At 71.4% G+C, this 57,671-nt stretch carries 51 protein-coding genes and 2 pseudogenes; 21 read left to right on the top strand and 32 right to left on the bottom strand.

Annotated features, from left to right (window positions below; genetic code table 11):
• Positions 1-304: 304 nt before the first annotated feature.
• Positions 305-1,026 (top strand): annotated as a pseudogene (locus ACIBF8_RS00265) (SigB/SigF/SigG family RNA polymerase sigma factor).
• A 6-nt stretch (positions 1,027-1,032) separates the two neighbouring features.
• Here the strand turns inward: ACIBF8_RS00265 and ACIBF8_RS00260 are convergent.
• The 7 genes from ACIBF8_RS00260 to ACIBF8_RS00230 all read right to left on the bottom strand — a co-directional run bounded on the left by ACIBF8_RS00260 (position 1,033) and on the right by ACIBF8_RS00230 (position 8,565).
• Complete coding sequence (locus tag ACIBF8_RS00260; protein ID WP_396780147.1) at positions 1,033-2,100, bottom strand: DUF2855 family protein; 1,068 nt, start codon at positions 2,098-2,100, stop codon at positions 1,033-1,035.
• 107 nt (positions 2,101-2,207) lie between these two features.
• The gene (locus tag ACIBF8_RS00255) at positions 2,208-3,422 is read right to left on the bottom strand and encodes a PP2C family protein-serine/threonine phosphatase (RefSeq protein WP_396780146.1); all 1,215 of its coding nucleotides are present in this window, start codon (positions 3,420-3,422) and stop codon (positions 2,208-2,210) included.
• 189 nt (positions 3,423-3,611) lie between these two features.
• Positions 3,612-5,102, bottom strand: a complete 1,491-nt coding sequence (locus tag ACIBF8_RS00250) for a glycoside hydrolase family 130 protein (RefSeq protein ID WP_396780145.1) — start codon at positions 5,100-5,102, stop codon at positions 3,612-3,614.
• Positions 5,099-6,151, bottom strand: a complete 1,053-nt coding sequence (locus ACIBF8_RS00245) for a glycosyltransferase (protein ID WP_396780144.1) — start codon at positions 6,149-6,151, stop codon at positions 5,099-5,101. The genes ACIBF8_RS00250 and ACIBF8_RS00245 overlap by 4 nt, the downstream gene beginning before the upstream one ends.
• Positions 6,148-7,284: a glycosyltransferase gene (locus tag ACIBF8_RS00240; RefSeq protein ID WP_396780143.1), complete on the bottom strand. Its 1,137-nt coding sequence runs from the start codon at positions 7,282-7,284 to the stop codon at positions 6,148-6,150. Before ACIBF8_RS00240 ends, ACIBF8_RS00245 begins: the two co-directional genes overlap by 4 nt.
• Positions 7,285-7,390: 106 nt before the next feature.
• On the bottom strand, positions 7,391-8,395 hold the full coding sequence (locus ACIBF8_RS00235) for a glycosyltransferase family 4 protein (protein WP_396780142.1): 1,005 nt from the start codon (positions 8,393-8,395) through the stop codon (positions 7,391-7,393).
• Positions 8,392-8,565, bottom strand: a complete 174-nt coding sequence (locus ACIBF8_RS00230; protein WP_238661919.1) for a hypothetical protein — start codon at positions 8,563-8,565, stop codon at positions 8,392-8,394. Before ACIBF8_RS00230 ends, ACIBF8_RS00235 begins: the two co-directional genes overlap by 4 nt.
• A 416-nt stretch (positions 8,566-8,981) precedes the next feature.
• Between ACIBF8_RS00230 and ACIBF8_RS00225 the strand changes: the two genes are divergently transcribed.
• Entirely contained in the window at positions 8,982-10,103 is a 1,122-nt protein-coding gene (locus tag ACIBF8_RS00225) for a low temperature requirement protein A (protein ID WP_396780681.1), read from the top strand.
• A gap of 7 nt (positions 10,104-10,110) precedes the next feature.
• On the opposite strand, the gene ACIBF8_RS00220 is transcribed toward ACIBF8_RS00225, so the two are convergent.
• The 3 genes from ACIBF8_RS00220 to ACIBF8_RS00210 all read right to left on the bottom strand — a co-directional run bounded on the left by ACIBF8_RS00220 (position 10,111) and on the right by ACIBF8_RS00210 (position 12,154).
• Positions 10,111-11,142, bottom strand: a complete 1,032-nt coding sequence (locus ACIBF8_RS00220; protein WP_396780141.1) for a medium chain dehydrogenase/reductase family protein — start codon at positions 11,140-11,142, stop codon at positions 10,111-10,113.
• A gap of 88 nt (positions 11,143-11,230) precedes the next feature.
• Positions 11,231-11,773: a TetR/AcrR family transcriptional regulator gene (locus ACIBF8_RS00215; RefSeq protein WP_396780140.1), complete on the bottom strand. Its 543-nt coding sequence runs from the start codon at positions 11,771-11,773 to the stop codon at positions 11,231-11,233.
• 48 nt (positions 11,774-11,821) lie between these two features.
• A complete protein-coding gene (locus ACIBF8_RS00210; protein ID WP_396780139.1) occupies positions 11,822-12,154 on the bottom strand; it encodes a nuclear transport factor 2 family protein in 333 nt (110 codons plus the stop codon).
• A 124-nt stretch (positions 12,155-12,278) separates the two neighbouring features.
• Here ACIBF8_RS00210 and ACIBF8_RS00205 point away from each other — a divergent pair, with 124 nt between their 5' ends.
• A complete protein-coding gene (locus tag ACIBF8_RS00205; RefSeq protein ID WP_396780138.1) occupies positions 12,279-12,770 on the top strand; it encodes a winged helix-turn-helix transcriptional regulator in 492 nt (163 codons plus the stop codon).
• A gap of 3 nt (positions 12,771-12,773) precedes the next feature.
• Here the strand turns inward: ACIBF8_RS00205 and ACIBF8_RS00200 are convergent, their stop codons facing one another.
• Positions 12,774-13,655, bottom strand: coding sequence for a helix-turn-helix domain-containing protein (locus ACIBF8_RS00200; protein WP_396780137.1), 882 nt, complete (start codon positions 13,653-13,655; stop codon positions 12,774-12,776).
• Positions 13,656-13,807: 152 nt separating this feature from the next.
• Here ACIBF8_RS00200 and ACIBF8_RS00195 point away from each other — a divergent pair, with 152 nt between their 5' ends.
• Entirely contained in the window at positions 13,808-14,674 is an 867-nt protein-coding gene (locus tag ACIBF8_RS00195) for an oxidoreductase (RefSeq protein WP_396780136.1), read from the top strand.
• A 74-nt stretch (positions 14,675-14,748) separates the two neighbouring features.
• On the opposite strand, the gene ACIBF8_RS00190 is transcribed toward ACIBF8_RS00195, so the two are convergent.
• Positions 14,749-16,308: an MFS transporter gene (locus ACIBF8_RS00190; protein WP_396780135.1), complete on the bottom strand. Its 1,560-nt coding sequence runs from the start codon at positions 16,306-16,308 to the stop codon at positions 14,749-14,751.
• A 104-nt stretch (positions 16,309-16,412) separates the two neighbouring features.
• Between ACIBF8_RS00190 and ACIBF8_RS00185 the strand changes: the two genes are divergently transcribed.
• Both ACIBF8_RS00185 and ACIBF8_RS00180 read left to right on the top strand, forming a co-directional pair.
• Positions 16,413-16,892: a winged helix-turn-helix transcriptional regulator gene (locus ACIBF8_RS00185; RefSeq protein WP_396780134.1), complete on the top strand. Its 480-nt coding sequence runs from the start codon at positions 16,413-16,415 to the stop codon at positions 16,890-16,892.
• Between the two features lie 570 nt (positions 16,893-17,462).
• A complete protein-coding gene (locus ACIBF8_RS00180; protein ID WP_396780133.1) occupies positions 17,463-18,713 on the top strand; it encodes a DUF222 domain-containing protein in 1,251 nt (416 codons plus the stop codon).
• A gap of 194 nt (positions 18,714-18,907) precedes the next feature.
• On the opposite strand, the gene ACIBF8_RS00175 is transcribed toward ACIBF8_RS00180, so the two are convergent.
• The gene (locus tag ACIBF8_RS00175) at positions 18,908-19,174 is read right to left on the bottom strand and encodes a hypothetical protein (RefSeq protein WP_396780710.1); all 267 of its coding nucleotides are present in this window, start codon (positions 19,172-19,174) and stop codon (positions 18,908-18,910) included.
• 191 nt (positions 19,175-19,365) lie between these two features.
• Between ACIBF8_RS00175 and ACIBF8_RS00170 the strand changes: the two genes are divergently transcribed.
• The 3 genes from ACIBF8_RS00170 (at position 19,366) to ACIBF8_RS00160 (ending at position 25,372) form a co-directional block, all read left to right on the top strand.
• The gene (locus tag ACIBF8_RS00170) at positions 19,366-19,551 is read left to right on the top strand and encodes a hypothetical protein (protein ID WP_396780132.1); all 186 of its coding nucleotides are present in this window, start codon (positions 19,366-19,368) and stop codon (positions 19,549-19,551) included.
• A 205-nt stretch (positions 19,552-19,756) separates the two neighbouring features.
• Positions 19,757-22,771, top strand: coding sequence for a S8 family serine peptidase (locus tag ACIBF8_RS00165; RefSeq protein WP_396780131.1), 3,015 nt, complete (start codon positions 19,757-19,759; stop codon positions 22,769-22,771).
• A gap of 93 nt (positions 22,772-22,864) precedes the next feature.
• A complete protein-coding gene (locus ACIBF8_RS00160) occupies positions 22,865-25,372 on the top strand; it encodes an ATP-binding protein (RefSeq protein WP_396780130.1) in 2,508 nt (835 codons plus the stop codon).
• Between the two features lie 55 nt (positions 25,373-25,427).
• Here ACIBF8_RS00160 and ACIBF8_RS00155 read toward each other — a convergent pair whose 3' ends face one another.
• Genes ACIBF8_RS00155 through ACIBF8_RS00135 form a run of 5 tightly spaced genes read right to left on the bottom strand, consistent with a single transcriptional unit; the run spans position 25,428 to position 32,804 of the window.
• Positions 25,428-27,641, bottom strand: a complete 2,214-nt coding sequence (locus ACIBF8_RS00155) for a glycoside hydrolase family 27 protein (RefSeq protein WP_396780129.1) — start codon at positions 27,639-27,641, stop codon at positions 25,428-25,430.
• 46 nt (positions 27,642-27,687) lie between these two features.
• Positions 27,688-29,775, bottom strand: a complete 2,088-nt coding sequence (locus ACIBF8_RS00150; protein WP_396780128.1) for an alpha-galactosidase — start codon at positions 29,773-29,775, stop codon at positions 27,688-27,690.
• The gene (locus ACIBF8_RS00145; RefSeq protein WP_396780127.1) at positions 29,772-30,593 is read right to left on the bottom strand and encodes a carbohydrate ABC transporter permease; all 822 of its coding nucleotides are present in this window, start codon (positions 30,591-30,593) and stop codon (positions 29,772-29,774) included. Before ACIBF8_RS00145 ends, ACIBF8_RS00150 begins: the two co-directional genes overlap by 4 nt.
• Entirely contained in the window at positions 30,590-31,507 is a 918-nt protein-coding gene (locus ACIBF8_RS00140) for a carbohydrate ABC transporter permease (protein ID WP_396780126.1), read from the bottom strand. Before ACIBF8_RS00140 ends, ACIBF8_RS00145 begins: the two co-directional genes overlap by 4 nt.
• 1 nt (position 31,508) lies before the next feature.
• Positions 31,509-32,804, bottom strand: a complete 1,296-nt coding sequence (locus tag ACIBF8_RS00135; RefSeq protein ID WP_396780125.1) for an ABC transporter substrate-binding protein — start codon at positions 32,802-32,804, stop codon at positions 31,509-31,511.
• A 159-nt stretch (positions 32,805-32,963) separates the two neighbouring features.
• Here ACIBF8_RS00135 and ACIBF8_RS00130 point away from each other — a divergent pair, with 159 nt between their 5' ends.
• The 8 genes from ACIBF8_RS00130 to ACIBF8_RS00095 all read left to right on the top strand — a co-directional run bounded on the left by ACIBF8_RS00130 (position 32,964) and on the right by ACIBF8_RS00095 (position 40,182).
• Positions 32,964-33,710: an SDR family NAD(P)-dependent oxidoreductase gene (locus ACIBF8_RS00130; protein WP_396780124.1), complete on the top strand. Its 747-nt coding sequence runs from the start codon at positions 32,964-32,966 to the stop codon at positions 33,708-33,710.
• A gap of 35 nt (positions 33,711-33,745) precedes the next feature.
• Positions 33,746-34,456, top strand: coding sequence for a FadR/GntR family transcriptional regulator (locus tag ACIBF8_RS00125; protein ID WP_396780123.1), 711 nt, complete (start codon positions 33,746-33,748; stop codon positions 34,454-34,456).
• A complete protein-coding gene (gene dgoD / locus ACIBF8_RS00120; RefSeq protein ID WP_396780122.1) occupies positions 34,453-35,598 on the top strand; it encodes a galactonate dehydratase in 1,146 nt (381 codons plus the stop codon). The genes ACIBF8_RS00125 and dgoD overlap by 4 nt, the downstream gene beginning before the upstream one ends.
• Positions 35,599-35,612: 14 nt before the next feature.
• Positions 35,613-36,431: a hypothetical protein gene (locus tag ACIBF8_RS00115; protein ID WP_396780121.1), complete on the top strand. Its 819-nt coding sequence runs from the start codon at positions 35,613-35,615 to the stop codon at positions 36,429-36,431.
• Between the two features lie 11 nt (positions 36,432-36,442).
• A complete protein-coding gene (locus tag ACIBF8_RS00110; RefSeq protein WP_396780120.1) occupies positions 36,443-37,063 on the top strand; it encodes a bifunctional 4-hydroxy-2-oxoglutarate aldolase/2-dehydro-3-deoxy-phosphogluconate aldolase in 621 nt (206 codons plus the stop codon).
• Positions 37,060-38,001, top strand: a complete 942-nt coding sequence (locus ACIBF8_RS00105) for a sugar kinase (RefSeq protein WP_396780119.1) — start codon at positions 37,060-37,062, stop codon at positions 37,999-38,001. The genes ACIBF8_RS00110 and ACIBF8_RS00105 overlap by 4 nt, the downstream gene beginning before the upstream one ends.
• Positions 38,002-38,023: 22 nt before the next feature.
• Positions 38,024-38,899 (top strand): SMP-30/gluconolactonase/LRE family protein, encoded by an 876-nt coding sequence (locus ACIBF8_RS00100; RefSeq protein ID WP_396780118.1) that lies wholly within the window; start codon positions 38,024-38,026, stop codon positions 38,897-38,899.
• Positions 38,900-39,078: 179 nt separating this feature from the next.
• Complete coding sequence (locus ACIBF8_RS00095) at positions 39,079-40,182, top strand: L-dopachrome tautomerase-related protein (RefSeq protein WP_396780117.1); 1,104 nt, start codon at positions 39,079-39,081, stop codon at positions 40,180-40,182.
• A 119-nt stretch (positions 40,183-40,301) separates the two neighbouring features.
• Here ACIBF8_RS00095 and ACIBF8_RS00090 read toward each other — a convergent pair whose 3' ends face one another.
• From ACIBF8_RS00090 to ACIBF8_RS00050, 9 genes are all read right to left on the bottom strand, one after another.
• Positions 40,302-41,057, bottom strand: a complete 756-nt coding sequence (locus ACIBF8_RS00090) for a dienelactone hydrolase family protein (protein WP_396780116.1) — start codon at positions 41,055-41,057, stop codon at positions 40,302-40,304.
• Positions 41,051-41,239 (bottom strand): hypothetical protein, encoded by a 189-nt coding sequence (locus ACIBF8_RS00085; protein WP_396780115.1) that lies wholly within the window; start codon positions 41,237-41,239, stop codon positions 41,051-41,053. Before ACIBF8_RS00085 ends, ACIBF8_RS00090 begins: the two co-directional genes overlap by 7 nt.
• A gap of 22 nt (positions 41,240-41,261) precedes the next feature.
• Entirely contained in the window at positions 41,262-41,942 is a 681-nt protein-coding gene (locus ACIBF8_RS00080) for a response regulator (protein WP_396780114.1), read from the bottom strand.
• Positions 41,939-44,488, bottom strand: coding sequence for a DUF4118 domain-containing protein (locus ACIBF8_RS00075; RefSeq protein ID WP_396780113.1), 2,550 nt, complete (start codon positions 44,486-44,488; stop codon positions 41,939-41,941). The genes ACIBF8_RS00080 and ACIBF8_RS00075 overlap by 4 nt, the downstream gene beginning before the upstream one ends.
• 72 nt (positions 44,489-44,560) lie before the next feature.
• On the bottom strand, positions 44,561-45,442 hold the full coding sequence (locus ACIBF8_RS00070; RefSeq protein WP_396780112.1) for a potassium-transporting ATPase subunit C: 882 nt from the start codon (positions 45,440-45,442) through the stop codon (positions 44,561-44,563).
• Positions 45,442-47,637 carry a potassium-transporting ATPase subunit KdpB gene (gene kdpB / locus ACIBF8_RS00065; RefSeq protein WP_396780111.1) on the bottom strand — a complete coding sequence of 732 codons (2,196 nt, stop codon included), beginning with the start codon at positions 47,635-47,637 and terminating at the stop codon, positions 45,442-45,444. Before kdpB ends, ACIBF8_RS00070 begins: the two co-directional genes overlap by 1 nt.
• 20 nt (positions 47,638-47,657) lie before the next feature.
• Positions 47,658-49,313, bottom strand: coding sequence for a potassium-transporting ATPase subunit KdpA (kdpA, locus tag ACIBF8_RS00060; protein WP_396780110.1), 1,656 nt, complete (start codon positions 49,311-49,313; stop codon positions 47,658-47,660).
• Positions 49,313-49,402 carry a K(+)-transporting ATPase subunit F gene (gene kdpF, locus ACIBF8_RS00055; RefSeq protein WP_036390805.1) on the bottom strand — a complete coding sequence of 30 codons (90 nt, stop codon included), beginning with the start codon at positions 49,400-49,402 and terminating at the stop codon, positions 49,313-49,315. The genes kdpA and kdpF overlap by 1 nt, the downstream gene beginning before the upstream one ends.
• Before the next feature lie 305 nt (positions 49,403-49,707).
• Entirely contained in the window at positions 49,708-50,748 is a 1,041-nt protein-coding gene (locus ACIBF8_RS00050; RefSeq protein WP_396713876.1) for a TRM11 family SAM-dependent methyltransferase, read from the bottom strand.
• A 72-nt stretch (positions 50,749-50,820) separates the two neighbouring features.
• Between ACIBF8_RS00050 and ACIBF8_RS00045 the strand changes: the two genes are divergently transcribed.
• A complete protein-coding gene (locus ACIBF8_RS00045; RefSeq protein ID WP_396780109.1) occupies positions 50,821-51,672 on the top strand; it encodes a zf-HC2 domain-containing protein in 852 nt (283 codons plus the stop codon).
• 16 nt (positions 51,673-51,688) lie between these two features.
• Here ACIBF8_RS00045 and ACIBF8_RS00040 read toward each other — a convergent pair whose 3' ends face one another.
• The 4 genes from ACIBF8_RS00040 to ACIBF8_RS00025 form a co-directional block, all read right to left on the bottom strand.
• Positions 51,689-52,351, bottom strand: coding sequence for a CGNR zinc finger domain-containing protein (locus tag ACIBF8_RS00040; RefSeq protein WP_396780108.1), 663 nt, complete (start codon positions 52,349-52,351; stop codon positions 51,689-51,691).
• Between the two features lie 4 nt (positions 52,352-52,355).
• Positions 52,356-53,204 carry an MBL fold metallo-hydrolase gene (locus ACIBF8_RS00035; protein WP_396780107.1) on the bottom strand — a complete coding sequence of 283 codons (849 nt, stop codon included), beginning with the start codon at positions 53,202-53,204 and terminating at the stop codon, positions 52,356-52,358.
• A gap of 114 nt (positions 53,205-53,318) precedes the next feature.
• On the bottom strand, positions 53,319-53,996 hold the full coding sequence (locus tag ACIBF8_RS00030) for a TetR/AcrR family transcriptional regulator (protein WP_396780106.1): 678 nt from the start codon (positions 53,994-53,996) through the stop codon (positions 53,319-53,321).
• 248 nt (positions 53,997-54,244) lie between these two features.
• A complete protein-coding gene (locus tag ACIBF8_RS00025) occupies positions 54,245-54,562 on the bottom strand; it encodes a hypothetical protein (RefSeq protein WP_396780105.1) in 318 nt (105 codons plus the stop codon).
• A gap of 310 nt (positions 54,563-54,872) precedes the next feature.
• Here ACIBF8_RS00025 and ACIBF8_RS00020 point away from each other — a divergent pair, with 310 nt between their 5' ends.
• From ACIBF8_RS00020 to ACIBF8_RS00010, 3 genes and pseudogenes are all read left to right on the top strand, one after another.
• Positions 54,873-56,039 carry an acyl-CoA dehydrogenase family protein gene (locus ACIBF8_RS00020; protein WP_396780104.1) on the top strand — a complete coding sequence of 389 codons (1,167 nt, stop codon included), beginning with the start codon at positions 54,873-54,875 and terminating at the stop codon, positions 56,037-56,039.
• Positions 56,029-56,151: pseudogene (locus tag ACIBF8_RS00015) on the top strand (acetyl-CoA C-acyltransferase); the annotation flags it as partial. The gene ACIBF8_RS00020 and the pseudogene ACIBF8_RS00015, both read left to right, overlap by 11 nt.
• 38 nt (positions 56,152-56,189) lie before the next feature.
• A complete protein-coding gene (locus ACIBF8_RS00010; protein ID WP_396780103.1) occupies positions 56,190-57,320 on the top strand; it encodes a CaiB/BaiF CoA transferase family protein in 1,131 nt (376 codons plus the stop codon).
• Here the strand turns inward: ACIBF8_RS00010 and ACIBF8_RS00005 are convergent.
• On the bottom strand, positions 57,317-57,671 hold a 355-nt coding region (locus ACIBF8_RS00005), incomplete at its 5' end, for a transposase (protein WP_396780102.1). The genes ACIBF8_RS00010 and ACIBF8_RS00005 overlap by 4 nt on opposite strands.

Genomic DNA, 57,671 nt, shown 5'->3' with positions numbered 1-57,671 from the left:
GGCGACACACAACCTGCCCTGGTTCATACTTTCGGCTAGTAAATAGTCGGTCTTTCGGGTAGTGTCCGGGTCATCAAGTGAACGACATGACGCGGTGGCAAGGCCCGTGCTCGTGGCTTTGCGACAGCGCGCTTTCGCCCGTACGTGCGCCCCGGCGGTAGCCGGTTCGGAGACTCTTCCGGTCGACTCGATCGACGGGCCTGCGGGAAGGACCACCCAGATGGCCACCATCGTCGACGACGCGACCAGCACCCGCACCGATCAGCGCAGCAGCGACCAGAGCCCGGATGAGCTCCTCGCCGCCATGGCGTCAACCCCGGCGGACGACGCCCGCCGCCCAGCACTGCGGGCCCGCGTCATCGAGGCGTGGATGCCGCTGGCCCGGCACCTGGCGCGCCGCTACGGCGGTCGCGGTGCACCCGACGACGACCTGGCCCAGACCGCCTTCGTCGGGCTCATCAAGGCCGTGGACAACTTCGACCACAGCCGAGGCGTCGACTTCAGCGGGTACGCCATTCCCACCATCATCGGCGAGATCAAGCGATACTTCCGGGACCGCACCTGGGCGGTGCGCGTGCCCCGCCGCCTCCAGGAGCTGCGACTGTCGATCAGCGCGGCGAACAGCGCCCTGACCCAGACCCTCGGCCGCTCGCCGACCGTCGCCGACATCGCCTCCCACCTCGAGGTGTCCGAGGAAACCGTGCTGGAAGGGCTGGAGGGGCACGCGCCTACCGGGCCACGTCGCTGTCCACCCCGACCGGGGTCGACGGCACTCGGGAACTCGGGGACACCCTCGGCGACGACGACCACGAAATCGACCTCGTCGAGATCCGCGTCGCCCTCGGCCCGGCCCTCGCCACGCTGCCGGAACGCGAACGCCAGATCCTGAGTCTCCGCTTCCACGGCAACCTCACCCAGGCCCAGATCGCCGACCGGATCGGAGTCTCGCAGATGCACGTGTCCCGGCTGATCACCCGATCGCTGGCCGCGCTGCGCCAGCAGCTCAGCGACGACATCGCCGCCTGAACCCGATCAGAGTTGGACGACGTGGCCCACCCGTGGCGGCGTACGACCGGCGAGAACGTCGAGCCACGCGTGTTGGAGGGCGGTTGGCCCGGCGCCCACCCGAACGTCGAGCCACCCGCTCACGACGTCCGCGAAGCGTTGCCAGGCTTCGGTGAACCGCTGATCGAGCCCGTCACGGCCCCAGTCGTGGCTGCGCTTGCGCATCTGCACCGGCGCGAAGAACACCTCCTCCGCCGCGTCGGCGTTCGGCGTCTGGTTGGTCAGCCCGACCGCGATGTCCCGGACGAGCCGGTCACCGAGGCGTCGACGCAGGGCGACCCGGGTCGAGGGCGCGCCGGACAGGTCGAGGTAGACGGTCGGGACCAGGTCGAGGGCGTCAACGTCGTCGTACGACACGACCTCGTCGTAGCAGCCGAGCGACCGGGTGAAGGCCAGGTTGCCGGGTGAGGTGAGCCCGACCAGGCGGGGCCCTCGGCGGTGCAGCTCGAACGCGGCGGCGTACGCGGTCTTGCTCGACGCCGACGACACCACCAGCGCCTCGGCACCGTAGAAGTCGTTGTCGACGACCTGGTCGGCCAGCATGAACGAAGTGAAGAAGAGCGGCCGGAACAGGATCAGCAGGTCCTCCTGGTCGCGCTGGTACGCCGGGTCGCCGGTGGTCGACCGGTACGCGTTGTACGGCGACGGCAAGTCGGCCCGGTGCGGGCTCGCGTCGCGGAACCCGGACGCGTCCACCCGGTCCGGCCGCACCAGGAGGTGACCGGCGGGTGGCAGGTAACCGTAGATCCGTTGCCCCACCTCGACTCCCGCCACCGCCGAGGCGACCACCTCGGCGAAGCCCCAGAGCGGCGGCAGGCCCCACTGCGGCCCGAGCCCCTGGGCCGCCGGTGGAAAGAACTGCCAGTAGCGCATCGAGTCGCCGAGCACCGCGTAGGTCACGTTGTTGGCGGTCAGGCCGACCCGGTCCACCCGCAACAGCGCCTCACCACCGGCCACGGCTGGGGTGCGGCCATCGACCAGCGTGGTCTGCCCGAGGTCGTCACGTGCCACCGCGAAGGTCCATGAGTCAGCCATGAGGTGACGCTAGACAGCTCCACAATCGGAGACAAGTGCACTGCGAGTGCAAAGTCCCACTGCGCGATCGGGATCGCCGGCGGGGCGGGGTGGGGCTGCGCGCGGGGTCAGGGTCGGGTCGCGGCGAGGTCGCGGAGGTGCGCGAGCGGCAGGTGCGGCGGCCGCCACTCCACGAAGAGGGCCGTCGCGTCGTCCTCAAGCTGGTCGTCCTGGTAGCCGACCACCGCGCGGACCAGGCGACGCATCGTCTCCGGGCTGGGCAACCCGTCGTTGAGAGCACGGTTGACGAAGTCGACGAGCCGGTCCACCCCGAACTGCTCTCCCTCCTCGCTACGGGCGTCGGTGATGCCATCGGTGTAACCGAGGATGCGATCACCGGGGTGCAGATTCTCCACGTGCACCCGCGGTCGGCGAGGCGACAGGTGTCCCAGGCCGAGCGGCAACATGGTCGGCCCCGGAAGCTCCCGAACGGCCTTGCCGTCCCGCAGCAACATCGCACCGGGATGCCCCGCGTTGATCATGCTGAGCTGGCCGGTCCGGCGGTCCAACTCGATGAGCAACCCGGTCGCGAAGAAGTTCGGGTGCTCGGAGCGTACCCACCGGTCGATGCTGATCGCCGTGTCGACCAGGTCGAGGCCACATCGACGAGCGTTGCGGTACGCGCTGACCACCAGCGAGGCCAGGGTGCTCGCCTTGATGCCGTGCCCACAGGTGTCGAAGAGCCCGACGCTGAGCACGTCGTCGTTCAACGCGTAGTCGAAGATGTCACCGCCCACGTCGTAACACGGTTCGAGGATGGCGGTGACCACCAGGTCGTCGGTGGCAAAGGTCAGCGGTGGCAGCAGGCCCCACACGATCTCGGCCGCGACCTGCATCGGCATCCGCCGCCGCATCCGCTCGACGACGTCACCGTAGAGCCGGCGGTTGACCAGAATCTGGGCGACGTTGACCGCCACCTCCCAGGCCGGACCGTCCATCGCCTGGTCGGCGGCGGCCGGCGAGACGATCTCCAGTACGCCCATCCGCTCACACCCGAGCAGCAGCGGCACCCACACCCGGTCCGGGTTGTCGGGGGCACGCTGGATGTCGAGGGTGGTGAAGGCGCGACCGGCGAGGGTCGTCTCGATCGGCAACTCATCCCGGGCGAGACCCGCGCCGAGCAGTGGCACGAGGAGGGACTGCGTGTAGTCGGCCAGAAAGATCACGATCTCGCTGGCGTCGATGGCGGGAGCCGCACGGGCGACCAGCTGCGCCACCTCGTCCGGCCCACCCTGGGGCGCGTTGAGCTGTAACCAACGCACCACGTCGCCGACGTCGACCACGCCCCACCTCCCCCTGTCCTCCCGGATCGCGGGAGTACGTAGTGCGAGCGGTGAGGCTACCTCGCCCCGCCGCGCTCCTCGCCTGCCGACGGCCTGCACCTGACCGGCCGGCCACCCTTCAGCCCCGGCAACACCGCGCCCGGTTTCCCGCCCGGCATCGTCCGGCCGCCGGGGCAGCACCACCGGAGCTCACGCGTCCTGGCTGCCCGATGTTGGTGCCTCGACCATCGCGGTGAGGAGCGCGGGCAGCGGCACGGTGGCGAAACCCACCCGCGCGTCACTAGCCCCGTACGGCAACCACAGCTCGCCGTCGTGCACGAGCGCTCCGCAGGAGTAGACGACGTTCGGTACGTACCCGTCCCGGTCGTCCCCGTCGGGCGCGAGAAGTGCTCCCGGCAGGTGCGCGACGACCCGCTCCGGTCGGTGCAGGTCGAGCAGGAGCGCACCGATCGCGTACCGACGCATCGGCCCGACGCCGTGGGTGAGCACGAGCCAGCCGACGTCGGTCTCGATCGGTGCGCCGCAGTTGCCGACCTGGATCAGCTCCCAACTCTCACCTGGCGCGTGCAACGGGGCCGGGGCCTGCCAGCGGTTCTCGCCATCCAGGGTGGTCAGGCCGATGGTCTCGCCGTCGGCACGGCACAGTGCCAGGTGCCGGCCGCCGACGGTACGCGGAAACAGTGCCAGACCCTTGTTCCGGGCACCCGGCCCGCGCATCGGGGTCATCTCGAAGCTCCGCAGGTCGCCACTGGCCAGCGCACGGGTGGCGATGTTGTGGCCGTCGTAGGCGGTGTAGGTGGCCCGGTACACCGGCCCGGCGTCATCGACAAAGCGGACGAACCGCGCGTCCTCCATGCCGTTGCTCTCCGCCGGGGTGGCTGGCCAGAGCACCCGTTGGTGCAGGACGGTGTCGGCGGGGAAGGCCGTGGCGTAGCTACCAGCGTTGGTACGACGCAGTTGTTCGACGGTCCCCAACCCGGTGCTGCGGGAGAGCAGATCGAGTGGCAGGGTGCCGAGCACCCGCTCGAAGAGCGCCTCGTCGTACCACTCGGGCAACGCGTCCAGCACGGTGGCCGTGACCTCGTTGTCGCAGTCCTCCTCGGCCAGGCCGGCGACGAGCAGGTCCCGGCGGTGCCGTACGCCGGTCCGCTGCCCGACGGCCAACGGACCGGTCCGATCGGCGACCATGAGCTGTTCCCCGGGTCCGACGATCGCGGTGGCGAAGCCGATCGAGGACACGTGCCCCTCCCCGACCTGGCGCAGGCTGACCGCGACCCGCAGCTGCCCGGTGCCGAGATCGGTCTGGTCTGGATGGGCCACCATGGACGGATTGCACAGGGCGGCGGCCTCGACGGCGTACTCGTGACTGAAGTAGGCACCGACCAGCAGTCGGCTGGCCGGTGAGAGGTCCGAAGCCCGTGCGGCCCGGTGCCGGACCAGGTCGTAGTGGTGGTGGAAGGTGCCGGCCAGGTCTCGGTGCCGGGCGCCGAACCGGTCGAAGGTGTCCCGCAGCAGCCGGCCGGTCTCCTCGTCGTCGAGGTGCGCGACCCGGTCGATGAGCGCCTGCGCGCGGGTGCGTACCACCGCGGCGTCCTCACCGGGAACAAAGAGCTTGACGATGACGCGGCGGGGATCCGAGGTGAGGGTGACGTCCTGCCGGACGGCCAGACTCCGGGTCACGACCACCGCCGGGCGTGCTGCAGGGTGGAGATGAGCGCAAGGGTCGACTCGGCGCCCTGATTGAGGTTGGGGCCGTGCGCGGTCAACCCGTCGTAGCCGCCGCCGGTCGCCGGATCCCACATCGGCGTACCCAGGTCGTTGTCGCCGAGGAACCACCCGACCGCCTGCCGCACCCCGTTGTCCCACTCGGGATCCCCGGTGACCGTGGCCGCCGTGGCGCAGGCATCCGCGAAGGCGGCGACCTCGATCGGTTGCTGGTCGTAACGCGGTCGCGGAGCGCCGCGCCGCCATCCTCCGGCTGGTACCACCGACAACCGCCCGGCGCGGAGCTGGACCTCGCCGAGCCAGGTCAACATTCGCAGACCGTCATCGAGAGGTGGGCCACCCTCGCGTAGCTGACTCGCGGCGATGACCACTTCGGCCAGGGCGCCGTTGGCGTACGTCAGTTCCTGCCGAGGCCACGGCCACGCCGGATCGGAGGCTGGAGGGCCGATCGTGCTGGCCGCGTCCGCCAACAGGGACGCGGCGGCGAGATGGCTCGGGTGACGACGGAGCACCTCGGCCGCGCCCAAGCCGGCGAAGGCCATCGTGTGCGGGGCCCTGGTCCGCCGGGTGGCACCCCGGCCGAAGGCGACCAGCGCCTCCTCCCGTACCCATGGGGCGGGGCTGCGGGCGACGGCCGTGCCCAGGCCCCACAGTGCCCGGCCCCACCAGTCGCCGAGCCCCGGTTCGTCAGCCCAATGCCGGTCGTGTCCGAGTCGGTTGTGGAAGGCGCCCCCGGCGTCCTGTGCGTGGGTCAGGAACGCGAGGTAACGCTCGGCGAGCCGGAGCAGTTCTTCGGTCGGCTCCGGTTCTCGGCTGATGACGACCAGGCCACGGGCCACGTCGTCGGTGCAGTAACCGTGCTCACGACGGGCGATGGCGTGCCGTGCGTGCTCGAACAGAGCGGTGTCGTCGCTCAGCCGCACCAAATGCCCGAAGGGCGGCTCGGGTGCCGTCACCCAGCGCCCACCTGTCGATGTCCAGGGACGGCCGGTGGTCGCCGTCATGCCGACACGGCACTGACGGCGGGCGAGCGCGCCGCGGTGAGCTGGTTGGCGAGGGTGCCGTAGCGGGCCGCCACCGCCGGCCAGAGCAGGTTCGGCGCCAGTGGGCGAACCCGGCCGGCCAGCCGGGCGGCCAGGCCCGGTTCGGTGAGGACCCGCCGGATCGCCTTGGCCAGCGCCGCCGGATTCTGATGGGGTACGACCAGACCCGGCCCACCGGTCAACAGCTCGACGGCATGTGGGAACGCCGTCGCCACGACCGGCACCCCGGCAGTCACCGCTTCGATGAGTACGCCGGACGTGACCTGCTCCTGGGAGTCGTAGGGCAGGACGACCACGTCGGCGGAGCGGATGAGCCGGCCCAGTGCTTCCTGGTCGAGGTAGACGTCCTGGTAGTCGACGGTGTGCGCAATGCCCAGCTGGGCGCCGAGCTGGTGCAGTCCGGCCCGGTACGTCTCACCGTTGTGCTCGATCACCTTCGGGTGGGTCCGCCCCGCCACCGTGTAGGTCGGCGTCGGTTCCAAATCCTGCAACCGCGCGAGGGCTCGCAGCGACCACTCGACACCCTTGCCGGGACCGATGAGCCCCCAGGTCAGCAGGTGCGGCCGGGTACGCCGGTCGACGGGTACGCCGGCCAGCTCGGCGGCGCCGTGCGGGATGACCGGCACCTTGCCTGGCGGCACGGCATACCCGACGAGCAGCCGGTCGCGGGCGGTGTCGCTCATCGTGACGACCGCCCCGGCGGTGGCCACGATCCGCTCCAACAGGGACTTCTGCCGGGCGGTGGGCTGGCGGAGCACGGTGTGCAACACCACGATGCTCGGCACGGTGAGCCGCCGCAGCAACGGCAGGACCTCCTCGCCGTCGGTTCCGGGGTAGATGCCGTACTCGTGCTGCACGATCGCCACGTCGTAGGCGTTCAGGGCGGCTGCGGCCTCTCGCCAGCCGGCCAGTGAGCTCATCGACCAGGTGTGCACGACCCCGGGCACCGGCCGCTGGTCGTCGCCCCGGTCGGTGACCCGGACAATCCCCCCGCGGGTGCCGTCGATGGTCAGCTCTGCGGCGAGCGCGGCGTTGAACGTGGCCAGTCCGCACCGGGTCGGTGGGTGGGTGCTGAGAAATCCGTAGCTGGGCATGAACGTCGGGCCTTCCGGTTGTCGGCCACCTCCGGGACACGGAAGTGAGCCTCACGCGAGGACGGCGCACGCCGGTCAGCGTGTGTGACCGGCGAAGCGGTGTGGTTCAGCCCTGGACGAGCTGGTCGTACACGGCGAGATAGCCGCTGACCATCCGGTCCGCGCTGAAGCGCTGCAGAGCCCGCGCCCGGCACTCGGCCCGATCGAGGCCGGCGACCCGGGTGACCGCGTCGACGGCCTGCCCGACGGTGGAGACGAGGAAGCCCGTCACTCCCTCGTCGACGACCTCCGGCATGGATCCCCGCCGGTAGGCGACGACCGGCGTGCCGCAGACCATCGATTCCACAACCGACAGCCCGAACGGCTCGGCGAAGGCGATCGGGTGCAGCAGTGCGGTGCTACCACCCAGCACCTCGGCGCGCCGTCGCGGGCCCACCGACCCGAGGAAGACCACCCGTTCGCCGTCGATGTGCGGGGCCACCTTTTCGGCGAAGTACCGCTCGTCCTGCACGATCCCGCAGATGGTCAGGGGCCGGCCGGCCCGGCGGGCGATCTCGATCGCGGTGTGCGTACCCTTGTCCGGGTGGATCCGGCCGAAGGCGGCCAGCCCGAGGCCGGCCTCGCTGCTGAATGGCAGCCCGCCGGCATCGACGCCGTGGTACACCGTGGCGACATAGTCGAGCTGCGGCGCCCGGTCGGCGTCGGAGATCGACACGTACGACGAGCGGGCCCGGCCGTATGCGGGCAGGATCCCCGGGCCGGAGAAGCCGTGCACAGTGGTCACCAGTGGAGCCCGGCAGTGCTCCGCGAACGCCAGCGGCAACCAGTCCAGGTGACTGTGTACCACGTCGAACTGCGCCGAACGGGCCAGCGCGTACGAGACGTGCATCGCCTCCCACACGCGACCGTCCAGGTCCGGGTCGTCCGCGTACCCCCGTGGGCAGACTCCGTCGAGCTGGGCCGAGGTGACGGAGTCCAGTGTCGCGAAGAGCGTCACATCGACGCCGCGGCTGGCCAGCCCCTCGGCAAGCAGGCCGGTCACCTGCTCCCACGGGCCGTAGTGGTGTGGGGGCGTACGCCAGGCGACCGGTCCGAGCAGGGCAACCCTCAAGGGGAGGATGCGTCGACGAGATCAGCTGGGTTGAGGTTCAGGGTGGCGAGCAACCCGGAGTGCTTGGCCGGGTCCACGCGCTCCGGCAGCTCGCGCTCGACCCAGTCGGCCCGGGCCTGCTGGCCCCGGTCGCGTAGTGCGGTGACGATCCGGTCCCTGGCGATCCTCATTCGGTACTCCTCTGGTTAGGCACTCAAACGACCATTCGCACGGACAGTGGTGTGGGCGCGCGCTCGCGTCCGGACCAACAACCGTTTCGACGGCGATGACGGGCGAATCCGACAACCGGGACGAGGTCGGTGATCGACCAACACGACCAGCACGTCGCGGCGATGGGAAGACGATCGGTAACGCCCCTGATGGGCTGGTGGCGACGGCGTCTGGCGGCCACCGGAATCCGGGCGACATGTCTACCGTACGCCCTCGCGGTGCGCGGCTGCATGCGCACCGGCAGCCGGGCCGGTCGGAACGTGCCGCATCAGCGGCCTGGATCTGGCACCGCAACCAGGCCGGGCCAGCGACTTTGCCCGAGTTGCAGCCGAATTCTCACTAGCATTGGGGGTCCAGAGCACGTAGGCGGGCGACCCTGCTGGAGCTCTTTTTCGACCTGGTGTTCGTCGCCGCGCTCGCCCTGACGTCGCGAACCCTGGCACAGCGTCTCGACTGGATCGGGGCCTTCGAGACCGTGGTGCTGTTGACCGCTATCTGGTGGGTCTGGGCAGCCACCGCACTGGCAACCGAACTCCAGTACCCCGGCCGATCCTCGGTCTTCGTCGTGACGCTCTGGGTCATGTTCGGGACAATCCTGATGGCGGGGGCGCTACCCGGAGCCTTCGCCGAGCACGGGCTGGTCTTCGCGGGCGCCTACGTGGCGATCCAGTTGGGACGCGGCACCTTCCTCGTCGCCGCGCTGGGCGGTCGGATGGGGCAGCAGTGCTCCGGTCGGTTCATGTTCTGGTTCGCGGTGTCCGCCGTACCGTGGCTCGCCGGCGCCTTCGTCAGCGGCACGCCGCGGGGCCTGCTGTGGACCGCCGCGCTCGCAGTCGACTACGCGGCTGCCTGGCTTCGTTACCCCACCCCGAGGGTCGGCCGTCTACCCACATCCCGCTACGCGGTTGCGGCCGATCATCTGGCGGAGCGCTACCAGCAGATCTTCACGCTCGCTCTCGGCGATCTCATCCTCGTCATCACCCTGACCTACGCCACCCACGACCTCACCATCGAGCGGACGGCGGCCCTCCTGGTCGGGTTCACCGCCACCGTGCTGCTGTGGCAGACCTACGTCCACCGCGCCGGGGCCCTGCTGAAAGCCGCCATCGAGGCGTCCCGGGACCCAGGTGGATTTGTGCGGTCAGTGCCCAACACCCATCTACTCATGGTGGCCGGCGTCGTGGCGGCTTCCGCCAGCTTCGAAGTCGTCATCACCGACCCCACCGAGGTGACGTCGCCATGGTTGGCCGGCGCCCTCCTCGGTGGGTTCGCGCTGTTTCTCCTTGGACGCGCTCGGTTCGAGTACGAGGTGTTCAGCCGCGTCTCGCCGTCTCGCCTGGTCGGGCTGCTCGTGCTGGCGGTCGTGGGACCCGTCCTGGTGCTCACGCCCGCGCTGCTGGCCGGCCTCACCGCGACTCTGGTGCTCGCCGCGGTTGCCGTCGCCGACAGCATCCGTGCCCACGGAAACCCGCCCGAGCCAACAATGCCCTCGACGTAGTCGATGATCAGGGCTCCAGCACCACCTTGCCGGCCCGGCTGCGGTTCTCGGCGAACACCAGCGCGGCGGAGACCTCGTTGAGGGGATAGCGGGCAGCGATCTGCGGCACGATCACTCCCTGCCGCAGCAGGTCCAGCACGGTGCCGAGGTCGGTACGCAGGCGACGGCGGAACGCGGCGCGTCGGGTGAGCCGACCGGCCCAGAAGTTGTAGAAACCGGCCCGATGGCCGTTCGGCAGCGCGTTCCAGGTGTAGAGGCGGCTGAGCAGCTTCACGAAGACCCACCCGACCGACTGGCCCGTGCCCACGGCAGCGGCGTTGCCGTAGACGACCAGCGTGCCGCCGGGTGCGAGCAGACCGTACGAGGTGCGTACGCCCGGGCCGGCGACCGGGTCGAAGACGGCATCGACGCCACCCGGCGACAGCTCGCGGACGCGCGCGGCCATCTCCGGGTCGCGATAGTCGAGCGGTTCGACGCCGAGTTCGCGCAGCCCGGCGTGGTGCCGTGCGGCTGCGGTGCCGATGACGCGCAGGCCGAAGTGTCGGCCGAGTTGGACCAGCACGGTCCCGACGCCGCCGTTCGCGCCGTGCACGAGGATGGTCTGCCCGGCCTTCAGGTCGGCGCCCCGCAGCATCTGCCAGGCGGTCACCCCGTTGACGACGACGGTCTCGGCCGCGGCGGGGTCCAGATCCACGGGTACGGGGGTCAGGGCGTCGATGTCGACGAGCGCGTGCGTGGCCCAGGCACCGGTCTTGGTGACGGCCGCGACCCGGGTGCCGACCAGCGCGTCGTCGCCACCGGGACCGACCGCGCGGACCGTGCCGACGAGGTCGTAGCCGGGCACGAACGGGAACTTCGGCTGGCCGGGGTAGAGGGCGCGGCGCATCTGCTGCTCGGCGAACGAGATTCCGGTGGCCTCGACCTGGACGAGCGCCTGCCCCGCGGCGGGGACGGGCATCGCGCGTCGGTGCAGCTTGAGTCCGTCGGGTTCCACCACGCCGGGCAGCACCACTTCGGTGATCATCGACTCCGTGCTCATGGGAATACTCCTTTGTTTGTAAGTGTGCACTCACACACTTGAGGGGCTCAAAGAATGGGCCGCCGAAGCGGCCCGACATCGGGGTCGGTCAGGGGTGGCGGATGCCGGCGGTCAGGGCGCGAGCCCATGGCTCCGGGACCTGCTCCAGGCCGGCGGTCACGATCAGGTGGCACAACTGGCCGTACGCGAAGAACTGCTGTACCTGCGCGTCGCTGGCCCCGGCCCGACCCTGCACGAAGGTCGCAACCCGCCGATAGCCGGCCCGCACCGCCTCGGCGATCTCCGGGATGTCCGTGACGGCCTGCGCCTGCACCTGAAAGAGCAGAAGATCGCGATCGGCGATCAACTCCGCGTAGGCACCGCCCATGGCGTCGAGGATCTCCTCCGGGCTGCCGCCGTGGGCACGCTCCGCGCCCGCCTCGATCGCGGCGGCGATCCGGTCGAAGCACGCGCCCGCCGCCGCCACGAACAACCCGAGCTTTCCGGAGAAGAGCCGGAAGACGTACGCCTCGGAGATGCCGGCGGCGGCGGCCACGGCGGTGACCGGGGTGGCATGGAAGCCGGCGCGCGCGAACACCGACACTGCGGCGTTCAGGACGGTGACCCGACGGGCCTCGGCGGTGGATCGCATGTTTGTAAGTGTGCACTCACAAACATGCTTCGTCAAGCCGAGCGGGCGTCAGGGCGCAATACGCAGCGCCCTGATCACGGTGTCGTCGTAGTCGCTGAAGCGGTACCGGAGGCCGGCGAACGGGCTGCCCGGAAAGTCGCCGGTGATCGTCGCGGTCACGACGGTGCCGGCGGGAGTGTCCTCGATGTCGGTGATCTCGTACGACACCAGTGGCACGGCGCGCCGCCACTGGCGGATGGCCTCGATGCCCCGGTACTCGGTCGACTCGTCCTCCACCACGGCATCCTCGGCGAAGAGAGCGAAGTAGTCCTCGGCGTCGGGCTGGCCGGCAAGCTCGAAGTAGCGGCGAATGATGGCCGGTGCGGCCTCGGTGGCGGTCATGGTTCGCGTCCCTCCCGGACGTGGCTCAGCACCCCGTCGTATAGTTACTTCTGAAATAGCACCTACTAACTTCGACACTAGCACCCACTCGGGAGAGGGCACGGTTGTGGCCGGGAAGATCCGCTTGGAGGACCGCGAATGCCCGCTGTCCAGCGCGCTGGGCCACGTGGGCGAGTGGTGGACGCTGTTGATCCTGCATGACGCCTTCGACGGCTACACCCGGTTCGAGCAGTTCCAGGCCAACCTGGGCGTCTCGTCCAGCATCCTGACCAGCCGGCTCAAGACCCTCACCGGTCAGGGGTTGCTCGAACGTCGCCGTTACCAGACCAGGCCGGACCGCTACGAGTACGTCCTCACCGACCTCGGTCGCAGCCTGCGGCCCGTCGTCGTCGCCCTCGCCGCCTGGGGAAACTCACACCTCGATCCGAGCGAACGCAGCATGATCCTGGTCGACCGGACCACCGGGGTGGAGGCCGACCCGGTGATCGTGGACCGCCGCACCGGTCGCCCGCTCGACGACGCCGACTTCGTGTTCGCCGCCGGTCCGGCCGCCAGCGAGACCATGCGCAAGCGCTACGAACACATCCCCACCGAGGCGAGCCCGCAGCGGCCCTGACGGTTACTCCAGCGGGTAGAGGCGGGCCGGATCGCCGGGCCGGAGACTGTCCGGGACATCGGCTGGATTGCTGGCCGCGATCGAGCCGAGCAGCGCCAACGAGCGGGCGGACTCCGTACCAGGCTCGGCGTGGTAGATCACCAGGAGCTGCCCGTCAGCGCCTGCCACCGCCAGCTTGTCGCAGTACAGGTCCAGGTCACCCACCTCGGGATGGCGCAGCCGGCTGACCACGCCCTCCCGTCGCCGTACCTCGTGGCGCGCCCACAGCTGGCGGAAGCAGTCGCTCTTGAGTGACAACTCGCCCACCAGCGCCGTCAACCGTGCGTCGTCGGTGGCCCCGCCCGAATCGGCACGCATCTGCCCCACCACGCTCTGCATCGCCTGCCGCCAGTCGCGGAACAGCTCCCGCTCGGCCGGATCCAGGAACACCGCGCGGAGTCGGTTGGCGCCGGGGGCGAGATTCGGCGACAGCGCTCTCGCCATCGGGTTCGAGGCCAGGATGTCGAGGTAGCGGTTCTGGACGAAGGCCGGCATGGCGAGCTGCCGGAGCAGGTGCAGGATGCTGGCCGGCACCCGCTCGGCGGCCGGTCGGGCCGCCCGACGCGACCGGGCACGGCTCAGCCCGATCATGTACGCGGTCGCCTCCGGGTCCAACCGCAGCACCCCGGCGAGCGCGTCGAGGACCTGCACCGAGGGGTGCCGCTCGCGGCCCTGCTCCAATCGGAGGTAGTAGTCGGCGCTGATGCCGGCCAGCATCGCCACCTCCTCGCGCCGCAGCCCCGGCACCCGGCGCAGGCCCACGCCCGGGCCAAGCCCGACATCCTCGGGCCGGGTCTGCTCCCGGCGGGCACGCAGGAAGTCGCCGAGCGGGTTCGTCGCGTCCATGCCACCGACGGTAGATCGCCGGGCCGCCCGGTGACTGGCTGTGTCACTACCAGGAACAGCTCGCCCTGCCGGCCGGGCGGATGCCGACGGACAGTCGTCGGAGGGCCGGTTCCTACGGCCGCAGCTCTTACGACGACAAGACAGAGGACGACATGAGCGAGAACCTTCCCGGCGGTGCCCTGACCCTGGCCGACGGCCTCACCCTGAGCCGGATGGGCTACGGGGCGATGCAGTTGGCCGGCCCCGGCGTCTTCGGCCCGCCCCGCGACCGCGAGCAGGCCCTGGCCGTACTCCGCGAAGCCGTCGACCTGGGCGTCCGGCACATCGACACCAGCGACTTCTACGGGCCCGTGGTGGTCAACGAGCTGATCCGCGAGGCGCTGCACCCGTACCCCGAGGACCTGCACCTGGTCACCAAGGTCGGCGCCCGACGCGGCGCCGACGGGTCCTGGATCATGTCGTTGGAGCCGAATGACCTCAAGGCCCAGGTCCGGGAAAACCTCGACCACCTCGGCCTGGACGTCCTCGACGTGGTCAACCTGCGGGTGGGCTCGGCGCACGGCCCCGAAGACGCACCCATCACCGAGCAGTTCGGTGCCCTGGCGGAACTGCGCGAGCAGGGCCTCATCCGGCACCTCGGGCTCAGCACCGTCACCTCCGCCCAGCTCACCGAAGCCCAGGCCATTGCGCCGGTGGTCACGGTGCAGAACCTCTACAACCTCGCCAACCGGCAGGACGACGACCTGGTCGACAGGTGCGCGGCGGAGAACATCGCGTTCGCCTCGTACTTCCCGCTCGGCGGGTTCACCCCGTTGCAGTCCGACACGCTCGACGCCGTTGCCGCCCGGCTGGGTGCCGCGCCGCAGCAGGTCGCCCTCGCCTGGCTGCTCCAGCGGTCCCCCACCACCGTGCTGATCCCGGGCACCTCGACGCTGGCGCACCTGCGGGAGAACATCGCGGCGGCCGACCTGAAGCTGCCGGCCGACGCGATCGAGGAGTTGAACGCGATTGCTTCCTAGTGCTTGAGCGGTGCTTCCTAGTGTTAGTGCGGGCGGTGCTTCCTTGTGTTTGTGTTCATGCGGGCGGCGCTTCCTTAGTGTTTGTGCGGCCGGTTGCGGATGAGGGTGAGTGCCAGCACGGCGGTGACCAGGAAGACGACGCCGGTGACCCGCAACCCGGCGTGGACACCGGAGGTCAGCGCCTCCGCGATCGCCGCCCGGACCGGGTCGGGCAGCGGTTGGTCGCCGTTGGCACCGGCGGCCACCGCCGCCTGCACGGCGGTACGGGTGGGTTCGCCGACCTGGTGCGCGGCAAGCCGGCCCGGCAGGTCGGCCACCATCGTGGTGGTCAGGAGCGTGCCGAGCAGGGACGAGCCGAGCACCGAGCCGACCTGGCGGGCGGCGTTGACCGCCCCGGAGGCCATGCCCGCCTGGGCAGGGGCGACGCTGGCCAGCGCCGCCGCCGTCGCCGGGGCCACCACCAGGGCACTGGCCGCACCGAACAACGCGAACAGCGCCCAGCGGTGACCGAACGACGCGGTGGGACCCTGGGTCGCCAGAGCGAAGCTCGCCACCGCGCCGAGGACCAGGCCGAGGGTGAGCGGCGCCTTGAAGCCGGTACGCCGGATCGCCCGCCCGGCACCGAAGGCGACCACCACGTAGGTGCCGAAGAGCACCAGCATCCGCCAGCCGGTGTCCAGCGGGTTGAGCGCCTGGGCGCGTTCGTGGAAGAGGACCAGCAGGATCGCCACGCCGGTGAAGCCGAACAGCGACACCGCGGCGACGACCATGACGGCGCTGAACGACGCCGACCGGAACAGCCGTACGTCGAGCATCGGCGCACTGGCCCGCAGCTCGACCAGCACGAATCCGACAAGCGCCAGAACCGCGACGAGCCAGGCGGCCGACACCACCGGGCTGGTGTAGCCGGCCTTGCCACCCTGGATCATCGCGTAGACGGCGGCGGCGATGGCGACGGTGCCGAGCAGCAGACCGGGCACGTCGAGTCGCGCCGCACTCGGCCGGGACTCGGCCACCCCGATGACGGCGACGACGAGGGTGACCACGCCCAGCACGATCGTCGACAGGTAGACGCTGTGCCACTGGTAGTGCCGCAGCAGGGTTCCCGCGATGAGCGGGCCGACCGCGAGCCCGATGCCGGAGGCCGCCGACCACGCGGTGATGACCTCGGTGCGGCGGTGCGGGTCGGTAAAGGTCGCGCCGAGGATCGCCAGGCTGTTCGGCAGGATCAGGGCGCCACCGAGACCGGCGACCAACTGCCCGACGATCACCCAGGCGACGGTCGGGGCGCTGGCGACGACGGCGGCACCAAGAATCATCGCGATGATCCCGGCAGCGAACGTGCGCTTACGTCCGTAGCGGTTGCCCAGCGTCGCGGCGGACAGCACGACGCTCGCCACCATCAGGGTGTAGGCGCTGGGGATCCAGACCAGGGTGGTCGGGTCTACCCGCAGGTCCCGCTGGATGGTGGTCAGCGCGGAGACCGTCGCGGTGATCTGCAGAAACGTGATCATCGCGCCCAGGCACATCGCGATCAGGGTCACCGGGCGGGAGCCGCGAAAGGACGAACGGGCGGCGGCGGGCTCGGATGCGGGCGCTCCGGGTGGGGTCGGTGTCGTGGTGCTGGTGGTCACTGGGCATCCTCAGGGCTGATGGTCTGACTTGCGTTTACTGAAGCCAGCAGCGCCCCAGTGAATCACCTGGCTAGCCTCAACGCAAGCCAGGTAGGATGGGCGGCATGGAGGACCTACGAGAAGACCGGGATTCCTGGTCGAGCGAGAACTGCTCGGTGGCCCGGGCGATGGACATCGTGGGCAGCAGGTCGACGGTCCTGGTCATGCGCGAGGCCCTGCTCGGCACGCGCCGTTTCGACGACTTCGTCCGCCGGGTCGGCGTCGGCGAGCCCGCCATGGCCGCCCGACTCAAGGAGATGGTCGCCGCCGGCCTACTCGAACGAATCCCCTACCGGGAGCCGGGGCAACGCACCCGCCACGAGTACCAGCTCACCCGCAAGGGCCGCGAACTCCTGCCCGTCATCACCGCGCTACGCAACTGGGGCGACACCTGGACCGCCACCGACACCGGCCCATCCGTCGTCGCCACCCACCACGACTGCGGCGAGCCGATCCGCGCAGTACTCCGGTGCGCCGCCGGCCATGACATAACGGACGGCGACATCGACATCACCGCCGGCCCGGGCCTCGTCAGACTCGACTGACAGCGGCGCAACCGAGCCCCGGCGCTGGCGCCACCCGCGTCCCCGCTGCGCCATTCGGCGCGACCTTCGCGGTGCCGTTCAGTCGCGCCGTGGCGCCGTGGCGTTCGTGACGCCGTGACGCCGTGACGCCGTGGCGTTTGTGGCGCCGTGCCGTTCAGTCGCGCCGTGGCGTTCGTGGCGCCGTGGCGTTCGTGGCGCCGTGGCGTTCGTGGCGCCGTCGCGCCGTGGCGTTCGTGGCGCCGTCGCGCCGTGGCGTTCGTGGCGCCGTGCCGTTCAGTCGCGCCGTCGCGCCGTCGGGCCGTGGCGCCGTGACGCCGTGGCGTTCGTGGCGCCGTGCCGTTCCGTCGCGCCGTGGCGCCGGAGCATCCGTGACGGTCGCCCACGCCGTGGCAGCCCTGACGCGCGTTCGTGGGTCCACGATGGTCGCGCCAACCCTTGGCGTTCGCCGTAACTCCCGCAACGATGCCGCTGGTTGCCCGTAGAGCAGTCCTGCCGACACAACGTCGACCGCTGCCGACCGAATCGATCATGATGCCTGGAATTGTCGTACGTCTGTTCTAATCTCGAGTCATGGTTGAGGAGTTGGCGCAGGCAGACGACGCGGTCGCTGTCTGCGTCGACGCCGCCGCCTGGGCACTGCCGGAGCATGAGCTGATCGCCGCGCTCGACGCCGCGCACCGCTTGGAACAGCGCCTCGCCGCTGTCACCCTCGCCCTGGTCCGCGAACTCGACGGTCGAGGCACCGCCCGCGCGCAGGGCGCCTCCAGCACCACGGCCTGGCTACGCGAACGACTGCGACTCGCCATCCCCGCCGCCCGCCGCCTCGTCGACCTCGCCACCGCCCTGGACACCGGCAATCCAGCGGTACGACAGGCGCTCGCCGACGGACACCTCAGCCTCGACCAAGCCCGGATCATCACCGACACCGTCACCACCGTGCAGGCCACCGCCGGGGCAGAGGTCGCCGACAAAGCCGTTGTTGTTCTCGTCGACTGGGCCGCCCAGTTCGACCCCACCCAACTACGCAAACTCGGCACCCGCATCCTCGACCACGTCGCCCCCGACATCGCCGATACCGCCGCCCAAGCCGCGCTGGAAGCCGAAGCCCGCCGCGCCGCCCGCGACCGCCACGTCACGGTTTCCGAGCTATCCGACGGCCGACTCCGCCTCACCGGCGTCCTCGACGCCGAAACCGCCGGCCTGCTCCGCGCCGCCATCGACCCACTGACCGCACCCGCCGGCTCCGACGATCAACGATCCCCCGGGCAACGCCGTCACGACGCCCTCACCGACATCTGCCGACTCGTTCTTCGCACGGGCGACCTGCCCGAGCACGGCGGCGATCCGGCCCAGATCATCATCACCACGAACTACGACGCGCTCGTCGGACAACTCACCGCCGGCACCCTCGACACCGGCCTGCACCTCACCCCAGCAACCGTGCGCCGACTTGCCTGCGACGCCGCGATCCTCCCCGCCGTCCTCAACGGCACCAGCCAACCACTCGACGTCGGCCGCCAACGCCGCCTCATCAGCGGTCCGCTGCGACGCGCCCTCATCCTGCGGGACCGCGGCTGCGCGTTCCCCGGCTGCGACCGACCACCCCGCTGGTGCCACGCCCACCACATCCAACACTGGGCCGACGGCGGCGCCACCAGCCTGGCCAACGCCGTCCTGCTCTGCGGCCACCACCACCGACACCTGCACGACAGCGACTGGACCATCCAACTCGGCAACGACGGCCATCCCGAATTCACCCCACCCGCCTGGCTCGACCCCGAACAACTCCCCCGCCGAAACCACTACCACCGACGAACGTGAGCACGACCAGCCGACGCCGACCGCAGCATCGCGCCGGCGACCAGATCCGCGTAGCCCCGGGGGCCGACCGTCCCCACGACGCCGAGCCCTGAAGGTGCCGCGCGCTGCGCCCGCGCCGCGCTGTCGACGTGTGCGACCCGCTCGGCGTCTGGGTGCCGCTGGCCGAAGTGCCCGACGTCTGGGCCGGCGTGTGGTCAGGATTTCGACGACCCGGTGCAACTCCGCTTGTGAGGCGTAGCCGGCACTTTGCCTGCCGCCACGCCTAGCCACTCGTCACCGCCACCATCGCCGGCCACCGCCACCGCCACGGCCGCCGCAGTCGCCGCCACGGTCGCCGCCACCGCCACGGTCGCCGCCACCGCCACCGCAGTCGCCGCCACGGTCGCCGCCACCGCCACCGCAGTCGCCGCCACCGCCACCGCCACCGCCACCGCCACGGTCGCCGTCGTCGTCGTCGTCAACACTCCTGGCGAGCAGCGCCGATCCCGGACGGCACGACATGCCTCGGTCCACTTTGGGGGAAGCGCCAGTGTCACGAGCCAAGAGTCAGGGGCAGCGCGTGCGGTGGTAGTAGCGCGTGGGGGAGGCAGGCGCTACTAGCCAACTGTCAGGCGTCAATCGCGAGCCAGCGCTGGCACGTCGGGGGTGCCAAGTGGCCGGCGTGGCCTGGGTGCTGCTGGCCGAGTTGACCGCCGGTGTGATGGCCGGGTCTCCGCACGACCCCGAAGGACAGGCATCCGCCGGCCTGGACGTCGAAGACGACGAGGGCCGACTCGACCGACGGCGCGGGCGACCGACCAACACGGCACGGATCCGCCAGGCCGGTGTCCCGAAATGACGCGCAAAGTACCCGTTGTGTTACGAGCTTGTTTCCAAGATGACGGCCAGGTTACGGGTGCTTCTCGATGATCGATCGCGATCCTAGGTTTCGGCCACCGTCATCAGTCGTGGCGGCCGGCACCGAATGTGGAGGCAACGACGTGCCACAACCGAACGTACATCGGACCGGACGGGCCAGGCGCGGGGTCAGCATGCTGGCCGCCGTGGCGCTGACCGCGGCCGGGCTGACCAGCCTGCCGGGCAGCGCAACCGCCGCGCCGGCCGGCACTGGACCGACCGCCCGCTACCTGGTCCAGCTCGACGAGGAGCCGCTGGCCACCTACACCGGCGGTGTTCCCGGGATCGCCGCGACCAAGCCGGCCGACGGGGCGAAGCTGAACCGCACGTCGGGGAACGCCAACGCGTACCGCGATCACCTGCGCCAGAAGCGCAAGTCGGTGCTGGACCGGGTCGGCGTGCCGGCCGACCGTACCCGCGTCACCATGGAGACCGCGTTCAACGGCTTCGCCGCCGACCTGACCGGGCCGCAGGCCGCCCGGCTGCGCGCCACCAGCGGTGTGCGAGCGGTGTACGAGAGCCAGCAGGTGCACGCCGCCACCTCGCACACTCCTGACTACCTGGGCCTGACCGGCAAGGGCGGGGTGTGGAACAAGGAGTTCGGCGGAGACCCGCACGCGGGCGAGGGTGTGATCATCGGGGTCATCGACAGTGGCTACTGGCCGGAGAGCGCGAGCTTCGCGCCGCTGCCCAGCCCCCGCCCCGATCAGGCCATCATCGACGCCAAGTGGAAGGGCACCTGCGACGTGGGTGTCGAGGCGCCGGTCACCTGCAACAACAAGGTGATCGGGGCGCGCTGGTACAACGACAGCGGCATCGCCGAAACCTTCCCGGACGACTACTCGTCGCCGCGCGACCGCAACGGCCACGGCACCCACACGGCCAGCACCGCCGCCGGCATCCACGGCGTGCGGGCGACGTCGGGCACCGAGGACCTGGGCATGATCTCCGGCATGGCGCCGGCCGCGCGGTTGGCGATCTACAAGGCGTTGTACGACGACGGTGCGGGCGGGGCGACCGGTACCGACATCGACATCGTGCACGCCATCGACGACGCGGTCGCGGACGGCGTCGACGTGATCAACTACTCGATCGGTGACGACACCGAGCGGTTCGGGGCGGTCGACGCGACGTTCTTCAACGCGGCTGCCGCCGGGGTGTTCGTCGCCGCCGCCGCCGGCAACTCCGGTCCGTTCGCCAACACCGTCGACAACTCGACGCCGTGGCTGACCACGGTGGCCGCGAGCACCACCGACCGGCAGAACACCCGGAAGCTCACCCTCGGCAACGGCACCACCATCGCCGGTGTGGGCATGGGTGAGACCGGCGTCGGACCGGCAGCCCTGGTCTTCGCGAAGGACAGCGCGATCGACCCGGACGGCGCCTACGGTGCCGGCCTCTGCGCGGACGACACGTTGGATCCGGCCAAGGTCAAGGGCGCGATCGTGCTCTGTCTGCGCGGCGAGATCCCGCGTACCGACAAGAGCATCGAGGTGGCGCGGGCCGGCGGGATCGGCATGGTGCTGTACAACGAGGAGCTGAACTCCCTCAACGCCGACGTGCAGACCGTGCCGACCGTGCACATCAACGAGGTCGACCTGGCCACGGTCACCGCGTACGTCGCCCAGGGCAACGCCACGGCGAGCATCTCGCCGAGCAAGCTGGAGACGGTCGAGGCTCCGGCGGTGGCCGCCTTCTCCTCGGCGGGCCCGTCGAACCTGAACGCCGGTGAGCTGCTCAAGCCGGACATCAGCGCGCCCGGCCAGGACATCATCGCCGCGTTCTCGCCGTCCATCGGCGGCAACGACTTCGCCCTGGAGTCGGGCACCTCGATGGCGGCGCCGCACATCGCCGGCATCGCCGCCCTGCTGCTGGCCAAGCACCCCGACTGGTCGCCGGCCGCGGTCCGCTCGGCGCTGATGACCAGCGCGGTGGACAAGACCGACAAGGGCAACCCGATCAAGATCGGCACGTACGACGCGACCCCGCTCAACTACGGTGCCGGCCAGGTCGAGCCGGGCAGCGCCTTCGACCCGGGTCTGGTCTACGACTCCAACCAGCAGGACTGGACCCAGTACCTGTGCGGGGTGTCCGCCGACCGTGGCGGCGACTACGGGCTCGGCGACCTGGACGGCTGCGACACGATCGGCGCGATCGACACGGCGCAGCTCAACTACCCGTCGATCTCGCTGGGCCGGATGGTGGGCAAGCAGACCGTGACCCGTACGGTCACCAACGTCAGCGACAAGACCAGCACGTACTCCTCGTCGGTGCAGGCCCCGCCGGGCTACAAGGTCAAGGTGACCCCGGCGAAGATGCAGATCCGTCCGGGCAAGAGCGCCCGCTTCACCGTCGAGGTCACCAACACCGGTGGCGCGTTCGACACCTGGGCCGACGGCTCGCTGACCTGGCGCGACCAGTTCAAGCACGAGGTACGCAGCCCGCTGGTCGTGCACAACTCCGGGCTGGTCGCCCCGGACGCCATCACCGGCGAGGGCACCTTCGGCAGCGTCCGGATCGCCGCCGAGGTGGGCTACAAGGGCCAGCTGATCTCCCAGCTCTCCGGCCTGACCTCGGGCACCAGCAACGTGGTCACCCTGAAGGGCGACGGCCCGAGCTGGGACTGGAGCACGTCGAACAACCTGCCGGTGCCGCTGCCCGCGTCGATCAGCCGGACCACCCTGCACGTACCGGCGGGCACTCGCAGTCCGGAGATCCACGTGACGTCGGCACGGCCCACCTGCTCCCACATCGACTGGGAGGACGAGGAGGGCGTGATGGAGTGCACCGAGTTCAGCCTCAACGTCTACGACAAGTCCGGGAAGTTCGTCACGGCCACGGCCAGCACCCGGATCGGCGCGAAGGTCACCCTGCCGGACGGCGCCGGTGACTACATCGTCGTGGTCGAGCAGGAGTTCACCGAGAACATCAAGGACGGCGCGAACGCGTACACCGTGACCAGCTACCTGCCGGGGGCGCCGGGCACCTCGACCGGCCGGTTCACCATCGACCCGAAGCAGCGCAGCGTGCAGCCGGGCGCCACGGCGAACCTGACCCTGCGCTGGTCCGGCCTCGCCCCGGGCCAGCGCTACCTCGGGGTGTTGGAGTTCCGCAACGGAGACGGCTCGCTGAAGACCGTGCCGGTCACCGTCCAGTCCTGAGCGAACGGGCCGACGGGCCGGCGTGTGACCCAGGTCACCGCCGGTCCGTCGGCCGACCGTCGCGGCGAGCAGAGGTGATCTGCTCGCCCCACGGTGATCGACGGCGGCGAGGACACGACACGGGGCGGCGGGAGCCCGACTCTCGTCCGCCCCGAACGTCTGCGCGGGCCCGTCGAGTTCGTCGGACGAGCGGCGGAGCTGGCCCAGCTACGCCGGCTCGTCGCAGCCCCGCCGTGCCTGATCCTGCTGGAGGGCGAGCCCGGGATCGGCAAGAGCCGACTGGTCGCCGAACTGCTCGCCGACCTTCCGGGGCGGCACCTGGTCGGCGAGTGCGACGACGTACCGGAGCCGTTCCCCCTCGGCGTCCTGCTGGACGCGATCCGGGGCAGCGCCGACCGACTCGGTCCGCTCAGCCCCGTGGCGGGCGCCCTCGCGCCGCTGTTGCCCGAACTGGCTGACGCGCTGCCGGACGCGCCACCCCCGCTGACCGACCCGGCGGCCGAGCGACATCGCCTGCTCCGCGCCGTAACCGCGGTGCTGGCCGCGCTGAGCCCCGCCACGCTGCTGCTCGAGGATCTGCACTGGGCCGACCCGGCGACCTGCGAACTCCTCGGATACCTCAGCACCCACCCGGTCAAGGGGCTGGCCGTGGTGCTGACCGCTCGGACGCCGACGCCGGGGGGCAGTACGCCAATCCACGACGCCCTGGCGCGTACTCCCCCGTGGAGCGTCACCCGCGTCCCGCTCGGCCCGCTGGACGCCGACGACGTACGCCGGTTGGCCGCCCGCACCCTGCGCCTCGACGATCCTCCGCAGCAGCTGACCGACACCCTGCTCGACCGCACCGCCGGCATCCCGTTCGTGGTCGAGGAGGTGCTGCGGACGCTGGCCGAGCGGGGCGGCGACCCGATGGCGGACGACAGTGTCCCGTTCATCCTCCGGGACGTGCTGCTCTGGCGGCTGCGCCCGCTCGACGAGGCCACCCGGGAGGTGCTCGGCGCCGCAGCCGTGCTGGGCATGGCGCCGGATCAGCGCATCCTCGCCTCGGTACTCAGCCTGGACCGGATCACGATCGGCGCGGCGCTGACCGCCGCCCATCGGGCGGGCCTGCTGCACGACGCCGGGGACGGCCTGCGGTTCCGCCACGACCTGGCCCGCCAGGTGGTGTACGACCTGGTGCCCCGGGAGAGCCGGGAGTGGCTGCACCTGCGTGTCGCGCGGGTGCTGGAACAGGAGTTGCCGAAGCCGGTAGCCCAGCTGGCGCACCACTACCGTCGGGCCGGCAGCGGAGCCGACTTCGTCCGCAACGCCGAGGCGGCCGCCGATCTGGCCACCGAGCGCGGCGACGACGCGACCGCCGCCAGCTTCCTCCTGCAGACGATGGACGTCGCCGAGCTGCCCCGACCGGTACGGGTTCGGCTCGCCGCCAAGCTGGGCCGGTCGGCGATCGACGGACTCAGCCAGGCCGAGGCGATCCCGGTGCTGGAACGGCTGCTCGCCGACCGACGGTTGCCGCCCGGCGCCCGTGGCGAGCTGGGTCTGGTGCTCGGGCGGATGCTGCGCCAGCAGGGCGAGGCACTGCGCGGGTACGCCGAGATCGAGCGTGCCGTGCCGTACCTGCGCGCGCCGCGCCGCAAGGCCCCGGCACTCGCGGTGCTGGCGGCCCCTGACACCGTCGTCGGCCGGCACGTCGACGACCACCTGGCCCGCTGCGCGGAGGCGGAGGCCGCCGCAGCGGCCAGCGGGGATCCGGCCGCGCACCTCGCGGTCCGCATCGCCCGCGCGTCGCTACTGCTGGAACTGGGCGACCCGGCCGCCTGGGCGATCATCAGGGAGCTGCGCGCGTCCGCCGAGTTGGCCGACCGGCCCCGCGAGCATGCGCGGGCCTGCCTGAACTGGGCGCAGGGCGCGTTGCACGCCGGGCACCCGGAGCAGGCCGAAGCGCTCCTGGCGGCCGGCCGGGCACTGGTCGAGGAGACCGGGTACGAGCGGCTGACGGCCCTGGTGGAGGTGACCGAGCTGTCGTTGGACCGGGCCGCCGGCCGGCTGGACGGGCTCGCCGAGCGGCTCAGCCGGCTGGTCGCCAACGCCGAGCGGATGCCGGTCATCCTGCAGGACGCGCGGGCCGAACTGGCGACCGTGCTGGCCCGGACCGCCGTCCGCGCAGGCGGCGGCAACACCGAGGGTCGTGCCGACACCGCACCCGGCGGCAGCACCGAGGAGAGCGCCGGCAGCGACGAAGGGTGCGACGAGGTGAAGGTGGCCGAACGGGCGCTGCGGGAGGTGGTGGCCGATGCTCGGCGGGTCGGTGCGATCTGGCCGCTGGTGCAGGCGCTCTCGGCGCTGGCCCGGCTGACCCTGCCCCGGCGTCCCGACGAGGCCGCCGGGCACGCGGCGGACGCGCTGTCGCTGGTACGCGGAAAGGGCATTCTGGCGTGGGCCGCCGAAGCCGTGTTGGTCTTGGCCGAGGCGGCGGCCGCGGCGGGTGACCCGGCGGGGGCGGCGGAGGCGGTGGCCGAACTGGAGGCCGGGATCGCGGGCCGAGACGCACCGCTGGCCCTGGCCGCCCTGCGCCGCTGCCGGGAAATCGTCCCAGCCTGAGCCGTCCTGGGTGGTGCGGGTGGCGGGCCGCCAGCCGACGGCCCGCCACCGTGGATCAGAGGACGACCTGGTGCACCCGGTCGTCCACGCCGCGTACGGCCAGCCAGGCGCTGCCGTTGGCGCCGGCGGCGGCCCCGGGCGCACCCCGGAACGCGTCGGTGGCGAACTCACCGCGCCGGAACCAGCCGCCCCAGGAACCGTCGGTCAGGTTGCGCTGCCAGAGCCGGTTGTCGGCGGCCAGCGCGAACAGGTAGACCCGACCGGAGGTGGCGAGCAGGGTCGGGCTGCCGCTGGTGGTGCCGCCCAGGTTGGTCCAGGCCGACCAGGTGGTGCCGGTCCGGCTGCTCCACCACACCTCGTCGGTGCGGCTACGGACCGCCACGTGCAGCACACCGGCGTCGTCGACGACGGCACTCGGCCGACCGTAGAACGGCCGGTTGTCGGGGGCCCCGACGCTGGTCCAGCCGGCGTTCGGCGTCCGCGACCAGAGCTTGCCGTCGGCACCGCGGGCGACGAGCGTCCACTGTGTCGGGCTGGTCCAGGCCACCGTGGGCGCGTCGGTCAGCGTGCCGCCGAGGCTGCGCCACGGCCCCCACGCACCGGCCACGTAACTGCGCTGCCAGGCGGCGTTGTCGGTGCCGCGGACGAAGACGTCGAGCCGCCCGCCCGCGGAGCCGTACGCGGCCGGCTGGCCGAGGATCCGGCCGCCCACCGGGCCGCCGAGCGAGGTCCAGCGGGTGCCCCACGTCGTACCGGAGCGGGTGTTGACCGCCAGCGCGCCCTGCGCGTCGCGGACGAAGGCGGTGGCGTGCGTGTCGTCCACCCGGACCAGCGCCGGGCTGGCGCTGGCGGTGCCGCCGAGGTCGGCGCCGGCGACCTGGTCGGTGCCGGTCAGGCGGAGCATGGCCACCCCGTGCGCCGGCACCTCGACGGTGTACGAGCCGGTGAACGGCTGCGTGCCGGCGGTGCCCGGCTGGGCGTCCACGGTGGAGCGGGTCCACAGGTCACGGACCTGGACCGACCCGCCGAGCGCGACGTCGGCGAAGTTCACCGTGATCCGCTGGGCGGTGTCGTGCCGGTTGAGCAGCGCGACGGCCCGCTTGCCGGAGCCGGCGAGTACCTTGCTCCAGACCTGCGCGTCGGTGCCGGTGTCGGCGACCTTGACGCCTTGACGGACCAGTGGGTCCTGGTCGACCGCGATGATCTCCGGGTTGGTCAGCGCCGAGATCATCTCCTGCGGAAGGCCGCGCGGGTCGGAGCCGATCACCAGCGGCGCGGCCATGATGGCCCACATGCCGAGCTGTGTCTTGGACTCCTCGAGGCTCAACTCGTACCCGCCGTCGGGCAGTGGGCGCATCGGCAGCAGGTAGTCCGGGTCGTTGTAGTGCCCCGGGCCGGTGGCCGCCGGGTGGTACGCGTTGACGTCCATGTTGCGCAGCACCCACGGGTACGCCCACTGCGGGGTCGGGTCGGTGAGCCCCACGTCGGTGTAGGTCCGCCAGGAGTCGGCGATGGTGGGCGCGTACGTGTAGCTCCAGGTGGAGAGCTGCTCCGGGGGGTACGGGCCGCCGCCCCAGTCGGAGCTGACCGGGTTGCAGATGTTGAGCAGCATCGGGCGTGGTGACTGGCGTACCGCCTCGGCCAGCTCCCGGAAGGTGGTCTCCGGGTCGAGGCCGGCGGCCCGGCCGCAGAGCCAGTCGGCCTTGAGCGCGTCGAAGCCCCAACCGGCGAACTGGGCGATGTCGGCCTGGTAGTGGCCGTTGCTGCCGAGCCCGCACTGCCCCGGCAGGTACGGTCCGGCGTCGGTGTAGATGCCGGCCTTCATCCCCTTGCTGTGGATGTAGGACGCCAGCGCGGCCATCCCGCCGGGGAAGCGGGCCGGGTCGGCGACGAGCTGGCCGGCCTCGTTGCGCGGGGTGGGCGCGGCCCAGTTGCCGTCGATCCAGACGTAGGTGTAGCCGGCGTCCCGGAGGCCACTGCGGACCATGTAGTCGGTGACCGACCGCACCTCGGCCTCGGTGGGATCGCCACCGAGACCGAAGTAGGTGTTCCAACCCTGGTAGGGCGTCGGGGCCAGTCCGCTGTTGAAGAAGGTCGGCGCGCCCTGGTCCTCCGCGCCGGTGGCGGCCGGGGCGGGACCGGGGCGGGCGGGCCCATGACCGGCCTGCGGTGGGTCGGCGTGGGGTGGGCCGGCCATCGCCGGCATCGGGCTGACCAGGCCCAGGCCGAGCACGGCCAGGGCGGCGGTCAGCTGTCGGTTCAGGCGCATGGAGGTACTCCTGTCCCTCGGGGGTGGGGGTGGTGGTGCTCCGGCCTCAGTCGCGGGTCAGCACGATGAGGTCGGCGTCGTGGGTCGCGCTCCACTGCACGGGCAGGCCGACGGCGGCGAGGTGGCTGCCGGAGTAGTGCCGATCGCCGTGCGAGTAGCGGGCCGCCGGGTCGAGGCCGCGCAGCGGCAACCGGACGGGACGGGACGGAAGCAGCCCGGCGCCGTCGAGCCGGCCGGTGTGCCAGGCCAGGACGACCACCCGGCTCTCGTCCGGCGCGGTGTACTGCACTGCACAGCGGGCCTGGTCGGGGCCGCCGATCAGGTGCACCTCGCCGTGCGTGACGACGTCCCGGATCTCCTTGTAGCGGGCGATCCAGTCGGCCGCCTCGGCCCGCTCGGCCGGGGTCCACGCCCGGATGTCCGCGCCGATGCCGAGCACCCCGGCCATCGCCAGGACGAACCGGAACGCCAGCGTTCGCGGCCGGGGGTCGAACAGGCCGGGCGCGTCGGTGACCCAGGAGCTGAGCAGGTGCGGGGCGTTGGCGTGCAGGAAGCCGTACTGGATGGCCAGCCGGTCCAGCGGGCCGGTGTTGTCGCTGGGCCAGAAGACGTCGGCTCGGGCGGCCATCGCCAGGTCGGTCCGGGCGCCCCCGCCGGCACACGCCTCGATCAGCACACCGGGATGGTCCCGGCGCAGCCGCTCGTAGATCCGGTGCAGGTTGGCGACGTGCGCGCCGTCCAGGTCGAGCGGGCCCACCCCACCGGGTCGGCCCGGCTCGGTACGCGGCCGGTTGAAGTCCCACTTCAGGTAGTCGATGTCGTACCGGCGCAGCAGACCATCGACGGTGGAGTGCACGAACTCGGCGACCTCCGGCCGACCCAGATCGAGCAGGTACTGGTTGCGGACCGGGGTGAGTGGCCGGCCGTCGACGGAGTAGACCCAGTCCGGGTGCTCGGCGTACAGCGACGACTTCGGGTTGACGCACTCCGGCTCCACCCAGAGCCCGAAGTTCAGCCCGAGCGCGCGGACGTCGGCGATGAACGCGTCGAACCCGGCCGGGAACTTCGCCGGATCGGGCGTCCAGTCGCCGAGACCGGCGGTGTCGTCGTTGCGACCGACGAACCAACCGTCGTCCACGACGAAGGTCTCCACGCCCAGCTCGGCGGCGATCCGGGCGAGCGCGAGCTGACTCTGCGCCTCGACGGCGAAGTAGGTCGCCTCCCAGGAGTTGTAGAGCACCGGGCGTCCGGTCAGCCGCTCCCCGGCCAGCTTCCGCTGGTGGGTGTGCCAGACCCGGGCCAGCCCGTCCAGGCCGTCCGGGCTGTACGCCCCGGTGACCACCGGCAGGGAGAGCCGCTCGCCCGCGGCCAGCTCCAGCGGGCCGTCGACCAGCTGACGGCCGATCCGTACCCGGGTCAGGCCGCCGGTGTCCCGCTCGGCGCTGATCTCCCACGAGCCGGTCCAGGCCAGCGCCATCGCCCACGCCGGGCCGGTCGGCTCGGCGGTGTCGCGGACGGCCAGCCAGGGCACGTGCAGGTGCCCGGGTACGCCCTGGGAGCTGCCGATGCTGAAGGCGCCGTGGCCCAGCTCGACGTGGGAGAGCTGGAACTCCTGCGCCCACTGGCCCCACTGGTGGCTGAGCAGCGCACCGTGCGGCGTCGGTACGCAGAACCCGCCCGATCCGGCCCGGATGACCCGCAACGCATTGGTGCCGTCGTTGGTCAGCTCGACCCAGCGCTGCACCACGTCGGTGCCGGCGGGCACCCGGTAGTGCACGGTGGCGCGCAGCCCGGTGACCGGGTCGGCGAAGTCGACGGCCAGCTCCCGCTGGTCGGCGTCGATCCGCGCCTCGGTGTGGACGAAACCCACCCGTCGCTGCCCGTTCGCGGTCTCGATCACCAGGTCCGCGCCGGTGAACGGACGGTCGGCGTCGGTGGCGTACTCGATGGGGGCGGCGTCCCCGGCGGTGAGGAACGGGACCGGGCCGTCGTAGCCGACCGGCGAGGGCCCGTCGGAGACACCGTGCGGCCCCCACGCGACGAGTTCCAGCCAGCGTCCGTGCGCGGGCACCCGCACGGTGTACTCGGTGTGCGTGCCGCGCAGCGTCCAGCGCTGCCCGGACTCGGCGGTCACTTGACCGCTCCGAGCGCCAGACCGGAGACGAAGTGCCGCTGGAAGCGCAGGAACACCGCGACGGTGGGGACGGCCGCGATGACCGTGCCGGCGGCGATGACGTTCCAGGACGAGACGAACTGGCCCTGGAGGGCGAGCAGCGCCGGGGTGACCGGCATGTTGTCGTCGGTACGCAGCACGGTGATCGCCCAGAGCAGGTCGTTGAAGATCCAGGTGAAGGAGAGTGCCCCGAGGGCGGCCAGCGCGGGTCGGGTCAGCGGCAGCATCACCCGGGTGAAGATCTGTGCCGTGCCGGCGCCGTCGATGGTGGCCGCCTCCTGGATCTCACCCGGCAGGTCCCGCATGAAGCCGTGCAGGACGAAGGTGTAGAAGCCGAGCCCGAAGCCGACCTGCACCGCGATCAACGCCCAGAGCGTGTCGTACAGGCCGGTCAGCTCGCTGAACTTGGCCACCGGGATGAGCAGGATCTGTGGTGGCAGCAGGTTGCCGGCGAGCATCAGCAGCAGGATGGTCCGCCGCCCGGGGATCCGGAAGCGGCTCAGTGCGAACGCCGCCATCGCGGCCAGGCCCAGGCTCAACACCACCGACGGAACGGTGACCAGCATGCTGTTGATCAGCGCGCGCAGCTCGCCGCCGTCGGTCCACGCCTGCCGGTAGGTGTCCAGGGTGAACGACCGGGGCAGGCTGCCCACGCCGTGCGCGGCGATGTCGTCGAACGACCGGGTGGACATCACCACCACCCAGAGCACCGGGCCCAGCCAGAGCAACGAGAGCAGGATCATGCCGGTGTGGAAGGCCCCGGTACGGAGCTTGTTCATGACGCTTCCTCCCGGAACGCGCGGACCAGGTAGCCGAGGATGACGGCCAGCGCGAGCACGAAGATCACGACCGCGATCGCCGAGGCGTAGCCCAGCCGCAGGCTCTGGAACGCGGTCGAGTACATGTAGGTGCTGAGCAGCTCCGACGAGTGGTACGGACCGCCCTTGGTCAGCGACCAGACGATGTCGAACGAGCGCAGCGAGTCGATCACGATGACCGACAGCACCACGGCGTTGACCCCGCGGAGCTGGGGGATGGTGACGTGCCGCAGCCGCTGCCAGGAGTTGGCACCGTCCATCCGGGCCGCTTCGTGCAGCGCCGGGTCGATCGCCTTCAGGCCGGCCAGGAACAGCACCATCACGTACCCGATCTGTCGCCACAGCGCCGGCAGGATCACCGCGTACAGGGCGGTCTGCGGGTCGGCGAGCCAGGGCCGGATCAGCTGCTCCAGACCGACCGCCCGCAACAGCGTGTCGGCGATGCCGTCGGGTTGGTAGAAGACCCGCCAGACCAGCGCGGTCACCACCAGCGAGAACACCACCGGCGTGAACAGCGCGGCCCGGTAGAAGCCGACACCGCGCCGCTCCTTCTGCAGGACGAGGGCCATCCCGAAGCCACCCAGCACGGAGAGGCCGCCGAAGAGCACCAGCCAGATCACCGTGTTGAGCAGCGCACCCCGGAAGGTGGCGTCGCCGGCCAGCTCGACGTAGTTGTCCGTGCCGACGAAGGTCGGGGGCGTCATCCCGTCCCAGCGGGTGAGGGAGAACCAGAAGCCCTGGATCGCCGGCCAGAACACCCAGACGCTCTCGACCACGAACGGCACCAGGACGAACGCCACCAGCAGCGGCGACAGTCGAGCCGACCGTCGCCGCCGGGTGGGGGTGACCGAAGTCGTGGAGATCGTTGCTGTCACGTCAGCCCTTGAAGACCTTCTCGGCGCCGGCCTGCCACTCCCGCAGGATCGCGTCGATCTGGTCCGGCTTGTCGATGAACTTGGTCAGCGCGGTGTCCGCGGTCGGCTGGAGCGCGTCGCTGGAGTCGCGGTTGAAGAACTGGGTCAGCTCCTTGGCCTCGCCCAGCATCGCCTTGCCCTTGGCCACCAGCGGCGAGTCCGATGCCTTGGCCTTGGGGTTGGCTGGCAGCACGATGCCCGAGCTGGCCTTGACGTACGCCTCCTGGGCCTCGACCCCGGCCAGGTAGCTGAGCAGTGCCTTGGTGCCGGTCGGGTTGGCGGTCTTCGCGCTGGCGAAGAAGCCGTCGGTCGGCGCCTCCTCGGCCAGCGGCACCGCCGGGTCGATGATCGGGAACCGGAAAAAGTCCAGGTCACCGAGCGCGTCCTTGGGTGCCGCGTCGGCGAAGAAGGTGCCGATCAGGAACATCCCGGTCTTGCCGGCCAGCAGCGCGGTGGTCGCCTCCTGGAACGGGTACGCCTTGCCCTTGGGGTCGAAGTAGGGCAGGGCCTCGCGCCAGCGGGTGAAGACCGCCTTGACCTTCGGATCGTCGAAGCGCTGCTTGCCGGCGAGCAACTCGCGGTGGAACGGCGCGCCGTTGATCCGGATGTTGAGGTAGTCGAACCAGGCCGAGGCCACCCACGGGGTGTCGCCGAGGCCGATGCCGATCGGCGGGATGCCCTTGCCCTTCAGCGTCTCGCAGAGCGCCAGGAACTCGGTCCAGGTCTTCGGCTCCTGCACGCCCCACTTGGCGAAGTTGGACTTGCGGTAGAAGAAGCCCCACCAGTAGTTGTTCATCGGCACGAAGATCTGCTTGCCGCTGGCGTCGGTGGAGAGGGTACGCAGCGACTCAGGGTAGTCACCCAGCGACTTCCAGACGTCGGAGACGTCCAGCAGCAGGTTCTTGCTGGCGTAGTCGTTGGCGACCGAGCCCGCGTACCAGGTGTAGAGGTCCGGCGGGTTGGCCGAGGTCAGGTAGGTCGGCAGCTGGGTCCGGAAGGTCTCCGAGGCGATCGTGTTGAGGCTCGCCGTGCCCTTGCCCTGCGCGTTGAAGGTCTCGATCAGCTTCTCCATCGCGACCTTGGCCTGCGGCGAGGAGAGGTTGGACTGGATGGTGACCGCGCCCGAGCCATTGCTCGTCGTCGGCCCGCTGGCGGAGCTGGCGCACGCGCTGAGGAACGAGCTGGCGCCGAGCGCGCCCAGGCCGGCGAGCCCGAGGTGGCCAAGGAATCGCCGGCGACCGGGGTCGAAGTCGCTCACGGAGGTATCCCTTCCTTTACGACACGCAGCGTCACCGCGCGATGTGTCGTCCATGTGAATGCTGTGACGAGAAGGTTGCATCGACCCTCGCCGGCTGTCAAGATATCTTCGTAATTAATGATTAGACGAGATCAAGGCGAGGGTCAGGTGGATCAGCCTATGCGCCGGCTTGAAGGCAAGAACGCGCTGGTCACCGGCGCAATGGGTGGGATCGGCGCGGCCACCGCCCGGCGGCTTGCCGCCGAGGGAGCAGCGGTAGCGCTGTTCGACGTGGCCGACCCGGCCCCGCTGGCCGCAGAGTTGACCGCGCGTGGCGACCGAGCACTGTCCGTAGTGGGCGATGTCAGCGACGAGGCCGACTGGACGGCCGCCGTGACCGCCGTACGGGATCGCCTCGGCCCGGTCGACATCCTGGTCAGCACCGCGTACGCCGTGCGGGTCGCCCCGGCGCACGAGACCAGCCGACAGTCCTGGGACCACCAGCTCGGCGTCAGCCTCACCGGCTCCTTCCTCGGCGTCCGCGCCTGCCTGGACGACCTGCGGGCGCGCTCCGGTGCGGTGGTGCTGATCTCCTCGGTGCACGCGTTGGTCGGGTTGCCCGGCCGCCCCGCGTACGCCGCGGCCAAGGGTGGCCTGGTCGCGCTCGGCCGTCAGCTCGCCGTGGAGTACGGCCCACAGGTTCGGGTCAACACCGTGCTGCCCGGGCCGATCCTCACCGCCGCCTGGGCCGAGGTGTCCGAAGAGGACCGACAGCGCAGCGTCGCGGAGACCGTCGCGAAGCGCTTCGGCACACCGGACGAGGTGGCCGCGACGGTCGCCTTCCTCGCCTCACCGGACGCCGCGTACATCACCGGCGCGAGCCTCGTGGTGGACGGTGGCTGGACAGCGGTGAAAGCCTCGGCCTGAGAGATCGATACCGACCAGCGAAAAGGCCAGGAGCATTGGCACAGTACGCACGCCGCGGCGTCCACGGGCAGACCGTCGAAGCGATCGCCCGGCGCATCCTCACCGGCGAGATCGCCGCTGGCGCGACCCTGAACATCGTCGCGTTGCAGGAGGAGTTCGACGTCAGCCTCACGGCGCTCCGCGAGGCGCTGAAGGTCCTCTCCGCCAAGGGCATCGTCGACGCCCGGCAGAAGCGCGGCACCTTCGTCCGGCCCCGCTCGGATTGGAACCTGCTCGACGGTGACGTGATCCGCTGGCAGTTCGCCGAGGGCACCGACCAGCGGTTGCTCGACCAACTGCACGAGGTGCGCGCCATCATCGAGCCGGCCGCCGCACGGTTGGCCGCCACCCGGGCCACCGAGGACGACCTGACCGCCCTCGACCGGGCACTGGCCGAGATGGCCCAGGCCAACGGCGATCCCACCGCCGCCATCGCCGCGGACCTCGCCTTCCACCGCGCCCTGCTCGCCGCCACCCACAACGAGTTGCTGGAGCGGATGGAGGTGGTGATGGAGACCGGGCTCGCCGAACGGGACCGTCTGGTGCACGGCGGCACCGCGCACGACGACCCGGTGCCCAGTCACCGCGCGGTGGTCGACGCGCTGCGCGAACGGGACGAGACAGCGGCCGAGACCGCGATGCGTGAGTTGCTGGACAAGGCCGTCCGCGACGTCGAGAAGGCACGGGGACGAAGGGGCAGTCAGTGAAGATCGAGCGGGTCGAGACCTTCCTGGTCGCGCCACGGTGGTTGTTCTGCCGGGTGGAGACCGACGACGGGCTGGTCGGGTGGGGTGAGCCCGTGGTCGAGGGCCGCGCCGAGGTGGTCCGCAGCGCGGTCGAGGTGCTCTCCGAATACCTGATCGGCGCGGATCCCCTGCGCATCGAGCAGCACTGGCAGGTGCTCACCAAGGGGGGCTTCTACCGGGGCGGGCCGATCCTCTCCAGCGCGGTCGCCGGCCTCGACCAGGCCCTCTGGGACATCGCCGGGCAGGCGTACGGTGCGCCGGTGCACGCGCTGCTCGGCGGGCCCGTCCGCGACCGGGTGCGGATCTACTCGTGGATCGGCGGAGACGAGCCCGACGAGGTGGCCGACGCCGCCGCCGCGCAGGTCGCCGCCGGCCTCACCGGCGTCAAGATGAACGCCTGCGGGCGGCTCTCACCCATCCCCACCTCGGCCGAGGTGGACGCGGTCGTCGGCCGGGTGGCCGCCGCCCGCGAGGTGCTGGGCCCCGACCGGGACATCGCGGTGGACTTCCACGGTCGCGCCGGAATGGCCGCGGTGCGCCGGATCCTGCCCGAGCTGGCCGCCCTGCGCCCGTTCTTCGTGGAGGAACCGGTCCTGCCCGACCAGGCCCACCACCTGGGCGACATCGTCGCCAGCACGCCGATCCCGGTGGCCACCGGCGAGCGGCTCTACGGTCGCTCCGAGTTCCTCGGCCCGTTGCAGGCCGGGGTCGCCGTGGTCCAACCGGACCTGTCGCACGCCGGTGGGATCTCCGAGGTCCGCCGGATCGCCGCGCTCGCCGAGACGTACGGCGCGCTGCTCGCCCCGCACTGCCCACTCGGCCCGATCTCCCTGGCGGCCAGCCTCCAGGTGGCCTTCGCGACGCCGAACTTCCTGATCCAGGAGCAGAGCATCGGCATCCACTACAACGCCGGCTCGGAGTTGCTGGACTACCTCATCGACCCGGAGCCGTTCCGGTTCGTGGACGGGCACATCGCCCGCTTCGACCGGCCCGGTCTGGGCATCACCGTCGACGAGGCGGCGGTGCGCAAGGCCGCCCAGACCCCGCACGCCTGGCGCAACCCGGTCTGGCAGCACACCGACGGGTCGTTCGCCGAGTGGTGACCGGCGCGAGGCCGGTGGCGCTGCGCGTGGCGTACGACGCGGCGCACGGCGGCCGGTGGACGAGCCTGCACGGCGGCGGCCGGGAATGGCTCTGGCGTGGCCCGGAACCCGGCCGGCACGAGGTACGCCCCGACGACGCGTTCGTCGACGCCGGTGGGCTGGAGGAGTGCCTGCCCACCGTGCGCGGCGAGCCCGACCACGGCGAGGTGTGGTCGCGGCCGTGGCGGCCCGCCGGCCCCGGCACCGTGGTCATCGAGCGGCCGACCTTCACCCTCACCCGCCGGATCAGCGACGAGGGCGGCGCGGTGGTGGCCGACTACCGGCTGGCCGCCGACCCCGGGTACCGGTTCGTCTGGGCCGCGCACGCCCTGCTCGATCTCTCCCCCGCAGCCCGCCTCGACGCGCCCACCGGCACCCCGACCCGATTGCACCCGGAGGCCGCCGCGCTGCTGCCACCGGGCGCCTGGCCCACCGGCGACCCGTGGCTGACCGGGCCGTGGCCGGCCCCGGCCGGGCTGGCACTGGACCGGTTCGGCCCGGACGACGGGACCGCGCTCGGCGCGGTGCTGCTCGACTGCGCCCGGGTCCAGGTGCTCGACGGGATCGACCTGCTGACCCTGGAGCTGGAGTGCGCGGACCAGCCCCGCAGCACCGCGCTCTGGCGCAACCTCGGCGGCTGGCCGGCCAGCGGCCCCTACCGCAGCGTCGGCGTCGAACCGATGCTCGGCCGCGCCTTCGACCTGGCCGACGCCGGCCCCGACGACGCGGCGGTCGTCCCGCCCGCCGGGGAGGTCACCTGGCGACTCACCATCTCCGCCCACCGCATCCACTGAGGACACCCGTGATGAACCTGCTCGACGAGCTGCGTACCCATCGACTGCTGGCCATCGTGCGCGGCCCGGACCCGGCCGCGGCGCTGACCGCGGTGCTCACCCTGGCCGAGAGCGGCGTCGCCCTGGTCGAGGTCTCGTTGACCAGCGCCGACGCGTTCGACATTCTTCGACGGGCCCGGGCCGCTCTCGGGCCGGACTTCGCCCTGGGCGCGGGCACCGTGCTCAGCGCCGAGGACGCCCGCGCGGCGGCCGACGCGGGCGCCGGTTTCCTGGTCACCCCGGCGATCGCAGCGAGCCTCGCCGAGGGCGGCCGACTCGGGCTGCCGGTGCTCGCCGGTGCGCTCACCCCCACCGAGGTGGTGCAGGCCACCGATGGCGGGGCAGCCGCGATCAAGCTCTTCCCGGCCTCCCTCGGCGGGCCCGACTACCTCGGCGCCCTGCGCGACCCGTTCCCCGGCACCGCGTTCGTGCCGGTCGGTGGGGTCGACGCGGACGGCGCCCACCGCTACCTCCAGCGGGGCGCGACGGCGGTCGGCGTCGGATCCCCGCTGCTCGGCGACGCCGTCCGCGGCGGCGACCTGGCGGCGCTGCGCCAGCGCGCCAGCGCCTTCCTCGCGGCGGTGCGGCAGTGACCGACCTGCTCACGCTCGGCGAGACGATGGCGGCCTTCCGCACCACCGGGCCACTGCGACTGGGCGGCACCGCCGGCATCTCCATCGCCGGGTCCGAGTCGAACGTGGCGATCGGCCTGGCCCGGCTCGGCCACCAGGTTGCCTGGATCGGCGTCACCGGCGCCGACGAGGCCGGCGAGCTGGTCCGCCGTACGCTACGCGCCGAGGGTGTCGACCTGACCTGGGCGCGGGTCGACCCGACCGCCCCGACCGGGCTGATCCTCTTCGAGAACCGGGTCGCCGACATCAACCGGGTCACCTACCACCGGGCCGGGTCGGCCGGCTCCCGGCTGGGCCCGGCCGACGTGACCCGCGCCTTCGACGCACCCGGGCCGCCACCCCGGCTGCTGCACGTCACCGGCATCACCTGCGCGCTCGGTGTCGAGCCTTACCAGGCGGTGGTGGCGGCCGTGCGGTGCGCCCGCGCGGCCGGCAGCACGGTCTGCCTGGACGTCAACCACCGCAACCGGCTCTGGTCGGTCGCCGAGGCCGCCGACGCGCTGCGTCCGCTGCTGCCCTCGATCGACCTGGTGGTCGCCTCCGACGACGAGCTGGCCGTGCTGACCGACGCGACCGATCCGGCCACGGCGCTACTCTCGGCCGGCGTCACCGAGGTCGTCGTCAAACACGGCGGCGACGGGGCGACCAGCCACAGCGCCACCGGCACGATCCACCGTCCAGCCCGGACGGTGCCGGTGGTGGACACCGTCGGCGCGGGGGACGCCTTCGTCGCCGGGCTGCTCTCCGGCTGGCTCGACGGCGCCGACGCGTCGGGCCGGCTGGACCGGGCCGTCACCACCGGCGCGTTCGCGGTCGCCACGCGGGGCGACTGGGAAGGTCTGCCCGATCGGGCCGAGCTGGCGCTGCTCGACCACGGCCCCGGCGGTACGGTCCGCTGACAATCCCCTTTGGAGGAACACCATGGAGCTGACCGAGCCGACCGTCTGGAGCACCGACCGGCTGGAGCTGGGCGAGGGCCTGCGCTGGGTCGACGACCGGCTGGTCCTCGTCGACCTGCTGGCCGGGCGACTGCTGGAGACCGACGGCGACGCCCCGACCCCGCTGCGGGAGCTGCGCCGCCTCGACGTACCGCTCGGCGCGGTCGCCCCGGTGGCCGACGGCGACTGGCTGGCCGCCGCCGGGACCGGCGTCACCCTGCTGTCCGCCACCGGCGACCCCCGACCGGTCGCCGACCTGGTCGGTGCCGCGCCCGAGCCGACCCGGATGAACGACGCGGTCGCCGACCCGCACGGCCGTTTCTGGGCCGGCAGCATGACGTACGCCGCGGTGCCCGGCGGAGGCACCCTGTTCCGCCTCGCCCCGGGCGCCGAGCCGGTCCCCGCCGTGACCGGGCTGACCATCCCGAACGGGCCGGCGTTCGACGCCACCGGCACCACCATGTACCTGGCCGACACGCCACGCGGCGAGATCGACCGGTTCAGCGTCGACCCCGCCACCGGGGCGCTGCACGGCCGGGAGCCGTTCGTGCGGTTGTCCCCGGCCGACGGGGGTCCGGACGGCATGACGCTCGACGCGGCCGGGCATCTGTGGATCGCGCTCTGGGGCGGCGCCGCGGTACGCCGGTACCGGCCCGACGGCACCCTCGACCGGGAGATCCGGCTGCCGGCCAAGCAGCCGGCCGGCATCTGCCTCGGCGGCCCCGACCTGCGCCGGCTCTTCATCGGCACGGCCCGGGTCGGGCTTGACACGGCAGGCCCGCAGGACGGCGCGCTGCTCGCGGTGGACGTCGAGGTCCCCGGCCTGCCCGCCGCGCGCGCCGCCGCCCCGGTGGGCTGACCGCTCCCAGGCGGACAGCTCCGGGCGGACAGCTCCGGGCGGACAGCTCAGGAGCCCGACGACGGCAAGGCATACCGGACGCCCAGGCGGGAACAACGGCCTTCAGGGCCACCCGCGGCCAGCGTGGGGTCGGGCCCACCGATTGGGGGCGGGACGATGAGCACCGTGGGACGGGCGGCATGAACGGGCCGGTCGGCGACGAACCGGTCGGCGAGCTGGAGTTGGTGCACACCTTCACCGGACCGATGCCGACCGGGGTGAGCGTCTCGCACCGGGGTCGGATCTTCGTCAACTTCCCGAAGTGGGGCGACGAGGTGCCGGCGACCGTCGTCGAGCTGCGCGACGGTCGGGAGGTGCCCTATCCCGACCAGGCGTGGAACGAGCCGTCCGGTGACAACGACGCGGGCGCCTTCGTGTCGGTGCAGAGCATCGTGGTGGACCCGGCCGACCGGCTCTGGGTGCTGGACACCGGCAGCCCGATGCTCCAGCCCACCAAGCCGGGTGGCCCGAAACTGGTCCGGATCGACCTGGACACCGACACGGTCGCCCAGGTGATCACCTTTCCGGCGGACGTGGCGCTGCCGACGACGTACCTCAACGACGTCCGCTTCGACCTGCGGCGGGGTGAGTCGGGGGTCGCCTACATCACCGACTCGGCGAACGCCGGGCCGAACGGGATCATCGTGGTGGACCTGGCCAGCGGGGCCTCCTGGCGGCGGCTGCACGACCACCCGTCCACCAAGCCGGAGCCGCTGACGTCGTTCCGCCCGATGGTCGAGGGCCGACCGTTCCTCGAACGACCGGCGGACGGACCGCCGCAGCCGCTGACCTTCGGCTCCGACGGCATCGCCATCTCCGCCGACGGCACCCGGCTCTACTACTGCCCGTTGGCGTCCCGGCGCCTGCACAGCGTCTCCACCGAAGCGCTGGCCGACCCGGGCGTCACCCAGGAGGCGGTCGCCGCGACAGTGGTCGACGAGGGCGACAAGGGCACCGCCTCGGACGGGTTGGAGAGCGACGACGCGGGGCGGCTCTACCTCACCTCGTACGAGCACAACGCGGTGCTCTGTCGACTGCCCGACGGCGAGTACGAAACCCTGGTCCACGACCCGCGACTGCTCTGGCCGGACACCATGTCGGTGGCCACCGACGGGTACCTCTACGTCACCGCCAACCAACTGCACCGGCAGCCGCAGTACCAGCGCGGCCAGGACAAACGGCGCAAGCCGTACGCCCTGTTCCGGACCCGCATCGACGCCGGCCCGGTGCTACTGCGCCGCTGACCGCGCCAGGGCCCGGCCCTCGCTCCGCGATCTTGCACTTTCTGTCCCGGCACAAGGGGCATTCACCCCCGAATCAACAACCGAAACTGCAAGATCGACGCAATCTTGGACTCAGGCCGTCAGGCCGTGGGCAGGGTGCGGTCCAGGAGGTCGAACAGGGCGACCCAGTGACGCTCGGTGGCCTGCTCGTCGTACGCCGGGGTGTCCGCCATGGTGTAGCCGTGGTGGGCGCCCTCGTACACCTCGGAGCGGTAGCGCACGCCGGCGGCGTCGAGTGCCTGCTCCAGCGTGGCGATCTGCTCGGGCGTCATCGACTGGTCGGCGTCGGCGTGGCCGAAGTACACCTCACCGGTGATCGAGCCGACGCCCCGGTGCGGGCTGTCCGGTGCGTCGGTGACGATCCGCCCGCCGTGGAAGCTGGCGACGGCCGCGATGCGGTCCGGGTGCGCCTCGATGGCCCGCAGGGCGTTCGTGCCGCCCATGCAGTAGCCGGTGATCGCGACCGGGCCCGGCCGCACGTCGTCCCGGGCGGCCAGGAAGTCCAGGTACGCGGCGCTGTCCCGGCTGATCACCTCGGGGGTCAACGCGCCGACCAGCGGCATGATCTTCTCGAAGAGCGCGGCGCGCTGGTCCGCGTCGCCGAGCCGGGACAGGTCGAACAGCGGTGCCCGGCCGGCCCGGTAGAACAGGTGGGGCGTCAGCACCAGGTAGCCCCGGGCGGCGATCCGCTCGGCCATCTCGACCAGGCGGGGGCGCGGCCCGATCGCGTCCATGAAGAGCAGCACCGCCGGGAACGGGCCGTCGCCGTCCGGCCGGGTCAGACTCGCGTCCGCCACGCCGTCGCTGGTCGGGATGTCCACCGTCGTCGTCAGCACCGCGCCTCCTCGTACATCGATCTTGGTTCGTTCCGCACGTTACTCGCCGTGTCGGCATGCCCGGCCGGCAGCGGCGTGAACGCGGCGTCAAAAAATGGCGGTGACCCGTCGAAACGGCGTATCGACGATCGCACCGCGTCGGCGACCACATGGCCGTCGGTATCCTCGGTGCGGATCAGCACGCTGCCGTCGGTGCCCGCCGGGTCAGGGGCGGTAGCGGTAGCCCATTCCCGGCTCGGTGATGAGGTGGCGGGGGCGCGCCGGATCGTCCTCCAGCTTGCGCCGCAGTTGGGCGAGGTACTGCCGCAGGTAGTTGGTTTCGTTCTGGTATTCCGGCCCCCACACGTCCTGCAGGAGCTGACGCTGACTGACCAGCTTGCCGGGGTGACGAAGCAGCTTCTCCAGCACGCTCCACTGGGTGGGGGTCAGCTTGACCTCGGTGCCGTCGTCGCGCAGCACGCTGTGGTCGGCCAGGTCGACGGTGTGCCGGCCGATCCGCAAGGCCGGCACCGCCTCGCTGGGCGCGCCGAGGCGGCGGGTCACCGCGCGGATGCGGGCCAGCAACTCCTCCACCCCGAACGGCTTGGTGACGTAGTCGTCCGCACCGGCGTCGAGCGCCGCGACCTTGTCCTCGCTGCCGGCGCGGCCGGAGAGCACGATGATCGGCACGGCGGTCCATCCGCGCAGGCCCCGGATCACCTCCACACCGTCGATGTCGGGCAGGCCGAGGTCCAGCACCACCAGGTCGGGTGGGTGGCTGGCGGCGGCCCTCAACGCGGCGGCCCCGGTGCCGGCGACGTCCACGTCGTACCGGCGGGCACGCAGGTTGATGCGCAGGGCACGCAGGATCTGCGGCTCGTCGTCGACGACCAGGATGCGCGTCATTCCTGCGGCCCTTCCGAGCTGGTCTGCGCGGCCGGCAGCCGCAGCACCATGGTGAGCCCACCACCGGGGGTGGTCTCCGGGGTGATGCTGCCACCCATCGCCTCGGCCAAACCCCGGGACAGGGCAAGACCGAGACCGACGCCGGTCTGGTTGTCCCGGTCGCCGAGGCGCTGGAACGGCAGGAAGACGTGCTCCCACTGGTCCTCCGGAATGCCCGGCCCTCGGTCGATCACCCGCAGCTCGACCTGGCCGGCGTGCGCGCTGGCGGTGATCGTCGGCGGCTGGTCCGGCGGGCTGTAGCGCAGCGCGTTGGCGACGATGTTCACCAGCACCCGTTCCAGCAGGCCCGGGTCGGCGGTGGCGGCCGGCAGGTCGGCCGGGATGTCCGTGCCGACAGTCGCGGCCGCCGGGCCGAGTTCGTCAAGCGCCAGGGGTACGGCGTCCTCCAGGCCGATCGCGGTCGCCGAGATGCCCAGCACGCCCGCCTGGAGCCGACTCATGTCCAGCAGGTTGGCGACCAGCCGGGCGAGTCGGTCCAGCGACTCCTCGGCGGTCTCCAGCAGCTCCTCGCGGTCGGACTGATCGAACTCGATGTCGTGGCTGCGCAGGCTGGTCACGGCCGCCTTCGCCGAGGCCAGCGGCGTACGCAGGTCGTGGCTGACCGCGGCGAGCAGCGCGGTGCGCATCCGGTCGGCGGCGGCGAGCGGCCGGGCGGTGGCGGCCTCCTCGGCGAGCCGTTCCTGGCGCAACGCCACGGCGGCCTGGGCGGCGAACGCCTCGACGATCCGCCGGTCCGCGGCCTCCAGCCGTCGGCCGCAGAGCACGACGGTGATCCGGTCGTCGACCGGTACCGTCGTCTCGCCGCCCTCGGGGGTGCAGGGCGGGCTCTCGCCGACGCTGGCCGCCACGTTCCAGGCGTGCTCCTCGCGGGCCCGTTCCGGGCGGCCACCGGCCTCCTCGGCCAGTTCCAGCACGCTCACCGCGCGCAGCCCGAACGTCTCCCGGAGCTGTTCGAGCAGCGCGGGCAGCGGGCGTTCACCGCGCAGCACGCCGCCGGCGATCGCGGCGAGGGTCTGCGCGTCGGCGGCGGCCCGCGCGGCCTCCCGGGTACGCCGGGCGGCCACGTCGACGATCCAGCTGACCGCCAGTGCCACACCCACGAAGACGGCCAGGGCGAGCAGATTGTCCGCCTCGGCGATGGTCAGCGTGCGGTAGGGCGGGGTGAAGAACCAGTTGAGCAGCAGCGACCCGCCGAGCGCGGCGACCAGGGCCGGCCACACCCCGCCGACCAGCGCGACCCCGACCACCCCGGCGAGGAACAGCAGGATGTCGTTGGTCAGCGTCAGGTCGGGCAGGGTCTTCAGCAGCAGGGTGAGCAGCGGCATGCCCAGCACGGCCAGGCCGAAGCCGAGCAGCCGACGGCGGCGGGACAGCGCCGCCGGCACGGCCGCCGCCCGGCGACCCTTACCGGCCTGCTTGTGGGTGACCAGGTGCACGTCGATCGCCCCGGAGAGCGCGGTGGTGGTCACCCCGACGCCTCGGGAGAAGAGCTGCGCGAGACGGCCCCGCCGGCTGGCGCCGAGCACCAGTTGGGTGGCGTTGACCCCCTGGGCGAAGTCCAGCAGCGCGGCCGGCACGTCGGTGCCGAGCACCTGGTGGTACGTGCCGCCCAGGCTCTCGACGAGGACCCGCTGGCGGGCCAGCTGGGCCGGGTCGGCGCCGGCCAGGCCGTCGCTGCGGGCCACGTGCACGGCGAGCAGGTCGGCGCCCTTGCTGCGGGCGGCGACCCGGGCCGCCCGGCGGATCAGCGTCTCGCCCTCCGGGCCGCCGGTCAGCGCCACCACGACCCGTTCCCGGGCCTCCCAGGTGGCGGCGATGCCCTGCTGGCTGCGGTACCGGTCGAGCTGCTCGTCGACCTTGTCGGCCAGCCAGAGCAGCGCCAGCTCGCGCAGCGCGGTGAGGTTGCCGACCCGGAAGTAGTTGCCCAACGCGGCGTCGATCTTGTCGGGACGGTAGATGTTGCCGTGCGCCATCCGCCGCCGCAGTGCCTCCGGGGTCATGTCGACCAGCTCGACCTGCTCGGCGGCGCGGACGATCTCGTCCGGCACGGTCTCCCGCTGGGTGGTGCCGGTGATCTGGGCGACGACGTCGTTGACCGACTCCAGGTGCTGCACGTTGACCGTGGAGAGCACGTCGATCCCCGCGTCCAGCAGCTCCTGGACGTCCTGCCAACGCTTGTCGTGCCGGGAGCCGGGCACATTGGTGTGCGCCAACTCGTCGACGACCGCGACCTCCGGTCGGCGGGCCAGCACCGCGTCCAGGTCCATCTCGGTGAACTCGACGCCCCGGTAGGTCATCGTGCGGCGAGGCACCTGCTCCAGGTCGCCGAGCATCGCGGCGGTGTGTTGCCGGCCGTGGGTCTCCACGAAGCCGATCACCACGTCGGTGCCGCGCGCGGCCCGCCGCTGGGCCTCCTCCAGCATGGCGTACGTCTTGCCGACGCCAGGTGCGGCCCCGAGATAGATGCGCAGTTCTCCGCGTGGCACGGGGTCCATCCTCCCTGGTCAGATCGGCGGGCGGGGCCGTGCCCGGTCGGCACGGCCCCGCCCGAAGTGTGCTCAGCGTGCGGCGAACTGCTTGTCGAGGGCGAGGTTGAGCTCCAACACGTTGACGCCGGGCTCACCCATGAACCCGAGCGCCCGCCCGCCGGTGTGCTCCTTGACCAGCTTGCGGACCGCCGCCGGGTCCGCGCCGCGCTCCCGCGCGACCCGGTTGACCTGCAACTCGGCGTACGCCGGGCTGATCTGCGGGTCGAGGCCGCTGGCGCTGGCGGTGACCGCGTCGGCGGGCACCGCCGGGTCGGCGGGCGCGTCGCCCCGGATCGGGGTGACCACGCCACCGGCGGCCACGTAGTCCTCGCCGGGCTGGGCCAACTCCACCGGGACGCCCTGGTACGAAGCGACGAACGGGGTGGCCGGGGCGGCCTGGTTGACGCTGACCACCCGGGTGACCGGGCCGGTCAGGCCGTCGGCGCGGAAGACCGCGAGCACGGCACCCACCCCGTCGTCGGTGCAGAAGGGGCGCCGGCCGTCCACGCCGTTCAGCTCGCCGACGGACTTGCTGCGCCCACACACCTGGGTGAGCAGGCTCTCGCTGGACTCCTCCGGATCGGGGGCGATGGTGTCGACCACGCTCTCCGGGCCCAGGTTGCTGGCCGAGGTGGAGGTCGGGTCGTAGCCGTCGCCGGCGGCGGAGGGGCGGGACTGGAAGTACCGGGCCACGGGGTTGCCGTCCGCGTCGGTGAAGGACTGGCCGATCAGCGCGCTGCCGACCGTCGTCCCACCCGAGGAGATCAGCGATCCGTCGGTCTTGTGGTCGAGGCCGGGCAGCTGACCAACCGCTACCAGGGCCAGCGGGTAGACCAGGCCGAGCAGCACCGTGAAGACGAGTACGGCGCGCAGCGCGGCGAGGTGTTGGGCGATCCAGGTGGGTAGGCGCATCACGAAATCCCCGGGATGAACTGGATGAGCAGGTCGATGAGCTTGATCCCGATGAACGGCACGATGATGCCGCCCAGGCCGTACACCAGCAGGTTGCGGCTGAGCAGCTTCGACGCGGCGGCTGGCCGGTACCGCACGCCGCGCAGGGCGAGCGGGATCAGCGCGATGATCACCAGGGCGTTGAAGATGACCGCGGACAGGATCGCCGACTCCGGGCTGGCGAGCCGCATGATGTTCAGCGCGTCCAGGCTCGGGTAGAGGCCGGCGAACATGGCCGGGATGATCGCGAAGTACTTCGCGATGTCGTTGGAGATGCTGAACGTGGTCAGCGCACCACGGGTGATCAGCAACTGCTTGCCGATCTCCACGATCTCGATCAGCTTGGTCGGGTCGGAGTCGAGGTCGACCATGTTGCCGGCCTCCTTGGCAGCCGACGTACCGGTGTTCATCGCCACCCCGACGTCGGCCTGGGCGAGCGCCGGCGCGTCGTTGGTGCCGTCACCGGTCATCGCGACCAGCCGGCCACCCTCCTGCTCCCGCTTGATCAGCGCGAGCTTGTCCTCCGGTGTCGCCTCGGCCAGGAAGTCGTCCACCCCGGCCTCGTCGGCGATCGCCTTCGCGGTCCGCGGGTTGTCACCGGTGATCATCACGGTCCGGATGCCCATCCGGCGCATCTCGTCGAAGCGCTCCCGCATGCCGGACTTGACCACGTCCTTGAGGTGGATGACGCCCAGCGTGCGGGCCGGTTCACCGTCGACGTGCTCGGCGACCACCAGCGGGGTGCCGCCGGTGCCACTGATCGCGTCCACGATCTCGCCGACCTGCTCGGTCGGGTGCCCCCCGTTCTCCCGTACCCACTTCATCACCGCGGCCGCGGCGCCCTTGCGGACCCGGCGGGCCGCGCCCACCGCGCCGCCGCCCACGCTGCCGTCCGGGGTCAGGTCGACGCCGCTCATCCGGGTCTGCGCGGTGAACGGGACGAACGTGGCGTGCGGCATGACCCCGGGCTCGCGCTCGCGCAGCCCGAACTCGTTCTTGGCCAGCACCACGACCGACCGACCCTCCGGGGTCTCGTCGGCCAGGCTAGACAGCTGCGCGGCGTCGGCGACCGCAGCCGGGTCCACGCCCTCGACCGGTACGAACTCGGCGGCCTGCCGGTTGCCCAGCGTGATGGTGCCGGTCTTGTCCAGCAGCAGGGTGTTGACGTCGCCGGCCGCCTCGACGGCCCGGCCGCTCATGGCCAGGACGTTGCGCTGGACGAGGCGGTCCATGCCGGCGATGCCGATGGCGGAGAGCAGCGCGCCGATGGTGGTGGGGATCAGGCAGACCAGCAGCGAGATCAGCACCACCCCGGTGACACCGGAGTCGGTGATCGCGCCACTGTTCGGCGCGGCCGCCTGGTACGCCTTGGAGAAGATGGCCAACGGTTGAAGGGTGACCACGGCCAGCAGGAAGATGATCGTGAGCGCGGCGAGCAGGATGTTCAGCGCGATCTCGTTCGGCGTCTTCTGCCGGTTGGCACCCTCGACCAGGGCGATCATCCGGTCGATGAAGCTCTCCCCCGGCTTCTGGGTGATCTTCACGACGATCCGGTCGGAGAGCACCTTGGTGCCGCCGGTGACCGCGCTGCGGTCACCGCCGGACTCCCGGATGACCGGGGCCGATTCGCCGGTGATGGCCGACTCGTCGACGCTGGCGATGCCCTCGACGATGTCGCCGTCGCCGGGGATGATGCCGCCCGCCTCGACGAGCACGACGTCGCCCTGACGCAGCTCCGGCGCGGGCACCGCCTCGTCGCGGTAGGTGTTGGCCCGCGCGCCCGGCTTCCAGTCGATCAACCGGGTGGCGATGGTGTCCTTCTTCGCCTGCCGCAGCGTCGCGGCCTGGGCCTTGCCCCGACCCTCGGCGACCGCCTCGGCCAGGTTGGCGAAGACCACTGTCAGCCAGAGCCAGATGGTGATCGCCCAGGCGAACACCGACGGGTCGGTCACCGCCAGGACGGTGGTGAAGGCCGCACCGACCTCCACAATCAGCATCACCGGGTTGCGCCACAGGGTGGTCGGGTTGAGCTTGCGTACCGCGTCTGGGAGGGACCGGATCAGCTGCTTGGGATCGAGCAGGCCCCCGCCGGTCCGGTTGCCCTGGGTGGCGGGCGTGCCCGGGAGTTGCTCCGTTGGGGCGGACGTGACGGACATGTCCTCGTTCCTCATGATGGTCAGAGCCCCTCTGCCAGCGGGCCGAGCGCGAGCGCGGGCAGGAAGGTCAGCGCGACGAGGACCACCGTGACGCCGACGACCATCCCGATGAACAGCGGTCGGTGGGTCGGCAGGGTGCCCTCGGACGCGGGGGTGGGTGCCTGGCGGGCCAGCGAGCCGGCCAACGCGAGCACGAAGATGATCGGCAGGAACCGGCCCAGCAGCATGCACAACCCGAGCGCGGTGTTCCACCAGGCCGTGTTGACCGTGATGCCGGCGAAGGCGGAGCCGTTGTTGTTGCTGGCCGAGGTGAACGCGTACAGCACCTCGGAGAGGCCGTGCGGGCCGACGTTGAGCGCGGTGGAGTTGTTGCCGGTGGCGAACGCCGCCGCCGTACCGACGAGCACCAGGATCGGCGTGATCAGGAAGTAGAGCGAGGCGAACTTGATCTCGCGCGACCCGATCTTCTTGCCCAGGTACTCGGGGGTACGGCCGACCATCAGCCCGGCCACGAAGACCGTGATCACCGCGAGGATGAGCAGGCCGTAGAGACCGGAACCGGTGCCGCCCGGCGCGACCTCGCCGAACATCATGTTGACCATGGCCATCATGCCGCCGAGCGAGGTGAACGAGTCGTGGAACGAGTTGACCGCACCGGTCGAGGTGAGCGTGGTGGCGGCGGCGAAGGTGGCCGAGTTCGAGACGTCGAACCGCACCTCCTTGCCCTCCATCGCCGCACCGACGGCCTGCGGCACCGTGCCGTGGCCGGCCAATTCGAAGGCGTTGGTGATCGCGATGCTGGCGAACGCGAGGATGCCCATCACCGCGGCGATGGCGTAGCCCTGCCGGTTCTGCCCGACCATCCGGCCGAAGACCCGGGGCAGGCTGAACGGGATCAGCAGGAGCAGGAAGATCTCCAGCCAGTTCGTCCAGGTGGTGGGGTTCTCGAACGGGTGCGCGCTGTTGACGTTGTAGAAGCCGCCACCGTTGGTGCCCAGCTCCTTGATCACTTCCTGGCTGGCGACCGGACCACCGGTGATGGTCTGGGTGCCGCCGGTCAGCGTGCTCACGTCGGTGCCGGCGGACAGGTTCTGCACCACCCCGCCGATCATCAGCACGACGGCGCCGAGCACCGCGATCGGCAGCAGGATGCGCAGCACGATCCGGGTCAGGTCGACCCAGAAGTTGCCGAGCTGCCCGGTGCGGCTGCGGGCGAAGCCGCGCACCAGCGCGACCGCCACCGCGATGCCGACCGCCGCCGAGGTGAAGTTCTGCACGGCCAGGCCGGCCATCTGCACCAGGTGGCCCATCGTCGACTCACCCGAGTACCACTGCCAGTTGGTGTTGGTCACGAACGACACGGCGGTGTTCCACGCACCGTGGGTCATCACCGGGTCCAGGCCGAGGGACAGCCACAGGTGGTTCTGCACCCGCTGGAACAGGTACAGGAACAGGATCGAGACCGCGGAGAACGCCAGCACGCTGCGGGCGTACACGCCCCAGGTCTGCTCGGCGGCCGGGTTGACCCCGACGAGTCGGTAGATGCCCCGCTCGACCCGCGACTGTCTGGTGCCGGACACCGCCCGGAACATGTAGTCGCCGAACGGCTTGTGGACCGCGACCAGGGCGGCCACCAGCGTCAGCACGAAGATGACGCCCGCTGTTGTCATGGTCATCAGAAGCGCTCCGGAAACAACAGGGCGAACACCAGGAACGCGCCCAGGACGATCGCGAGCACCAAACCGACGGCGTTGACCGCGTTCACAGCTTCTCCACCGCCCGGACCACCAGGGCGAGCACTGCGAACAGCGCCACCGTCAGGATCACGAACACCACGTCAGACACGCTGACTCCTCGTACCGGAAAGGTTCGTCGCGACCGCCTACCGGTCGCGCCGGGCAATCAAAGCCCCACCACCCGCCGGGCGGCAGGGGTCATAACGCGACCATGACGGAGGCGAACCGTTTCTTGACGTGGTTTTCACACCCGCACCCTGAACAGGTGAAATACGGCACAGGCCCGCGATCGGGGCGGTGGCGGGGCGGGGTGCGGCGGAGGTGCGCGGCCGGGTCAGGCCGGGCGGCGGGCCACCAGCACGTCCCGCATGATCGACTGGTCCACCCGGTGCCGCAGCGCGCGGTAGGGCTCGGAGTCGACCACGGTCAGGCCGGCGTCGGCCAACGCCGCCGCCGCGTCGTCCCGGCTGGCGACGTGGGTGTTCCAGGAGACACCGAGCGCACCGCCGGGACGCAACAACCGCGCCCAGACCGGCGCGGCGTCCGCGAGCAGCGCCAGCGGGTCGCGGGTCAACCCCTGCCCGGCGGTACGACTGCCGTGCTGCACGCCGTACGGGGCGTCGGCGACGACCAGGTCCACGGTCTCCGGGCGGAAGAACTCCGCCGAGCGGGCCGTGTCCGCGTTGACCACGTCCAGCAACTGCGTCTGGCCGGCCTTGTGCTCCTCGCGGGTCGGCGCCAACTCGATCCGTACCCGCCGGCCGACCACCTTGCGCTCCCGCCGCACCGGCCCCGACTCCAGCACCCGGTGCTTGACCCGCTTCTGCTTCAGCCAGGTGGTGATGAACGCCCGGTACGCCTCGACGTCCTTCTGGTCGCGCTCGATTCCGGCGGCGTCGAAGCCGTACATCAGCGCCTGGTTGAGGGTGGTGCCCCGACCACAGAGCGGGTCGAGCACCCGAAACCGGCGGCTGGTCATCTCGGTGGCCCAGTCCGAGGCGAGCAGGGTGACGTTGAGCAGCAACTTGGTGAACTGCTCATTGGTCTTGCCCGGGTACTTCTGGATGGTGAGCAGGTCGTCGTCGTAGCGGTCCAGTCGGCTCCACTCGATCGGCCGCAGCAGCTCACCCACGATCTCGAAGAGCGCGTACCCGGCGGAGAGGTTGCCCAGGACGGCCAGGTCCCGCTCGGTCAGCCCATCGCCACTGAAGGTGACGTAGGACGCTCCGCCAACGACCTCGGTGTCCAGCTCGCCGATCCGACCATCGAGCGCCGAGCGGCCGAAGATCTCCAGCTCGGCCCGGGTGAGGTCGACGGCGGCGCGGGCGTACACCCGGTTGGTTGCGGGCAGGATCAGCAGGCCGTAGCGCGTCATGGTCCGGCGAGTATTCCACAACCCGTCACGGTCGCCGGGAACCGGAGCGGCCGCCGGAGCGACTACCGGTACATGGGGTGTGAGCAGTGGCGGGAGGTCCTGTCCGCGCAGATGGACGGGGAGGAGACCGCCGCCGAACTGACGGCGGCGCAGGGGCACCTCGACGGATGTGCCGAATGCCGGGCCTGGTTCACGGCGGCGACCGCGGTGACCCGTCGGATCCGTACCCGATTGGTGGTTGACGTGCCCGACCGGACGGCGGCGATCCTGGCCGCCGCCAGCGCGGCCCCGGCCCGCCGGTCGCGGTGGCGGCTCCGGACCGGACGTGGCCCGCTCGTCGCCGGCCTGCGGAAGGCGCGCGGACGCGGCCCGCTGGTCACCGGCCTGCGATCGGCGCTCGGGCTGCTCGGCGCGGTGCAACTGGTGCTCGGCCTGGCCCAGGTGGGCAGAGGCGCGACCGCCGACCACCTGCACCCCACCGGTCAGCACCTGTGGCACGAGTCGGCCGCGTGGAACGTGGCCGTCGGCGCCGGCTTCCTCTTCGTGGCGGTGCGCCGCAGTCCGCCCGCCGGGCTGCTGCCGATGCTCAGCGCGTTCGTCGGTACGTTGCTGCTGCTCTCGGTCAATGACCTGGCCACCGGCTCGGTGGGCGGGGAACGGCTGATCAGCCATGGCTTCCTGGTGGTCGGCTACCTGATCACGGTGCTGCTGTCCCGGCCTGGTCTACGCCCCGGTGGGCCCGCACCGCAGCGGCAGCCGACATCGTCCCGCTGGCGGTTCGGCGCCGACGAGGTGGAGGGGCCACTGCGGGTGGTGCGCGCCGAGTCCTATCCAGCGCAGGCCGCCGACGGGTTCGCCGCCCCGGCAGCGCAGACCGGTCGGTCCACCCGCAGCGGCCAGGCCGACGAACGCCGGGCCGCCTGATCAGCCAGGCCCCGGGTCAGTCCGCCTGCCGCTGGCGGGCGCGGTGGGCGCGCAGGTTGGTCGGGTGCCCGCAGACGCGTACGGAGTGCCAGACCCCACTGTTGTTGCGCGAGCGGTCGTAGAACGCCACCCGGCAGCGGGGGTTGCGGCAGGTCTTGATCCGCCGTGCGACGTCGGCGAGTTGCGCCTCGAACAGCGCGGCGAGGACGAGCGACACCAGCAGTTCGGCCCCGGCTCCGGCGGGTTCGAGCTGGACGGACCCGTCTTCATCGAGCCGAAGCGTGGCACCGGCGGTACGAGATCCGGTCAGAGCCTGGGTCGCCGTACCCGTGGCGGGTTGTCCGGATTCAGGCGTGGCGTGCAGCCTGGCCTCGATCTCGTCCAGCAACTCGTCGCGAAAGATCCGTAGTTCCCGGAGCCCCGCAGGGTCGAGCGTGACGTCGGGTGCTGGCCGCCCAGTGGCCGCCGACCACTGGGCGACGGCCTGCTGTGCCCACTCCGCGGCGCTGTCCAGATCGTTCAGGAGGTCCGGCTGCCGTGGCACGCCGGCCGAGATCGTATTGAGCAGATCCTGAACGAGCCCGAGGCCGCCTGGGGCCGGGTCGAGGTGGTATCTCGCGGTGGCGAGCCAGGGCGACATCGCCACGGCTGCCGCGTGGTCGGGGATCGAGGGCGTCATCGGGTCACTTCCCGAGTAGGGCGAGGGCCCCGTACCACGCCGGTCCCGGATTCACCCAGTCTGGGTAGAGCCTGATCATCTCGTCGAAGAACTCGCGGGCGGTCGGCTTCTCGGTCAGCAGCCGCTCGACGTTCAGCAGGTACTTCCGGGTCTGGTCGATGCTTGCCGGGTCGTCGGGAAGGTCCCGATTCTTGTGGCCGGCGACGACTGCGCGGGGAGCGAGCGCCTCGACACGGTCGAGGGCGTCGATCCACTGCCGCAGGCCCCCGTTGACCGTTTCCACGATGTACTGGTGAACCCCGTTGTAGACGACGTCACCGGCGACCACCAGGCCGATCGACGGGACGTGCAGAACAGTGGTCTGGTCGGTGTCGGTGTGCCCGGTCTCGACGGGCTGGATGAGATTGCCCTCGAGCAGGAACCCTTCGGCCGGCACGGGCACGGCGTCGACCGACGTTTCCGGGATCAGGCCGGGGAAGATTCGGTCGAACAACTCGCTGCGGCCGACGGTGGCCTGCTGGTGCATGACCTCGATGGTGCCGGGCGTCGCGTAGGTGACGGCGCCGGGGAAGCGCTTGACCAGCTCGGCGGCGCCGAACCAGTGGTCGCCGTGCCCGTGGGTGGCGTAGATGTACGTCAGCCGCTTACCCGACTGGGCGATCCAGTCGCCCACCTTCGCGATCTGCTCGTGGGTGAACGGCGGATCCACGAGGAGGGCCTCCTCGGCCCCGAAGATCAACGTGGACGAGATCGGGTTCCAGTGGATCCGTGAGCCGTCCGGCATGCGCTGATCCCCCGCCCGCACCGGACCGTCCGAGACGAAGACCTCGTAAGACAGGGCGGATGTGGTCATGTGGCCTCCTCAGCGACGCGATCGTCCGCTTGCCACGGGTGGGCACCCGCCGACCGCTGAAATAACCATAACCGCTACGCCTATTTCAGCGATGCCGTTTGCCCGTGGCCTGTGTCACCCGCCCGTGCCACGCCCCAGCCGGCAGGCGCGGCCGGGTGGGCGGGCCGGGTCATCAGCGGCGATGACCTGGGGGATGACCTGTTCGACGATGGTCAACAGGGTCGTGGTGAGCAGCAGGTGCACCTGGGCGCGGGTCAACGCGCCGCGCTGGAGCCATTCGCGGGCGGTCGAGGTGGCCAGCCCGCCGTACGCACGAACCATCCCGCGCAACTCCTCGCGACCCTCGGCCTCGTCCGCCAGCCCGACGGCGACCAGCATCCGGTCCGCGGCGACCTCCTCGGCCTCGGCGAGCACCCGCTCCACGTCGGCGTCGCCACCCATCCCCCGTGCGGTGACCGCCGCCAGCCACGAGGTGCTGTGCCGGGACACCACGTCGAGGAACCAGGTGACACTGGCGTCGACCCGGGTCCGCAGATCACCCTTGGGCAGCCGCTCCAGGGCGACCTCGGGGATGGTCACCATCACCCGGACGACCTCCAGGTAGAGGTCCTTCTTCGCACCGAAGTAGTGGTTGACCAGCCCCCGGGCGACGCCCGCCGCACGGGCGACGTCGGTGGTCGACACCTCCGCATATGGACGTTCGCCGAACAGCCGGACCGCGCAGGCCAGGATCTGCCCACGCCGGGCGTCCGGCTCCAACCGGCGGCGGCGCGGAGCCGTCTCGACACTCATCTGCCCGACCCTATCGGCAGCTCACCGCGCCAGGCTTAGCGTCAACCACCGCCCCACCTTGATCAAGTGATGAGAAGGAGGTGCCAGAGCCGTTTCTGACCTACTTCTCATCACTTGATCACCGCAGGCCCTGACGTCGCCGGAGCACGTGGCGGCCCAGGTTGCGCGCCCGACCGACGGCGACGAGGCCGAGTAGCCCTTCGGCTCGGCCATCACTCAGCGGCGAGGCTGTTCAAGACAGCCGGACGCTATGCCTCCCGGCCCCCGTGGCCGCCTGCCGCCATCGACATGAACGTCACGTCCCAGAATTCGACCTCCGCCTGGGCGACAGCGTCCATCTCCGTTGGATGCCAGGTGTCTGTCACGACTTCCCAGTCGTTGGTGCAGTAGAAGAGGTAGAACTCTGTGGCGGCCTCGTCGTAGCGGGCTATCGCGAGATGGGCGACAGCCTCTGCGAAGTTGCCGACGGAGTGGCGCGTCGCGCCGGTCGGCAACTGCCCTGGCACCAGGTTGGCGAACATCGTGACCCGGGCTCCGTCGAGCAGGGCCGGAGGCGCGGTTCTCATGGCACGATCCTCGCTCAGTCGCGCCGCACTCAGCCCAGACCCCTGGCGCGGCTTGATCGACTCGACTCTCCTGAAGTCGGGGTATCCATCGTTCACGGATAGCCCGCGTTCAAGAAACCGGAGTCGATCAACGCGGAATGTCCGCGCCCCACCATTGGGGCAGCTCTACAGGGAGCAGGCGCACACAAGGACCCCGCAGCGCCGCTCAGCCATCCTCACGCCTGACCTCCACAGACGCCCCGACGGCCGCGGCCTCGCATCTCATCACGGCTTATTGACATGCCGCCAACAGGGCGCGAGGGTGGTGCTCATGCCGACGCCTCCGCCCGACGGTTCCCCCTCGCCCTGGCGCGAGCCGGAGCACGACGACCTCGCCGACCTGGCCCGCACCTTCTTCACCAAGGAGGTGTTGCCACACGCCGAGCGCCTGTCGGCACAGGGCCATCCGGACCGCGAGCACTACCGGCGCGCCGGTGAGCTGGGGCTGCTCGGCCTGTCGGTCCCGCAGGAGTACGGCGGTGGCGGCGGTGGGTTCACCCACGAGGCGGTGCTGCTGCACGAGCAGGCGTCCACCGGGGAGAGCAGTCTCGGGCTGGCCGTGCACAGTGGCATCGTCACCGGCTACCTGGTGGCCTACGGCAGCGAGGAGCAGAAACGGCGCTGGCTGCCCGGCCTGTGCAGCGGTGAGCTGGTCGGCGCCATCGCGATGACCGAGCCGGACGGCGGTTCCGATCTTCAGGCGATGCGTACCCGGGCGGTCCGCGACGGGGACGACTATCTGGTCAGCGGCGCGAAGACGTTCATCACCAACGGCGGCCTGGCCGATCTGATCATCGTGGCGGTGAAGACCGACCCCGAGCAGCGGGCAGCCGGTGTCTCGCTGCTGGTCTGCGAGGTGGGTGGCGAGCCGGAGGGCTTCCGCCGGGGCCGACTGCTGTCCAAGATCGGCCTGCACGCCAACGACACGGCGGAGCTGTTCTTCGACGAGTTCCGGGTCCCGGCGGCCAACCTGCTCGGCGGGGCCGAAGGGCTGGGCTTCATCCAACTGATGCAGCAGTTGCCGCAGGAACGGCTGGTCATCGGCGTCGGCGCGGTCGCGGCCATGGAACGGGCGGTCGCGCTGACCGTCGCGTACGCCAAGGAGCGCACCGCCTTCGGTAAGACCCTGATGGGTCACCAGAACACCCGGATGGTGCTCGCCGAGTGCGCAACCCGCACCCGGGTCAGCCGGGTCTTCCTGGACGACTGCATCGTCCGGCACACGCGCGGCGACCTGGACGTGACCACCGCGGCGATGGCGAAGTCCTGGCTCACCGACGGGCAGTGCGAGGTCGTCGACCGGTGCCTTCAACTCTTCGGCGGCTACGGCTACACGACGGAGTACCCGATCGCCCGGATGTACGCCGACGCCCGCGTTCAGAAGATCTACGGCGGCACCAACGAGATCATGAAGGAGTTGATCGCCCGTGCCCTCTGAGGCGTACGTCTACGACGCGGTCCGCACCCCGCGCGGACGCGGCCGGGCCACCGGCGCGCTGCACGGGGTCAAGCCGATCTCCCTGGTCGTCGGTCTGATCGACGCGTTGCGTGGCTTCGCCACCCGTCCCACCGACCCGGTCGGCGTCGCGTGACGGCGGCGCGCGGCGGACCGCTCGCCGGGGTACGGGTGGTCGAACTGGCCAGCCTCGCCCCGGCACCGTTCGGCTGCATGGTGCTCGCCGACCTCGGCGCGGACGTGGTGCGGGTGGACCGGCCGGGCGCCCCGGGTGCGGGCCGGTTGGCCGCGCCGACCAGCGGCCCGTTGCAGCGCGGCCGGCGGGTCACCGCGCTGGACTTGAAGTCTCCGGCCGGGATGGCGGACCTGCTGCGCCTCGTCGAGCGCGCGGACGTGCTGGTCGAGGCGTACCGGCCCGGGGTGGCCGAACGGCTCGGCTTCGGACCGGAGGTGTGCCAGGCCCGCAACCCCCGACTGGTGTACGCGCGGATGACCGGCTGGGGTCAGGACGGGCCGCTGGCGGCCCGCGCCGGGCACGACATCGACTACATCGCGGTGGCCGGGGCGTTGGAGCCACTGGGCCGGGCCGGCGAACGCCCGTACGCGCCGATGAACCTGCTCGGCGACTTCGGTGGCGGCGGCATGCTGCTCGCCGTCGGTGTGCTGGCCGCGCTGCTGGAACGGGAGCGCTCCGGTCTCGGCCAGGTGGTCGACGCGGCGATGGTGGACGGCTCGGCGCTGCTCACCTCGTTCCTGCACGGGCTGCTCGGCGCCGGCCTGTGGGCCGCGCCGCGTGGGCGCAACATGTTCGATGGCGGGGCGCCGTTCTACGACACGTACGTCACCGCCGACGGTGGGTTCATGGCCGTCGGCGCGATGGAACCGGCCTTCTACGCCGTCCTGCTCACCGGCCTCGACCTGGCCGACGACCCGGACCTGCCCGCCCAGTACGACCCGAGTGGCTGGGACGAGTTGCGCCGCCGGTTCACCGAGCGGTTCGCCGAACGGACCCGGGACGAGTGGACGGCGGTCTTCGCCGACCTGGACGCCTGTGTCGCGCCGGTGCTCGCCCCGGGCGAGGCGCATCAGCACCCGCACAACGCTGCCCGGGGCACGTTCGTCGAGGTGGGCGGCGAGATCCAACCGGCTCCCGCGCCCCGCTTCGGCCGCACGCCGGTCGATCGGCCGACCCCGGCACCAGACCCGGAGCGGGACGTCCTAGCGGTAGCGGAGATCCTCACCGACTGGCCCCACCGCCCCTAGGCCGTGTTTCGTAGGGCGCGAAGCCATTGGTTGATGGCGGCGATGGTGAGGGTGGCTTCGTAGCGAACGGCGAGTTTGTCGTAGCGGGTGGCCATGGCGCGGTGTTGTTTGAGCTGGTTGATGCCGCACTCCACGGCGTGACGCAGGCGGTAGAGCTCGGGGTCGAAGGCGGGCGGACGCCCGCCTTTTGACCCCTTGGCCTTGCGGTGCGCGTCTTGATCACTCTTGCTGGGGATACACGCTCGGATGCCGCGGTATCGCAGGTGGGCTCGGTTGGCCTTGGACGTGTACGCCTTATCGGCCAGCACCGTGTCCGGACGGGTCCGTGGTCGGCCACCACCGGCTCGGGTA

It is taken from the genome of Micromonospora sp. NPDC050276 (assembly GCF_044459545.1).
Classification (GTDB): Bacteria; Actinomycetota; Actinomycetes; order Mycobacteriales; family Micromonosporaceae; genus Micromonospora.
Note: the sequence above shows the minus strand (reverse complement) of the source record. Positions and strands in the feature narration are given on the sequence as shown.

Coding starts and splice junctions, on each gene's coding strand:
- ACIBF8_RS00030 (WP_396780106.1), bottom strand. CDS start 53,996: ATGAGTGTCGAGACGGCTCCGCGCCGCCGCCGGTTGGAGCCGGACGCC.
- ACIBF8_RS00095 (WP_396780117.1), top strand. CDS start 39,079: ATGAACGGGCCGGTCGGCGACGAACCGGTCGGCGAGCTGGAGTTGGTG.
- ACIBF8_RS00050 (WP_396713876.1), bottom strand. CDS start 50,748: ATGACGCGCTACGGCCTGCTGATCCTGCCCGCAACCAACCGGGTGTAC.
- ACIBF8_RS00035 (WP_396780107.1), bottom strand. CDS start 53,204: ATGACCACATCCGCCCTGTCTTACGAGGTCTTCGTCTCGGACGGTCCG.
- ACIBF8_RS00240 (WP_396780143.1), bottom strand. CDS start 7,284: ATGCCCAGCTACGGATTTCTCAGCACCCACCCACCGACCCGGTGCGGA.
- ACIBF8_RS00200 (WP_396780137.1), bottom strand. CDS start 13,655: ATGGACGCGACGAACCCGCTCGGCGACTTCCTGCGTGCCCGCCGGGAG.
- ACIBF8_RS00155 (WP_396780129.1), bottom strand. CDS start 27,641: ATGCGCCTGAACCGACAGCTGACCGCCGCCCTGGCCGTGCTCGGCCTG.
- ACIBF8_RS00080 (WP_396780114.1), bottom strand. CDS start 41,942: ATGACGCGCATCCTGGTCGTCGACGACGAGCCGCAGATCCTGCGTGCC.
- ACIBF8_RS00220 (WP_396780141.1), bottom strand. CDS start 11,142: ATGAGCACGGAGTCGATGATCACCGAAGTGGTGCTGCCCGGCGTGGTG.
- ACIBF8_RS00110 (WP_396780120.1), top strand. CDS start 36,443: ATGAACCTGCTCGACGAGCTGCGTACCCATCGACTGCTGGCCATCGTG.
- ACIBF8_RS00025 (WP_396780105.1), bottom strand. CDS start 54,562: ATGAGAACCGCGCCTCCGGCCCTGCTCGACGGAGCCCGGGTCACGATG.
- kdpB (WP_396780111.1), bottom strand. CDS start 47,637: ATGTCCGTCACGTCCGCCCCAACGGAGCAACTCCCGGGCACGCCCGCC.
- ACIBF8_RS00215 (WP_396780140.1), bottom strand. CDS start 11,773: ATGCGATCCACCGCCGAGGCCCGTCGGGTCACCGTCCTGAACGCCGCA.
- ACIBF8_RS00210 (WP_396780139.1), bottom strand. CDS start 12,154: ATGACCGCCACCGAGGCCGCACCGGCCATCATTCGCCGCTACTTCGAG.
- ACIBF8_RS00245 (WP_396780144.1), bottom strand. CDS start 6,151: ATGACGGCGACCACCGGCCGTCCCTGGACATCGACAGGTGGGCGCTGG.
- ACIBF8_RS00260 (WP_396780147.1), bottom strand. CDS start 2,100: ATGGCTGACTCATGGACCTTCGCGGTGGCACGTGACGACCTCGGGCAG.
- ACIBF8_RS00180 (WP_396780133.1), top strand. CDS start 17,463: ATGGTTGAGGAGTTGGCGCAGGCAGACGACGCGGTCGCTGTCTGCGTC.
- ACIBF8_RS00020 (WP_396780104.1), top strand. CDS start 54,873: ATGCCGACGCCTCCGCCCGACGGTTCCCCCTCGCCCTGGCGCGAGCCG.
- ACIBF8_RS00045 (WP_396780109.1), top strand. CDS start 50,821: ATGGGGTGTGAGCAGTGGCGGGAGGTCCTGTCCGCGCAGATGGACGGG.
- ACIBF8_RS00100 (WP_396780118.1), top strand. CDS start 38,024: ATGGAGCTGACCGAGCCGACCGTCTGGAGCACCGACCGGCTGGAGCTG.
- ACIBF8_RS00195 (WP_396780136.1), top strand. CDS start 13,808: ATGAGCGAGAACCTTCCCGGCGGTGCCCTGACCCTGGCCGACGGCCTC.
- ACIBF8_RS00070 (WP_396780112.1), bottom strand. CDS start 45,442: ATGCGCCTACCCACCTGGATCGCCCAACACCTCGCCGCGCTGCGCGCC.
- kdpA (WP_396780110.1), bottom strand. CDS start 49,313: ATGACCATGACAACAGCGGGCGTCATCTTCGTGCTGACGCTGGTGGCC.
- ACIBF8_RS00230 (WP_238661919.1), bottom strand. CDS start 8,565: ATGAGGATCGCCAGGGACCGGATCGTCACCGCACTACGCGACCGGGGC.
- ACIBF8_RS00185 (WP_396780134.1), top strand. CDS start 16,413: ATGGAGGACCTACGAGAAGACCGGGATTCCTGGTCGAGCGAGAACTGC.
- ACIBF8_RS00145 (WP_396780127.1), bottom strand. CDS start 30,593: ATGAACAAGCTCCGTACCGGGGCCTTCCACACCGGCATGATCCTGCTC.
- ACIBF8_RS00130 (WP_396780124.1), top strand. CDS start 32,964: ATGCGCCGGCTTGAAGGCAAGAACGCGCTGGTCACCGGCGCAATGGGT.
- ACIBF8_RS00040 (WP_396780108.1), bottom strand. CDS start 52,351: ATGACGCCCTCGATCCCCGACCACGCGGCAGCCGTGGCGATGTCGCCC.